Origin of the sequence: Streptomyces sp. NPDC006879, assembly GCF_042869595.1 — a bacterium.
In the GTDB taxonomy this organism is placed as follows: domain Bacteria; phylum Actinomycetota; class Actinomycetes; order Streptomycetales; family Streptomycetaceae; genus Streptomyces.
Genome location: NZ_JBIAGC010000025.1, coordinates 1 through 56,622, shown reverse-complemented (window position 1 = coordinate 56,622; position 56,622 = coordinate 1). Strand labels below are relative to the sequence as shown.

The following is a 56,622-nucleotide window of genomic DNA, read 5'->3' as shown; positions in this document are numbered from 1 at the left end:
GTCTCGCCGCATCGGATGACTCGTCCATTGAACGCACATCGCCCGTCGCCCCCCAAACTGTCCGATCACTCCCCAGCGCCCTACGTTCGTGGCGCAGCCCCTGGTTCCGGACGATACACCAGTTTCGTCACTCAGGGACATAGCATCTCTACTCTGCGTGACCATGGATGCATGCTGGACACGGGGTGCGTTCAAACCACTGCGGAGGGTGTTGCTCAGTCGGTGACGCGCACCGTGTTCTCGACTTCGTGGCCGGCTGCGAAGCGTTGGAGCTGGCGCATGATCAGCCGCTTGGCCCGGGGCATGAACGCGGAGGTACTACCGCCGACATGGGGAGTGATCAGGACATTCGGAGCATGCCACAGTGGGTGTCCGGGGGGCAGCGGTTCCGGGTCGGTGACGTCGAGAGCCGCCCGCAATCTGGTGGCGCCGAGCTCGGTGAGGAGCGCCTCGGTGTCCACGACCGGGCCGCGGGCCACGTTCACGAGCAGGGCGTCGTCCTTCATCCGGCCGAGGAAATCGGCATCGACCATCCCTCGGGTCTGCTCCGTGAGTGGGGTGGAGAGGATCACCACATCGGCGCATGGAAGGAGCGTGGGAAGGTCCGTGAGAGCGTGCACCGGACCACGCGCGCCCTCCCGCGCGCTGCGCGCCACCCTGTCGATGCGGACGCATTCGAAGGGTGCCAGGCGCTCTTCGATGGCGGCGCCGATCGAGCCGTAGCCGACGATCAGGACCGACTTGTCGGCCAGCGCCGGGTAGAAGCCCGCTCGCCACTCCTGTGCGTCCTGACCGTGCACGAAGCCGGCGATGCCGCGCAGCGAGGCGAGGACGAGGGTGACCGCGAGCTCCGCGGTGCTCGCCTCGTGCACGCCGCGGGCGTTGCACAGCCGAACTCCGGCGGGCAGCAGCCCCAGGCCGGGCGTGACGTGGTCGATGCCCGCGGAGAGCGTCTGGACGACGCGCACCGAACGCATCCCCGCCAACGGGCGAACGGCGACCTCCTCGCCCTTCATGTACGGCACCACATAGAAGGCGCAGGATGCGGGATCGGCCGGGAAGGGCTGGTCTCCGTCCCAGAAGAGGTAACGGAAATCGCTTGGAAGCCCGTCGAACTCGGCGGCGGGAATGGGCAGCCACACATCGGATTTCGCGCTGTTCAGGCTCGTCATGGCCTGGAGGCTAGACCACCCGGCTTAATTCAGACGTTAGTTTGGGTGGGCACTGGAGAGGGCGGGGAGAGGGTAGGAGACGGTGGAGCGCAGGACAATCGGGGCACCGTCCCTCCAGGTGGGCGCGGTCGGGCTGGGCTGCATGCCGATGCACTGGGCGTACACCGCCTCCGCGCGACGTCGTGAGGGTTCGCTCGAAGCGATCCATGCGGCCCTCGACTTGGGGATGAACCTGTTGGACACCGCCGACATGTTCGGCCCGTTCACCAACGAGTTGTTGATGGGGAGGGTCCTTCGAGAGCGCCGCGCGGACGCCTTCGTCTCCACCAAGTGCGGTCTCCTGGTGGGTGATCAGCACATCGTGGCCAACGGGCATCCCGGATATGTGCGGCGGGCCTGCGACGCCTCGCTGCGACGGTTGCGGACGGACGTGATCGACCTCTACCAGCTTCACCGGCCGGACCCGGAGGTTCCGGTGGAGGAGACCTGGGGAGCCATGGCGGATCTGGTCCGCGCGGGAAAGGTGCGCTCGCTCGGGTTCTGTGCGGTGGGTGCATACGCCGGCCGGAGACCCTCGCCGATCCGCGCCGGCCGGTTGGTCACCGGAGCCGAGCGGTACCGGACGACCGTCAGCCAACTTGAGCGCGTCCAACAGGTGTTCCCGATCAGCGCGGTCACGGCGGAACTCTCGGTGTGGACCCCGCAGGCGCGGGAGACCCTGTTGCCCTGGTGCGCAGCACGTGGCGTGGGATTCCTCGCGGCGCAGCCGCTGGGGAGCGGCTTCCTCACCGGGACCCTCAAGCCCGGCCAGGGTTTCGAGCCGGAGGACGTGCGGGCCCGACATCCGCGTTTCACAGCTGAGGCCATGGCGGGCAACCAGGTGCTGGTGGCGGAACTGCGAAGGGTGGCTCGCAGGCACGGCCCCGAGGTCAGCGCCGCACAGGTGGCACTGGCCTGGGTCCTTGCCCAGGGATCCCAGGTGGTGGCGGTGCCGGGGACCAAGCACGCCCGGTGGGTGGCGGAGAACGCCCGGGCCGCGTCGCTCCAGCTGACGGCTGCTGACCTGGCGGGCATCGCGGCCCTGCCGGCGGCCCGGGAGGCCTGGTAGTCAACTTGACCCGGCTCTCACAGGACCGGACTTGGAGGTAGCTCCCAACTGGCTGCTGGGTGGGCTCCTCCGTCCAGACACCTCTGTTAGGGGGTGGCCGGGACGCGTGACTCACGCCCCGCAGTCCACACGGTCTCGGCCTTGTGGCCGATGTTGTGGGACGCGCTGTCGTCCGCGTTGGCCAGGTACCCGCAGGCCCGGCACGCGAGGGTCGCTTGACGGCTGCGCGGCCTCGGGCCGGGACGTGATCGGCTTCGACTCCGCCTTGCGGCGGCGCTTCGAGCCCGGCTTGCCCAGGTTCCCGGCCAGCCCACATCCGCAAGTACCTGTGGGGAGAGCACTTCTGGTCCCCCAGCCACTTCGCCGCGCCTGCTGGCGGCGCACCGCTGGCGGTCATCAAGGAGTACATCGAGAACCAGAAGCGACCCGACTGACCGTCACGGACAAAGGCGCAGCGCACTCCGGCACTCCGCGCCAGCCCGCCAAGGACGCGATTGCTCCCGGGGCTGAAGCCCCAAGGTTCCTCGCAAGATCACACTGAACCACTCGATCGAGTGTACGAAGGAGGGAACTCGGAGGGCTCGTCGTGGGTTGTGACAAGTGTGGGCGGGCAGGGCCGCCGGGTGGCGCCAGAGCCACCGTGTGCTGGTGGGTGGCCGCCACAAGACGGCCACGGAGCCCTTCGGAGGGAGCAAGCCGTGGGACATCGCCGCTCGAAGACAGCTAACGCCGGTGCGCTGGCCGGATGCGTACTGCTCCTGCTCGCCGGCTGCTCCTCCAGACCGGTGGAGACCCCGAGCGGCACTCCCAGCTCGGGCCTCGCTCCGACCGCCTCCGCGGGCACGCGCAGCACGACTCCGGCGCCCGCCCACGGTTCGGTGACCGTGCTGAGGGAAGTGGCCAAGGGGCTGGACTCCCCGTGGGGTGTGGCACCACTGCCGGGTGGAGACCTTCTGGTCGCCTCGCGCGACGAGGGCACGATCTCCCGGGTCGCCTTGCGCAGCGGGCACCTGACCGAGATCGGCTCGGTGTCCGGGGTCTCCCCCGCAGGTGAAGGTGGTCTGCTGGGCCTGGCACTCTCCCCCTCCTTCGCCGAGGACCGCATGGTCTACGCCTACTTCACCACCGAATCGGACAACCGCATCGCCCGGTTGCGCTACGACGAGCGCAGGCCCGTGGGCCAGCAGCTCGGGGAACCCGACACCGTGTTCCGCGGCATTCCCAAGGGCCTGGTGCACAACGGCGGCCGGATCGCGTTCGGCCCGGACGGAATGCTCTACGTCGGCACGGGGGACTCCGGCAGGAGCGAGCTGGCACAGGACCGGGGCTCGCTGGGCGGCAAGATCCTGCGGATGACCCCGGACGGGGAGCCTGTACATGGGAACCCGCAAGCTGACTCCGTCGTGTACTCGCTCGGCCACCGCAATGTGCAGGGGCTGGCGTGGGACGGTGAGAAGCATTTGTGGGCTGCCGAATTCGGCCAGGACACCTGGGACGAACTCAATGCGATCGAGCCCTCGGGAAACTACGGGTGGCCCGAGGCCGAGGGCGCCGCAGGACGAAGCGGATTCAAGGACCCGGTGGCCCAGTGGCCCACGGACGAAGCCTCACCGAGCGGTATCGCCTTCGCCGCGGGTTCCCTCTGGATGGCCGGCCTGAAGGGCGAACGGCTTTGGCGCATCCCTGTGGACGGCAGGAGGGCCGCCGCCGCACCCGAGGCATTCCTGGAGGGCGAATACGGGCGACTGCGCACCGTCATCACCGTGGGTGATGATCGAATACTTTTGGTGACGAGCGAGACGGACCGCCGGGGGACTCCGGAGCCGGGGGACGACCGCATCCTGGAACTCCAGGTGCGCTGATCACGGCTCGGCCGTACGGCCGAGCCCGAGTCGAGGGAGGCACCGTGTTCAACTTGATCGAGCAACTGTTCAACCCGGGGCGCAAGCACACCCACGATGAACACAAGCGGCTTGAGCTGACCCGCACCGACACCAGTGACGGCGACCCGGGTCGGGGTCCGATAGACCTTTCCTCGGGACGAGTGGTCATACGGCCCGAGGAGACGACGCACCTGTAGGGGTGAACAACCGCAGCCGGTGCGCGATGGCAGCAGCTTCCCCACGGCCGGAAACGCCGAGTTTGGCCAAGATGTTGGAGACATGAACGCTGGCCGTCTTGGGCGAGATGAAGAGCGCCTCGGCGATCTGTCGATTGCTGCGACCGGCGGCCACCAGGCGCAGCACCTCACTCTCACGGGCGGTCAACCCCAAGGACTTCGTCGGATCAGCCAGGCACTGACCACGGTCCGACTCCGGCTCAGGGACGCCCTCCGTGAGCGAGAGGCGGGCACGGCGGGCGAGTTGCTCCAGGTCCGTCAGCAAGGGGAGGGCACGCAGTTGGCTACCGGTGGCCTGCGCCTGCCGCAAGAGCAGCCCGGCCGCCTCCCGATCACGACCAGCGGCCAGGAGTGATTCGGCCAGCCGATGGCGGGCCTGAGCAAGCAACGCCGGCCTTTCCAGGGAACTGAGTTCGGAGACGATCTGCGCCCAGTGGTCCGGGCGGTCTCGGTCCTCGGCGCGTAGCAGCTCGGCGTTCACGAAGTGTGCGTAGGCATCCCAGAGGGGGACGGGGGTGGGTAGGGAGGTGACAGCCTGACGGATCAGGTCGGTGGTTGCGGCGCGGCCCGGCTCGGCGACGGGCAACCCGCGGGAGTCGGACTCGGCAGTGGCCGCAGCAAGAGCCAACGGCCATGCGTAGCGGTGGATTCCCGGCGGAAACCCATCAGCCACCGCGTGCTGGAATCCGGAGCGCGCGTCGAAGAATCGGCCCTCCGCGGCGGCGACGGCCACCGCGATACGGTGCAGGGGAACCTGGTGCTGGGGCTCCTTGTCATGGGTACCGAACTGGTCCAGAGCCCGATCCAGTTGGGCCTTGGCTTCGACCAGATCCCCTCGAGCCAGCGCAAGGTCGGCGAGCCGGGCCGCGCCCGAACCACGGGGCTTGGCGCTGCGGGCAGCCCGCAGGGTCGCCCGGGCGCTGGCTTCGGAGTCCTCCCAACGCCCCAATGAAAAGAGAGACTCGGAGAGGTTGCCCGTCACCCAGGCCTCCGAGTCCAACAGGCGGTAGGTGCGCACGAGAGCGATGCCCTGTTCAGCGAGTTCGACAGCCTCCCGGGAGCGTCCGAGGCTCTCCAGCACATGGCTGTGATTGATATAGGCACGGCCGGCGAGCATGGCGCAGTCCAGTTCGACGGCCCGGCGGGCGACCGTACGCATTTCGGCGAGGCCCCCCTCGATGTCGCCGGAGTCCACCACCAGAGTTGCCCTGGTCAGGCGGGCGTCCAGTTCGATGTCCTCGGCTCCGACCATGCGGGCGTATTCCACGGCCCGTTCCACAGTGGGGAAGTTGTCAGGCCCCGGGCTGTGCAGCATGGTCCAACCAGCGGCCTGCACCAACACTTCGGCGTGCACCTGTGAAGGTGGCAGCCCGCGCACGAGTTCTTGGGCCGTGCCCAGTTCCGCCCAGCCGTCACCACGGGAGAGGCTGGACACCAGCTTGGCGCGTTCGGTCCAGAACCAGGCCGCCCGCAGCGGGTCGTCCTCCTCCTTCAGCAACCGCAGGGCCGTCTTGGTGAGGGTGAGGGCGCGCTCCCGCTCGCCGCCGAACCGGCCGGCGACGGTTGCCTCCGCCAGCAGGTCCAGGCGGCGCAGCGGGGCGCCCTCCGTCTCGCAACCGCAGGGCGGGTAGACGTGTGTGTAGTCGGCCGTCCGCAGGCTGGCCCTCACCTCTTCGGGGGCGTCTTCCCACAGGTCGATGGCCCTCTCCAGCAGACGCAGTTGCTCGGAGTAGGCGTGCCTGCGGCGGGCGGCGACGGAGGCGTCGAGGACTGCCGGCAGGGCCTTGGCGGGGTCGTGGGCGGCGTACCAGTAGTTGGCCAGCCGGATGGCCCGTTCCTCGGCCCTCACCAAGGTGGCGTCGGCCTCCAAGGCTCGGGCGAAGCGTCGGTTGATGCGTGAGCGTTCGCCGGGCAGCAGGTCATCGCTGACCGCTTCACGCACCAGGGAGTGACGGAAGCGGTATCCCTCCCCCTCGGGAGTGGCCTGGAGGATGTTGGCGCCGACGGCGCTCCGCAGGGCCGCGATGAGTTGGTCCTCGGCGAGTTCGGCCACAGCGCGCAGCAGCGCGTCCCCGACACTGGAGCCTCCCTCGGCGACCATGCGCACCACACGCTGGGCCTCGTCGGAGAGCGCCTCGACCCGGACCAGCAGCAGATCGCGCAGGGAGTCGCTGAGTCCGGTACGGCATCCGCTGTCCATCGAGGCGACGAGTTCCTCCACGAAGAAGGCGTTGCCGTCGGAGCGCTCGAAGACCGCGTCCACCAGCGGTTCCTCGGGCTCTGAGGCCTTGATACCGGCGAGCTGGCTGCGGACTTCGGCGCGGTTGAAGCGGGCCAGTTCGATGCGCTGAACCGTGCGCAGCCGATCCAGTTCGGCCAGCAAGGGGCGCAGCGGGTGGCGCCGGTGGATGTCATCGGACCGGTAGGTGGCGATGAGTACCAGGCGACCGCCGGCGAGGGTCCGCAAGAGGTACGAGAGCAGGTGGCGGGTGGAGGTGTCCGCCCAGTGCAGGTCCTCCAGGACGAACACGATCGTGCGGTCGGCGGCTGCCTGCTCCAGGAGCCGGGCGGTGAGCTCGAAGAGTCGGGCGGTGCTCTCCTCGTTGTGCGGGCCGGGCGCGGTGTCACCGAGCTCGGGCAGCAGGCGCGCGAGTTCGCCTTCCTGCCCTTGGGCGGCGGCGGCGAGTTCCTCGGGAAGCTGCCGCCGCAGGGCACGAAGGGCCGTTGCGAACGGCGCGAAGGGCAGACCCTCCGCGCCGATCTCCACGCAACCGCCGACGGCCACCACGGCGCCGCGCCCGGTCGCCTCGGCCAGGAACTCCTCGGTGAGTCTGGTCTTGCCGACCCCCGCCTCCCCGCCGATCAGCAACGCCTGCGGTTCGCCGCCCCGTTCGGGGGCGTCGGGGTCCTGCCGTCTGCTCGTCTGTGCGCGGGTGAGGGCTTGGCTGAGGGCGGTCATCTCATCGGCTCGCCCGACGAACACCGGGCTGACGGACCTGTTCTCCACGTCGCCGAGCATCGCACAGGGGTCCGATGCGGCGGCACCGGATATCCGGGCGTGTGGTGGCGTGCTCATGCGGCGCGGGTGAAGCGGGTTCGTGGCTTGTGTCGACCTCGGGCGCTCTGCAGCGCAGCGGACTTGCGGGCCGCGCGGTCGGCCTTCGCCAGTCGCCGGGCGATCCGGCTCTGTTCTGCCTCACGGATGCGCTCGGCGTGGTGCAGCTTCTCCAGCTCGTAGTGGAACAAGGCGTCTCCCTGAGGGTGTGGATCACGGTGGTGGTTGGTGCCACCAGACTCACGTCCCAGTACGCGGGCGCGCATCGGGAGCCTGACCCATCTCCCCACGGCCCGGGCCCTTAGACGAGGAGGTCCGACGCCAGGTCCCTCCTGAGGCCAATGCAGTTGCCTTTGAGTTGCGGGGGATCCTCACCCTGCCTGTGACGGAGTAGGGCGCGGGCCGGCAGGTCAGACACGCTCCGTACCATCCATAGGTGATCAACCCGTCCTTCCACACGCCCAGACGCCGCTTCATCACCCTGACCACGCTGGCTGCGAACAGGCACAGGACCAGGAACAAGTACACGACCAGCCCCGCCGGCAGGAGGCGCCGGCGCCGCTCGTCCCCGTCGTGCTTGGCTATCGCAGCGTCCACCAGCTCAGCGGTGAACACCTTCGTCAGGATCCCGATCCGCACCCGCTGGCCCGCGCCCCACCCCGTCACACGCGGGGCAACGATCTCCAAAGCTCAAAGGCAACTGCATTGCCCTTCTGAGGCCCCCGAGGCCCGCGGGGCCCGCCCGGGTGTCGTCCGCCCGTTCTCGGGCCCGCGACGACGGCGAGGGGGGCGTCACGCCGTCGCCGTCGCCCGGGCCGGACCCGGGTGGGCATCCGTGGAGAGACGGTTCAGGCTCTGCCCGAGGGGATGATGGCCGCAGCCGGCGCTGCACGGGCCGGGGAAGACAGGGCAGTGCTCAGGCGGGGTCTGAGGGCGGCCACTCGTGGGAGAGGACCGACCAGACTTCCATGTCGTGACGCGTGCCTCGGTGGAGGTAGCTCTGCCGCATCACGCCTTCGCGTGTCATGCCCAGTCGGGCGGCGGCGGCGAGGCTGCTCTCATTGGCTGCCGCGGCCCACCACTCGACGCGGTGCATGCCACGCTCGTGGAAGGCCCAGTCGATGAGGACGCGGCAAGCGGAGTTGACCAGTCCGCGGCCGGTGGCCGTCGGTTCGAGCCAGCAGCCGATCTCGCAGTTGCCGGACCGGGCGTCGAAGACGCGGAACAGGACTCCGCCGACGAGCTCGCCGCCGAGCCTGATGCCGTAGAGCCGCCCGGTGTCCTGCGCCGCCTTCTGGGCGTAGCCGCTCAGCAGGGTGCGGGCGGCTTCGAGGTCTGCGGCGGCGTCGGCGAAGCCGACGAACTCGCCGATGTACTGGCGCCCTCGTTCCATGTGGGCGAAGAACTCAGGTGCATGGTGAGGTTCCAGGGCGAACAACTCGGCGTCCTGGCCGAGGCCTATGGCGAACACTGCTCTTCCTCCGGTGTGCGTTCGGCGATCCGTCAGCGGGGCGCGTCGGCCCGCTGCGCCCGTTCCTCCGCCGGGCGCGGTGCGGGCAGTGTCGCACGCTGTTGATCACCGGTGTCGATACCGGAGCCCGGGGCCTCGATGCTGATACGCGGAAGCCGCCGTTCCAGCCAGGCCGGTAGCCACCAGTTGGCGCCGCCGAGCATATGCATGAGGGCCGGGACCAGAAGGGTGCGCAGGACGAAGGCGTCCAGTGCCACGGCCGCGGCCAAGGCGATGCCGAACATCGCGATGATCCGGTCGCCGCTGAGCACGAACGCGAGGAACACCGAGATCATGATCACCGCGGCGGAGTTGATCACCCGGCTGGTCTCGGCGAGTCCGACCCGCACGGCACGCCGGTTGTCGCCCGTCTCCAGCCACTCCTCGTACATCCGGCTCACCAGGAACACCTGGTAGTCCATGGAGAGCCCGAAGAGAACCGACACCATGATCACGGGAAGGAAGGGTTCGATCGGGCCGGCGCTGCCGAGCCCGAGGAGTTCACTGCCCCAACCCCACTGGAAGATCGCGACGACGATCCCGAAGGAGGAGGCGACCGCGGCGACGTTCATCAGCGCGGCCTTCAACGGAATGCCGATCGACCGGAAGGCGAACAGGAGCAGGACGCATCCGAGGGCGATGACGACGCCGACGAAGAGCGGCAGTTTCCCGATGATGACGTCGGCGAAATCGTCGTAGCCGGCGGTGACCCCGCCAACCTGTATGTCCAGGTCGGACCCGTGTTCGACTGCGGGGACGGTCTCGGCTCGCAGTCGGGTGACGAGTTCGCTGGTCTCCTGGGACTGCGGTGCGGAATCGGGAACGACGGTCAGCATCGCCGTGTCCTCGGCGTGATTGATCAGCACGGGACCGACCGAGGCGACGCCCTCGGTGTCCCGTACGGCGCTGGGCAGCCGGCCGAGCGCCTCCAGGTCCCGGGCACCGTCGAGGCGCGTCACGAGGGTGAGCGGACCGTTGACTCCCGGTCCGAAGCCTTCACCGAGCAGGTCGTAGGCCTGGCGGGTGGTGGAGCTCGTCGGGTTGTTGCCCTGATCCGAGGTGCCGAGGTGCAGTCCGAGCGTGGGGAGCGCCAGCACCAGCATCACGACGGCGGCCAGCCCGCCGAGCAGCTTGGGGTGGCGCTCCACGAAGGCCGACCAACGGGCGGCGAGCCCCGTGCTGGTCTCGGGCCGCGGTCCCTCCTCGGCCAGTGTGCGACGTTCGCGCCGCGACAGCGCCCGCATGCCGATCAGGGACAACAGCGCCGGGAGCAGCGTGATCGAGGCGGCGACCGTCATCACCACGGTGAGACAGGCAGCGAGGGCGACGCCGTTGAGGAAGTCGAGGCGCAGGATCAGCATGCCGAGCAGGGCTATGCAGACGGTGGCGCCGGCGAAGACGACCGCCCGACCGGTGGTGGCCACGGCGTTGCGGGCGGCTTCGGCGACCGGGAGGCCGCGCATCAGCCCCTTGCGGTGCCGGGTGACGATGAAGAGCGCGTAGTCGATGCCCACACCGAGCCCGATGAGCAGTCCGAGCATCGGGGCGAAGTCGGCCACTGACATCAGGTGCCCGAGCAGGACGATCCCCGAGTAGGCGATGCCGACGCTCACCAGTGCGGTACCGATGGGCAGCAGACTCGCGGCGAGCGAACCGAAGGCGAGGAAGAGGACCACAGCGGCCACTGCCACGCCGATGGCTTCGCTGAGGTGGGAGGTCGGGGACTCCGTCAGTCCGACCGCCCGACCTCCGAGGGCGATGTCGAGCCCGTCGTTCTCGGCACCGAGAGCTGTGTCGACCAGGGCCCGGGCCTGTTCCTCCGGGACCGCGTCACCCTGCTCGTCGAAGGTGACCACGGCGTAGGCGGTACGGCCGTCAGGGCTGATCTGGGAGGCGCCTTCGGCGGTGTAGGGGCTGGTCACCGACCCGATGCCGGGTAGCTGGGCGATCTGGTCCAGTACGCCGGCCATCTGCTTCTCGACGGCGGCCTCACGAACGCCGGGGGCCCCCGCGGTGTGCCAGACGACGGTGTTGGTATCGCCGCCCTGCCCGGGGAAGCCCTCGCGCAGCAGAGTGTTGGCCTTGCCCGATTCGGTACCGGGCACCTCGTAGTCGTTGGAGTACGCGCTTCCCGCGACGGTGGCCGCGGTCGCTGCGCCGCCGAGGGCGAGGAGCCAGATCAGTACGGCGACGAGGCGGTGTCGTACGCACCACCGAGCGATAGCTGTCACGGACTTGCTCCCTGATGGTTCCGGACGGGATCAGCCCGCGAGAACGCCTGCGCCATGGCATGCCGGGACGGTTCCGCGGGCGTTCCGGAACCGGAGCTGCCGGTTTCTGCCACGATGGCAGGCAAACATGATCAATTGCCCCTTTCGTGTGCAGAGTCACAGGAACCGCACATCAAAGGGGCTTTGCACCCCGAACCCGCAGGGGCTCTCGGCCGCTCAGCCCTCGACGCCGTACCCCGGCACGGACGGCCAGCGGACGGTGAGCACCACCGACTCCTCCTCGGCAAACCAGGAGTGATCCACTCCGCGACCCCACACCACGTAGTCACCCGGCTCGGCGAGGACCACGCTGCGGCCGGGAAGTTCGACCCGGAACCGCCCACTGATCAGCACCTGCAGGGCGGTCCGCTCCTCGCCGCGGACCCAGTCGGCCCGCTCGTCACCCCTCGGGTGCAAACCCCATTTGATCTCCACGTCCGTGCTGTGGCGGGGATCCTCGGGGTCCTTGAAGTGACCGAGCAGCCAGCCGCGATCAAGGACGGCGTCCCGGCCCGCATTGCCGACGTACACACCCTCGGGGCGATCTTCACTCATGGCCGCAGACTAAGGGCCGCCGCCCCGGCCCACACCCCACCCCCGTCAAAGCCGCCGACTACGTTCGCCCTGCCCCCGCCCAGGCCGGGGCAGGCCCCCGGGCGCCAGTGACCTCAGGCGGCTCGCCAGTAGCCGAGGGCGTTGATCCGGCTCTTGGGCAGCGCGAGTTCTTTGCGGAGGAACGCGGCCAGGGTGCGGGTGGTCGCGGCCTCGCAGGCGAGCCAGACATACGCCTCGCCCGGGTTTTCCAGGAACTTCGGCGCCTCCTCCCGCACGGCCGCCACCAGGGCCGCGCCGTCTCCCCGTGGCACTCGGCGCACCTCATGGCGTGCGGGGTCCAGCCGCATGGGCAGTTCCTCGTCCGCTTGGGACTGGGTTTCGAACCAGATGGTCGCCTCCGTCGAGGGGTAGGCGTCCAGCAGCGAGTTGACGGCGGGCAGCGAGGCGGGGTCTGCGATGACCAGGAGTCGGCGGGGAGCGGGCCGCGGGGCGGTGAATCCGGTGCCCTGGACGGTGGCCTCGATGGTGTCCCCGGGCTCGGCTCTGCGCGCCCAGTCGCTGGCCACGCCCTCATGAAGGGCGAATTCGAGGGCGAAGGTACCGGATTCCGGGTCGGGGTCCACCAGGGTGTACGCCCGCTGGTGCGGCTTGCCCGCGTGCTGGAACCACAACCGAACCCACATGGTGGGGTGCACGGACGCACCCGCCGCGGCGAGCAGCCCACCGTCCGACAGCTGGATCCGGCGGTAGGTCTCGGTGACCTGCTCGGCTCCCGTCACGGTCAACACGAAGTCCTTGCCGCGCATCAGCTTGAGGACCACGCCCTCCCAGCCATGACCACTCATCGTCCGCCCCACCCTTCGTACCAGCAGGCCCACCGCCGGCTTCGATCAGCCGGTGGGTTTGCGACCCACACACTCGATCACCTTATAGTTAGGTCAGCCTAACCTAATGCGTCTGGGGAGTAGTGTGAGCTTCGAGGTCTACCGAGACGACTGGGGCGTCCCGCATCTCTCCGCGCCCAACCCACGTGAGCTGGCCCGGGCCCAGGGCCGGATCACCGCGCTCGACCGCGCCTGGCAGCTCGAAGTGGAACGCCACCGCGCCCAGGGCGCCACCGCCGCCTTCCTCGGCCCCGAGTCCGTCGCCTGGGACCGGTTCGCCCGCCAGGCGCGTCTCGCGGACACCGCTCGACGGTGTCACGCCGCCCTCGACCCCGAAACGGCCGACTGGCTCCAGGCCTATGTAGACGGTGTCAACGATGCCCTGCCCGGGGCGGCACACCTGGACCCCCGCTTCGCCGAGACCGATCTCACTCCCACACCCTGGCAGCCCTGGGTACCGCTAGGCATCTGGATCTCCACGCACATCCTCTTCGCCGGCTTCCCCACCAAGCTGTGGCGCGACCGGGTCGCGGCCACCCTCGGCGAGGAGCTCATCGACCTCTTCGCCACCGACGGCCCGGCGGTGGCCGGCTCCAACGGCTGGCTGATCCCCGGCCACCGCACCACGAGCGGATCAGCCCTGCTGGCCGGCGACCCCCACCGCTTCATCGAAGACCCGGGCGTCTACCAACAGATACGACTGTCCTGCCCTCAGTACGACGTCCTCGGCCTCGCCGTCCCAGGAGTCCCCGGCCTCGCCCACTTCGGCCACACCGGCACCGTCGCCTGGGCGATCACCAACGCCATGGCCGACTTCCAGGACCTCTACCGGGAACGGCTACGCCGCAACCCGAACCGGCCCACCGGCGCGGGCACGCCCCCCGGACCGCCCCTCATCGAGGCGCTGGGACCGGACGGAGCCTGGGAGGCGGCCGAGTGGCACACCGAGACCATCGAGGTGGCAGGGGGTGACGCGATCGAGATCGAGGTGATCGAGACGGCGCGCGGCCCGGTGATCGCCGACGAGACGGAGAGCGGCCGTCCAGGCGAGGCCCTGACCCTGCGCTACCCGCCACGGGTCCGGGCCGATCTCGGGTTCGCCGCGCTGCCCGCCCTGCTGCGCGCCCGTACCGTGGCCGACGTCGATCGCGCCTTCGACCACTGGGCGGAACCCGTCAACGTCGTGCAGGCAGCCGACACCAGCGGTGGCCTGCTGCACCGGATCGCGGGCACCGTCCCGCTGCGTCACGCCGCCAACCGGCTGCGCCCGGTCCCAGCCTGGGAGGGCGAGCACCGCTGGCACGGCTGGGCCGACAGCCCGCGCACGCAGGTGCGGGACGTGGCCGTGATGGCGAACCAGCGCGGAATCGCCGCCCCGCTCGGCATCGAGTTCGCTCCGCCGCACCGAGCCGACCGGATCAGCGAACTGCTGGACTCCCGGTCCCTTTGGTCCCCCGATGACATGGAACCGATTCTGACCGACACCCATCTGGGCTCCGCGCAAGCCCTGTTGTCCGTGGTGTCCACACTCGACGGACTCTCCCCCGCAGCCGAGTCGCTGCGTCGAAGGCTGCTGGACTGGGACCAGATGATGGCCGCCGACTCCACCGACGCCACCTGCTATTCGGCGCTGCGTTCGGCCGTAGTGCGCGCCCTGGCTTCCGACCCCGCCTTCACCCACCTCACCGAACCGCCTGTCGGCCACCCGGTGTTCCTACCCTGGCTGCACCTCCTCCCGCGGATCGGCTACGCCCTCGAAGGAATCCTGACCACCGGGGCGCTGCCGGAGCTGGATCGCGCCGGTCATGTCCGCGCGGCACTGGAGGAGGTGGCCGCCCGCCCCGACGAACCCGCGCCCTGGGCGCAAGTGCACCGCCTCGCGGCCTGGCAGGCCCTGCCTCAAGCGGACCCCGACTGGCCCGGACTCGCGGGAGACCACGACTGTGTCCTGTGCACTTCCTCGGTCCCCGGCGTCACGGACCTCAGCGCCCGAGGACCGGCCGCGCGCTTCGTCTGGGACCTCCACCGGCGGGAGAACAGCCGATGGGTGGTGCCGCTGGGCGCCTCGGGCATCCCCGGCCACCCGCACCACCGCGACCAGATGAGCCAGTGGGTGGACGGCGAACTCCTCCCGGTCACCACCGACTGGTCCCAGCTCACCAAGGAGGACCCCCGATGAATCACTCCCCCGCCACCGCCCCCGGGTCCGGTGCCCCCCGCGAACCCGTACACGTCCGCCACATCGAGGACTTCGGGACCATACGGGTGACCCCGGTCGACCCGGCCGTCGACTCACCACTGCTGCACTCCTGGGTCCGCGAGGACCGGGCCGCCTTCTGGGGGATGCGCGAGTTGACGCAGGAGGTCGTCCGGGAGATCTACGAGGACCTCGACCGTCGCACCACCCACCACGCCTTCTTGGTCCACCGGGACGGGGAGCCGGTCGCGCTGTTCCAGACCTACCAGCCCGAGGAGGACCGGATCAGCGAGTGCTACCCGGTGCGCAAGGGTGACCTCGGCGTCCATTTGATGCTCGGGCCGGTCAGCGGGCGCCCGCGGCCCGGCTTCAGTCGCACGCTGGTGTCGGCCCTGATGACCTTCGCCTTCTCGGACGGCGCCAGTCGGTTGGTTGCCGAACCCGACGCGGCCAACGAGAAGGCGATCTCGCTGCTGCGCCGCATCGGCTTCGAGGTGCAGGGCGAGATCGAACTGCCGGAGGTGGACCTCCCGGAGGTGTACCTACCGGCAAAGACCGCCGTGCTGGGATTCCTGGACCGCTCCAGGGTCATGGCCGCGCCCTGACCCCACCCAAGGCGCAGGTAGCCAACTGCCCCCGTGCAACTGCGTTGCATCAAAAGGCTGTTGGCGATTCACAGGCGCTAGTTTGACAACCATGGCGAACCCTCCTGCCGCCGCGTGCAAGGCCGCTCCCGCCGTCGGAGCCAAGGCGCCGTTACGGGCCACGGCGGTCGCGGCCGTCGTCATCCTCGGCACGGTCATGACCGTGCTCGACATGACCATCGTCAACGTGGCCATGGACCACCTGTCACGGACCTTCGACGCCCCACTGTCCACAGTCGCCTGGATCGCCACCGCCTACACCCTCTCGCTCGCCTCCGTGATCCCGGTGACCGCCTGGGCCGTGGGGCGCTTCGGCACCAAACCCCTCTACCTGACGGCGCTCTGCTTCTTCGTGCTCGGCTCCGCCCTCAGCGGCCTGGCCTGGGACGTCCACTCTCTGATTGCCTTCCGCGTCCTGCAGGGCCTGGGCGGCGGCATGTTGATGCCGGTCGGCATGACCATGGTGCTGCGGGCCTCCGACCCCGCCCACAAAGGGCGGATGATGGGGCTCATGGGACTGCCGGTGCTGATCGGCCCGATCGCCGGACCGGTCCTCGGCGGGTGGTTCGTGGACGCGTTCACCTGGCGGCTGATCTTCTTCGTCAACGTCCCGGTGGGGCTGCTGGCACTCCTGCTGAGCGCACGCGTCCTTCGGCCGGACGGCCCCGGGAGCGGACGGCGGGTCACCACCCTTGACCTGCCGGGCCTGTTGATGCTCTCCCCCGGTCTGGCCCTGCTCATCTACGGACTCTCCACAGGAGCGCGACGCGCGGACTTCCTCGCCCCGCAGGCCCAACTGCCGGCGCTGCTCGGCGCGGCGCTCATCGGCTGCTTCGTCCGACGGGCGTTCACCACCACACAGCCGCTGATCGACCTGAGGTTGCTGCGACACAGCGCGCTCAGCCGCTCCGTCTTCGTCCAGTTCCCCGTGGTGAGCGCCTACTTCGGCTCCATGATGCTCTTCCAGCTGTACTGGCAGAGCGCTCGCGGCCTGAGCCCCAGCGAGGCCGGTCTGCTCGCCATCCCGCAGGCCCTGGTCACCGGAACCTGCATGCAGATCGCCAGCCGACTGGCCGACCGGCTACCGCCTCGCTGGATCGTGCTCCCAGGGGTGAGCACCGCCGTAGCCGGCTTCGCGCTGTTCGCCTCACAGGTAGGCCCGCAGACCCCGCTGTGGCGGCTGGTGGGCTCGCTGTGCCTGATGGGCGCGGGAATCGGATTCACGATGATGCCCAACATGACCGCCGCCACCCGCTCGTTCAGCAACGCGGACGTACCGGCGGCCACCACGACGATGAACATCGTCCAACAGCTGTCCGCCTCCGTCGGCACCGCACTGATGGCCACCTTGTTGACCACCACGGGGTCCTTCCCTTGGACCTTCGGCTGCGGCGTGGCGCTCATGTCGCTGGCGGTCCTCGCCGCCACCCGGCTGTCCGGGCTACGGCCGGTCACCGAGGCCGACCCCACCGCGTCGACCGCAACGCGCCAGGGCGCCCCGCACCGGTTGTTCACCGGTGCGGGGCGCCCTGGACCGTCTGCCGGTGACGGGGTCAGCCCTCGACGCCCAGGCGCTCCAAGATCAGCTCCTTGACACGAGCGGCGTCGGCCTGGCCGCGGGTGGTCTTCATGACCGCGCCAACCAGCGCTCCGACGGCCGCGACCTTACCGCCACGGATCTTGTCCGCGACGGCCGCGTTCGCCGCGATGGCCTCATCCACGGCCGCGCCGAGCGCGCCCTCGTCCGAGACGACCTTCAGGCCACGGCGGTCGACGACCTCGTCGGGGGTGCCCTCGCCGGCGAGGACGCCCTCGATGACCTGACGGGCCAGCTTGTCGTTCAGCGAACCCTCGGCGACCAGCGCGGCCACCCGGGCCACGGCGGCCGGGGTGATGCCCAGCTCGTCCAGACCCTTGCCCTGCTCGTTGGCGTTGCGGGCGAGTTCGCCCATCCACCACTTGCGGGCCGAGGCGGACTCGGCGCCTTCCTCGATGGTGGCGACGATCAGGTCGACGGCACCGGCGTTGAGGATCGACTGCATGTCGTGCTCGCTGACACCCCACTCCTCGCGCAGCCGGTTGCGGCGCACCCGGGGCAGCTCGGGCAGGGTGGCCCGGAGTTCCTCGACCCAGGCCCGGTCCGGGGCGATCGGCACCAGGTCGGGCTCCGGGAAGTAGCGGTAGTCCTCCGCCTCCTCCTTCACCCGGCCGGACGTCGTGGAGCCGTCCTCCTCGTGGAAGTGACGGGTCTCCTGGATGATCGTGCCGCCCGACTGGAGGACCGCGGCGTGCCGCTGGATCTCGTACCGGGCCGCCCGCTCCACCGAGCGCAGGGAGTTGACGTTCTTGGTCTCCGAACGGGTGCCGAACTTCTCGGTTCCGTTCGGGCGCAGCGACAGGTTCACGTCGCAACGCATCTGGCCCATCTCCATGCGGGCCTCGGAGACGCCCAGCGCCTTGATGAGCTCCCGCAGCTCGGCCACATAGGCCTTGGCGACCTCGGGTGCCCGCTCGCCCGCGCCCTCGATGGGCTTGGTGACGATCTCGATCAGCGGGATGCCGGCACGGTTGTAGTCCAGCAGGGAGTGGGACGCGCCGTGGATACGGCCGGTGGCACCGCCCACGTGCGTGGACTTGCCCGTGTCCTCCTCCATGTGGGCCCGCTCGATCTCCACGCGGAAGACCTCGCCGTCCTCCAGCTGGACATCCAGATAGCCGTTGAAGGCGATCGGTTCGTCGTACTGAGAGGTCTGGAAGTTCTTCGGCATGTCCGGATAGAAGTAGTTCTTCCGGGCGAAACGACACCACTGGGCGATCTCGCAGTTCAACGCGAGACCGATCTTGACGGCGGATTCCACGCCGATCGCGTTGACCACCGGCAGGGAGCCGGGCATGCCGAGACAGGTGGGGCAGGTCTGGGTGTTCGGCTCCGCGCCGAGCGACGTCGAGCAGCCGCAGAACATCTTGGTCCTGGTGCCGAGCTCGACGTGGACCTCAAGGCCCATGACGGGGTCGTACACGGCGAGCGCCGCGTCGTACGACAGGAGTTCGGTGACGGTCACGGTGAAACTTTCCCTCTCAGCCCAGCAGGACGTCGTCGTCGCCCAGGCGCTTCAGTTCGCGATACAGGATCGCGAGGCCGGTGACGATGGCGGCGGCGGACACGGCGGCGTCGACGAGCTTGAGCACGTCGTGCTCGTTGCGGGCCTTGCGGGCCTGCTTGATCACGCTGATGGCACCGAAGGCGGTGGTGCCGATCGACAGGTACGTTCCGGACTTCGACTTCTTGAAGCCCTTGGCCTTGCTCAGTGCACTACCGGTCACAGCGACGGAGCCTCCTCAAGCAGCGGGTGCCCCCAGCGGGAGTTGAAGGCGGCCTCGACGGCGGCGCCGACCCTGTACAGGCGGTCGTCCTTCATGGCGGGGGCGATGATCTGCAGTCCGACCGGGAGACCGTCCTCGGGCGCCAGGCCACAGGGCAGCGACATGGCGGCGTTGCCGGCCAGGTTGGTCGGAATGGTGCACAGGTCCGCGAGGTACATCGCCATCGGGTCGTCGGCGCGCTCACCGATCGGGAAGGCGGTGGTCGGGGTCGTCGGAGAGACGATCACGTCGACGCTCTCGAAGGCCTTCTCGAAGTCCTGGGTGATGAGCGTGCGGACCTTCTGGGCGGAGCCGTAGTACGCGTCGTAGTAGCCCGAGCTGAGCGCGTACGTACCGAGCATGATGCGGCGCTTGACCTCGTCCCCGAAGCCGGCCTCACGGGTGAGGGCGGTGACCTCCTCGGCGGACTTCGTGCCGTCGTCACCGACCCGCAGGCCGTAACGCATGGCGTCGAAGCGAGCCAGGTTGGAGGAGCACTCGGAGGGGGCGATCAGGTAGTACGCGGAGAGCGCCAGGTCGAAGGACGGGCAGTCCAGCTCCACGATCTCGGCGCCGAGCTCCTTGAGGAGCTCCACCGACTCGTTGAACCGCTGGACGACACCGGCCTGGTACCCCTCACCCGCGAACTGCTTGACCACCCCGACCCGCATGCCGGCGACCGAGCCGTTGCGGGCCGCCTCGACGACCGGCGGGACGGGCGCGTCGATGGAGGTCGAGTCCAACGGGTCGTGGCCGGCGATCACCTCGTGCAGCAGGGCGGCGTCCAGGACGGTGCGGGCGCACGGCCCGCCCTGGTCCAGGGAGGAGGAGAAGGCCACCATGCCGTAGCGGGAGACGCCACCGTAGGTGGGCTTGACGCCGACCGTGCCGGTGACGGCCGCCGGCTGGCGGATGGAGCCGCCGGTGTCGGTGCCGATGGCCAGCGGGGCCTGATAGGCGGCCAGGGCCGCCGAGGAGCCTCCACCGGAGCCGCCGGGGATGCGGGTGAGGTCCCACGGGTTGCCGGTCGGGCCGTAGGCGCTGTTCTCGGTCGAGGACCCCATGGCGAACTCGTCCATGTTGGTCTTGCCGAGGATCACGACGTCGGCTTCCTTCAGCTTGCGCGTCAGGGTCGCGTCGTAGGGCGGGATCCAGCCTTCCAGGATCTTGGAGCCGACGGTGGTCGGGATCCCCTGGGTGGTGAAGATGTCCTTCAGGGCCAGCGGGACGCCGGCCAGCGGGCCGAGCTCCTCACCGGCGGCGCGCTTGGCGTCCACGGCGGCGGCCTGCGCGAGGGCCCCCTCCCGGTCGACGTGCAAGAAGGCGTGGACCTTCTCGTCAACAGCCTCGATGCGGGCCAGATGGGCCTCGGTGACCTCGACGGCCGTGAGCTCGCCGGAAGCGATCTTCTCGGCGATCTCTGCGGCCGTGAGCTTGATGATGTTGCGGTCCGTCATGGCTGTTAGTCCTCCCCCAGGATCTGCGGCACCTTGAAACGCTGCTGCTCCTGGGCGGGAGCGCCGGAAAGCGCCTGCTCGGGGGTGAGCGACGGACGGACCTCGTCCGCGCGCATGACGTTCGTCAGCGGCAGCGGGTGGGAGGTCGGCGGGACGTCTTGGTCGGCGACCTCGGAAACGCGGGCGACCGCGCCGATGATGTCGTCGAGCTGACCGGCGAAGTGATCGAGCTCTTCGTCCGCCAGCTCCAGACGCGCCAGCCGAGCGAGGTGGGCGACCTCCTCGCGCGTGATGCCAGGCATGCAGCGATCCTCTGGGGGTGGTGAGCGTGTAGGTTTCGCGCCCAATCTTATGGGGACCGGGGCCCCGGCCACGAAACGGCGGGCGAAGACCGTCCCCGGCCACGGCGGACAACCGCGACCAGGGACGGTGGGGGGCCACCTCGGGACGGTCAGGAAATCGCGCGCGACGCCCAACCGGAACCCGTTCGAAGGCGGTTGCGGAAGGGGCCGCGACCGGTGCCGGTAACGGGACTCCGGGCGGGCGGATCAGTGCGGTTGGCCACCGCCGGAACGGGGCCGGCACCTCGCGCCGCTTCTGCTCGACGACGCACACCCCACGATGAGCTTCCGGCGGCGCCTGCCGGGAAGAGGACTCAACGTGGGGCGTGGAGGACCGCTGCGCGGCACGCGGTCACGGGGAGGGCGTCTCGGAGGCAGCCAGCTCCGCCGTGATGTCGGCCGGGCGGCGCCAGCCACGCTCACCGCGGGCCCGGAGCCAGGCCGTGGCCTCTGCTGGTGGCATGGCGGCGGCCACCAGCCAGCCCTGGACGGCGTCGCAGCCGAGGTCACGCAGTCGCTCCCAGGTCTCGTCGTCCTCCACGCCCTCGGCGACGACGAGCAGTCCGAGGGAGTGGGCGAGGTCGACGGTGCAGCGCACGATCTCGGCGTCCTGGGAGTCCACGGCGAGGCGGGCCACGAAGGACCGGTCGATCTTGAGCTCGCTGACCGGGAGCCGACGCAGGTGCACCAGCGAGGAGTAGCCGGTACCGAAGTCGTCCAGCGACATCTTCACGCCGTGGCCGGTGAGTCCGGCCATGGTGTCGGCGGCCTTCTGCGGGTCTTCGAGGAGCACGTGTTCGGTTATTTCCAACTGGAGGGCACCGGCTGGAACCCCGTGCCGGGCGAGCCGAGCGGCCACCGCGCCCGCGAACCCGGGAGTGTGCACGTCCCTCGGGGAGACGTTGACCGCGACCGGGACCTTCAGTCCCTGTGCCCTCCAGCGGGCGACCTGGGCGAGAGCGGTCTCCAGGACGTACTCGGTCAGGTGGGGCATCAGCCCGGAGGTTTCGGCGATGGCGATGAACTCGTCCGGGGAGACCCGGCCGCGCTCGGGGTGCACCCAGCGCACCAACGCCTCCAGGCCGGCCACATGACCGTCGAACTGCACCTTGGGCTGGTAGTGGAGCTCCACCTCGCCCGCGTCCAGGGCCCGCCGCAGGTCACCGAGGAGGCCGAGCCGGTCGGGGGTGTTGCTGTCCCGCTTGGACTCGTAGACCTCGACACCGGTGCGGTCGCGCTTGGCCTGGTACATCGCCACATCGGCACGGCGCAAGAGCCCTTCGGCGTCCAGCGCGTGGTCGGGGAAGACGGCGAGGCCGGCGCTGGCCTCCAGGACCAGGGTCAGTCCGTCCAGGTCCAGGGGGGAGCTGAGCTCCGCCACCAGGTGGCGGGCCACCCGCTGGGCGCTGGTGGTGGAATCGGCGGTGGGCAGGAGCACGGCGAACTCGTCACCGCCCAGACGGGCGGCCTCGGCTCCCCGTGGCAGTGCGTTGCGCAGCCGTTCGGCGATCTGGAGCAGGAGCCGGTCACCGGCCAGATGGCCGAGGGTGTCGTTCACCGCACGGAAGCGGTCCAGGTCGATGAGTACCAGCGCCGACCGGCTGCCGACGCGTTCTGCCTCGTCCAGGGCGCTCCAGGCACGCTCCAGCAACCACTGCCGGTTGGGGAGGCCGGTGAGGGGGTCGCGCAGTTGTTCCTCAGCGCGGGCTCGGGCGATCCACAAGGTGGAGTCGAGCGCGATCAGCGGAACGGCGAACAGGGGCAGCAGTACCGGCAGGCTCACCGCGACCACGCAGATCAGCGGCGCGATGCCGAGCAGGGCGACGGCGACTAAACCCTGGCGCAGGAAGGCGGTGCGGGCCACCGTGGGCAGGCGGTCCCGGCGTGGGGCGAGGGCGAACCAGAGCAGCGCGCGCGTGGTCACCAGATAGGCGAGGGCGACGAGGACGACCTCGGGCACCGCGGCGATCCCCCACTCGGTGGGCTCCCAGGGATCTTCCACGGTTGGGATCTGGCCACTGGTGATCAGGACCAGCGCGCCCGCACCGATACCGACGAGGTCGACGGAGCCGTGCAGCAGGCTCTGGCGCCAGCGGTGCCTGCGGGCAGCTCCCACGAGAGCGACGACGGCGAGGCTGACCAGCCCGGCGGGAACCCAGCCGTAGAGCAGGAGCACGCCCAGGACGAGCGCGGCTCCGGAGCCGGTGCCGCCCCACCAGCGCTCACGCCCCAGGGCCACCAGGTGGCAGACGATGATCGCGGTGAGGAGGGACAGGCACCAGCCGGCGGTGGAGCCGGGAAACAGCGCGTGTCCCTGGGTGAGTGCGGCCAGTACGCCTCCGGCGAGCAGCAACGCGGCGCCGGCGACGATGGCGAGGGGCAGCAACCGAGGGGGTGAGAGGGCCCTGTTGGGCGCCGGTCCGGATTCGCTGCCGGCCAGCGCGCCGATCCGGCCCAGCGTTCGGGCCGGCCTCTCCCCGCAGAACTCGGGTGACGGGTCGGCGCTTTCGGTGGGTTTCATGCCCGTCCCTCTCACAGCCGGAGGTGCCCATGCATCGCGATGGCCCCCTTGTCATGCCATCACAGCTGGAAACACACCACGCAGCCGTGCACGACAAGCGCACCCCTCAACATTAGGCCGCAGGAGGCTCCCAGGGGCAGCAGTCGGCGTTGGTTGCCCGAATGCGCCCCAGCCTTCCTCATCAGTAAGGTATCCGCTGAACGGGTGAGTTCGGACGAGGACCCCCTCCCACCCGCAGGTTTTCGCCGATGGGGCCCCGTCCCTGAGATGCCCCGCCCGCCGGCCCGCTACTCCTCTACGGCGACCGCTTCGCCCTCGGTTTTGGTGGCCGCCTCGCCAGCAGGTTCGCTCGGGACGGCTGCTTCGCGGGCAGCATCAGCACCCTGCTCCAACAGCAGTGCGAATCCGCTCTCGTCGAGCACCGGCACCTTCAGCTGCATCGCCTTGTCGTACTTGGAGCCGGGATTGTCGCCGACCACGACGAATGAGGTCTTCTTCGAAACCGAACCGGTGACCTTTGCTCCGCGAGTTTGAAGGGCCTCTTTGGCTCCGTCGCGGGTGTGGTTCACCAGGGTGCCGGTGACGACCACGGTCAGCCCTTCCAGCGGCCGGGGCCCCTGGTCCTCGCCGGCGCCCTCTTCCTCCATCCGGACCCCGGCGGCCCGCCACTTGCGCAGGATCTCCTGATGCCAGTCGACGGCGAACCACTCCTTGAGGGAGGCGGCGATGATCGCACCCACCCCGTCGGTGGCGGCGAGCTCCTCCTCGGTGGCCGCCTCGATCCGCTCGATCGAACGGAACTCCCTGGCCAGCGCCTCCGCGGCGACCGGCCCGACATGGCGGATGGACAGCCCCGTCAGGATGCGGGCCAGCGGGCGCTCCTTGGCGGCCTGGATGTTCTCCAGCATGGCCAGGGTGTTCTTCTTGGCCTCGCCCTGTTGGTTGGCGAAGAAGGTGACGACCTTGGCGCCGCCGGTCTTCGGATCGAGCTTGGGAAGGCCGGTGTCCTGGTCCAGCACGTAGGACTTGATGGGGAGCAGTTCCTCGACGGTGAGTCCGAAGAGGTCGCCCTCGTCGCGCAGCGGCGGCTCGGCGGGCTCCAACGGCTGTGTCAGGGCCACGGCCGCGACGTAACCGAAGTTCTCGATGTCCAGGCAGCGGCGACCCGCGAGATAGAACAGGCGTTCGCGCAACTGGGCCGGGCAGGAGCGGGAATTGGGGCATCGCAAGTCGATGTCACCCGCCTTGGCCGGGGCCAGTGGCGTCCCGCACTCGGGGCACTCGGCGGGCATCACGAACTCGCGCTCGGTGCCGTCGCGCAGGTCCACGACCGGGCCGAGGATCTCCGGGATCACGTCTCCCGCCTTACGCAGCACCACCGTGTCCCCGATGAGCACTCCCTTGGCCCTGACCACGTCCTGGTTGTGCAAGGTGGCGAACTCGACCTCGGATCCGGCCACCGTCACCGGCTCCACCTGCGCGTACGGCGTGACCCGGCCGGTACGCCCCACCCCGACCCGGATGTTGATCAACTTGGTGTTGACCTCCTCCGGCGGGTACTTCCAAGCGATGGCCCAACGCGGCGCACGAGCCGTGGAGCCGAGCCGCCCCTGGAGCGGGATCTCGTCCAGCTTGACGACCACTCCGTCGATCTCGTGCTCCACGGAATGGCGGTTCTCACCGAAGTGCGCGATGAACGCACGGACCCCTTCCAGGGAGTCGACGACCTTGTTGTGCCGCGCGGTGGGCAGGCCCCACTCGTGGAGCAGCTCGTACGCGTGCGAGAGGTTGTCGATGTCGAAGCCCTCGCGGGCCCCGATGCCATGGACCACCATGTGCAGTGGTCGGGTGGCGGTGACCTTGGGGTCCTTTTGGCGCAGCGATCCCGCGGCGGCGTTGCGCGGGTTGGCGAAGGGTTTCTCGCCGGCCGCGACCAGCCGGGCGTTGAGCTCCTCGAAAGCCTCCATTGGGAAGAAGACCTCACCGCGGATCTCCACCAACTCCGGGATCCTATCCCCCCGCAGACGGTGCGGAATCTCGGCGATGGTCCGCACATTGGGCGTGATGTCCTCGCCGGTGCGGCCGTCGCCACGGGTGGCGGCACGGGTCAGCCTGCCTTGCTCGTAGGTGAGGTTGACGGCGAGCCCGTCCACCTTCAGTTCGCACAGGAAGTGGTAGCCGGGGGCGCCCACGTCCCGGGCGATGCGCTCCGCCCAGGCAGCCAACTCCTCCTCGTCGAAGGCGTTGTCCAGGGAAAGCATCCGCTCGCGGTGTTCGACCGAGGTGAACTCGGTCTCGTACTGCCCGGCGACCTTCTGGGTGGGCGAATCAGGGGTGCGCAGCTGCGGGTGCTCCGCTTCCAGGGCCTCCAGCTGGCGCAACAACAGGTCGAAGTCCGCGTCACTGATGACCGGCTGGGCGTTCACGTAGTAGCGGAAGCGGTGCTCCTCGACCTGCTCGGCGATCAGCGCGTGCTGCTCGCGCAACGCGGCGGGGACCGTGTCCTGTCGACCCTGCTGAAGCTGCTGCCCCTGTTCGGCTGCCATGCCCTGTCCTCCCGTAGTCACATCACTCAGGGTTGTCGGCGAGCGACTTCGCCGCCCTGACGCAGTGCGCCTGGGCCGCGCGGGCATATCCGGGCGAAGCGCCCGCAAGCCCACACGACGGAGTGACCACCACGGACTCGGCGAGAGCCCCCGGAGCCAGCCCCAGCCTGCGCCAAAGCGTCCTGACCCCCATGACGCTACCGGCAGGGTCTGACAATGCGGCGTCAGTACCCGGCACCACTCCGGTGAAGAGCGTGGTGCCGCCCTCGACGGCCTCACCGACCGCCTCGTCCTCGCGCTCAGTGAGCAAGGAGAAATCGAACGAGATTCCCGACACACCCGCCCGTCGGAGCAGACCGAAGGGCACCGCCGGCGCGCAGGAGTGGACCACTACGGGGGCTTCACCGGCCACTGCGACGAGGTCCCGCAGGGCTGCCTCGATCACCTGCCGGTCGACCGCGCGGTAGGTGCGGTAGCCGCTGGCGGTCCTGACCTGCCCCCGCAGCACCGCCGTCAGGGAGGGTTCGTCGATCTGGAGCACCGGGCGGGCGCCGGGGACGCGCCGGCGGACCTCGGCGAGGTGCTCGCGCAGTCCTTCGGCGAGCGAACCGGCCAGATCCCGGCAGGCGCCGGCGTCCTGGAGCAACGCCTCACCGCCGTGCAGCTCCAGGGCCGAGGCCAGCGTCCAGGGCCCCACTGCCTGGACCTTGAGCGGCCCCGCGTAGCCCTGAGTGAACTCCTCCAGGGCGTCCAGGTCCTCGCCCAGCCAGGAGCGGGCCCGGCGGGTGTCGCGGCCGGGACGGTCGCTGATCCGCCAACCGCTCGGCTCCACGTGCGCGTAGAGATCCACCAGCAGGCCGATGGAGCGGCCGATCATGTCGGCACCCGGGCCGCGAGCGGGCAGTTCGGACAGGTACGGGAAGTCCTCGAAGGTGCCGGTGACGGTCTTGGCGGCTTCCCGGGCGTCACCGCCGGGGAGGGAGCCGACACCGGTGGCGGTCCCGAACCGGCGCACGGCGGAAGTGGTGTTCACCGGCCCGGCCTCACCGTCAGGTCGTGGACCTCGGCATCCCGCGGGAGGTCCACGGCCATGATGATGGTGGTGGCCACCGACTCGGGGTCGATCCAACGCTCCGGGTCGTACTCCTTGCCCTCCTGGGAGTGCACCTTGGCCTGCATCGGGCTGGCGGTGCGGCCGGGGTAGACCGAGGTGACCCGGACACCGGCAGGCTTCTCCTCGGCGCGCAACGCGTCGGCGAGCGCCTTCAGTCCGTGCTTGGACGCGGCGTAGGCACTCCAGTGTGCGTGTGCGGTCAGCCCGGCACCGGAGTTGACGAAGACGACCTGCCCCTGCGAGGCCCGCAGGCTCGGCAGGAGAAGGCGGGTGACCTCGGCCGGGGCGATCAGGTTCACGTTGAGCTGCTGGTGCCAGGTCTTGGGCCGCAGCTCGCCGACCGGCCCTAGGTCGACGTTCCCCGCCACGTGCACCAGGGAGTCCAGGCGGTCCGGCAGCGCCTGGTGGGAGAAGGCCCAGGACAGCCGGTCCGGGTCGGCGAGGTCGCCGACGAGCGCCCGGGAGCCGGGGAAGCGTGCGGTCAGCTCCTTGCCGCGGGCGGCGTCCCGGGCCAGCAGTACGAGCGCGTCGCCGCGCGCGTGCAGGCGCCGCGCGACGGCCGCGCCGATGCCGGATCCGGCACCGGTGATCAGGTGAGTAGCCATACCGGACATGCTCGCACCCGGGCCGGGGTGCTCGTGCGCCGCGGTGACCGGCTCGCGCCTCAGGCCACGGCCACTGGCGGAGTCCGACGGAAGGTGCGCCGATAGGCGATCGGCGAGACGTCGAAGGCGGCGCGCATGTGCTGGCGCAGCGAGTTGCCCGAGCCGAAGCCGGACCGCAGGGCCACCAGGTCGACCGGCAGGTCGCTGGTCTCCAGGAGCTGTTTAGCCAGCTCCAGTCGCTGTGCGGTGAGCCACTGCCCCGGGGTGGTGCCCACCTCGTCGCGGAAGCGGCGGGTGAAGGTGCGCAGGCTCATGCGGGCGTGCGCCGCGAGTTCGGGCAGCGAGATCGGCTCGTGCAGCCGCTCCATCGCCCAGGCCCGGGTGTCGGATGTGGTGGCGAGGCTCGGCTGGGGTACGGGCCGGGCGATGTACTGCGCCTGCCCGCCCTCGCGCCAGGGAGGGACCACGCACAGCCGTGCGGTCAGGTTGGCCACGGCACTGCCGTGATCGCGCCGCACCAGGTGCAGGCAGAGGTCGACACCGGCGGCCACCCCGGCGGAGGTGAGCACGTCACCGTCGTCGACGAAGAGGACGTCCTCGTCGAGCTTGACCCGGGGGAAGGCCCTGCGGAACTCCTCGGCCTTGAGCCAGTGGGTGGTGGCCGGTCGGTCGTCGAGCATGCCGGCAGCGGCCAGGACATAGGAACCAGTGCAGATCGACACCAGCCGGGCGCCTGGCCGGATCCGCCCGAGTGCCTCGGCAAGAGCCACCGGGAGGGTGCCGCCGCGGGCCAGCTCACGCATGGCGTCGGTGGGCGGGATGATCACGGTGTCGGCGGCTTCCAGGGCCTCGGGGCCGGCGGCTGGTGTGACCGTGAACCCGGCGTCGCTGCTGACCGGACGTCCGTCGGCGGTGCAGACGACTGTCTCGTACAGCGGCTGGCCCCCCGGGCCGCGGGCGTTGCCGAAGACCCTGGACGGGATGCCGAGCTCGAACGGCGGGACGCCGTCCAGGGCAAGGATGACCACACGATGCATGGCCCGATTCTGTCAGATAGTGGCAGTACGGCCAACACCACGATCACTCGATCCCATCGATGCTTGTCCTGACGCCGGAGAAACCGGCAGGTCAGGGACATACTCATCCCATTCGTCAAGGAGATTTCATGCGCGCTGTAGTCGTCAGCCAGTGGGGCGGTCCCGAGGTACTCAAGGAGACCGAGATCGAGCGTCCCGAACCCGGCCTGGCGGAGATCCTGGTGCGGGTCCACGCGGCGGGTGTGAACCCGGTCGACTGGAAGACCCGCACATCGGGGGCCTTCATCGCCTGGGGTCAGACGCCCGTGGTCGGCTGGGACGTCTCGGGCACCGTCGAAGCCGTCGGCCCGGGGGTGACCCTCTTCCAGCCCGGCGACGAGGTGTTCGGCATGCCGAACTTCCCGAAGCAGGCCGGCGCCTATGCCGAGTTCGTGACCGCACCCGCCCGTCACTTCGTACGCAAGCCGCAGAACATCGACCACGTCGGCGCCGCCGCGCTGCCGCTGGCCGCGCTCACCGCCTGGCAGTCACTGGTCGACACCGCGGGGCTGCGCAGCGGACAGCGGGTCCTGGTCCACGCAGCCGCGGGCGGGGTCGGCCACCTCGCGGTGCAGATCGCCAAGGCGCTGGGCGCATACGTGATCGGAACGGCCAGCGCGGCCAAGCACGAGCTGCTGCGCGAGCTCGGCGCGGACGAGGTGATCGACTATCGCACCGCCGACTTCACCGAGCTCGTGTCCGACGTGGACATCGTGATCGACTCGGTCGGCGGAGACTACGGAACCCGCTCGCTTCAGGTGCTGCGCCCCGGCGGCCACCTGGTGACGCTGCCCAGCCCGGACTCCGTACCGGAGGAAGCCGCGGGCGTGCACACCGGCTGGACCATCGTCGAGCCCGACTTCGCGGGACTCCAGGCGATCGCCGAGATGGTCGCGCAGGGCAAGCTGCGCCCGCAGATCGACACGGTGCTCCCGTTGGAACGCGCCGCCGAGGCACACGAGATCGGCGAACGCGGTCGCACCACCGGAAAGATCGTCCTGACGGTGGCCTGAGCCACCGCTGGATCAGACGCCGGCCGCGGCCCGGACCGTGCTCGCGATCGTGGCCGAACCCACCACGCGGGTCCCGTCGTACAGCACGATCGCCTGGCCGGGAGCTACACCGCGGACCGGCTCGGTGAAGGTCACCCGCAGTTCGCCGTCGACGACCTCGGCGAACACCTCGCTCTCACCGCCGTGGGCGCGCAGCTGCGCGGTGTAGGTACCGGGAGCTGCCTCCCGGGCACCGCACCAGCGGGGCTTGATCGCGCTCAGGGCGGTGACGTCCAGGGCCTCCACCGGGCCGACGGTGACGGTGTTGTTGACCGGCGAGATGTCGAGCACGTAGCGAGGCTTGCCGTCGGGTGCCGGATGGCCGATGCGCAGACCCTTGCGCTGCCCGATGGTGAAACCGTAGGCGCCGTCGTGGGTGCCCAGCCTGGCGCCGGACGCATCGACGATGTCGCCCTCCGCCTTGCCGAGGCGGCTCGCGAGGAAGCCCTGGGTGTCGCCGTCCGCGATGAAGCAGATGTCGTGGCTGTCGGGCTTCTTCGCCACCGCCAGACCCCGGGCCTCGGCCTCGGCCCGGATCTCCTCCTTGGTGGTCAAGGTGTCGCCGAGCGGGAAGAGCGCATGGGCGAGCTGCTTCTCGTCGAGGACACCGAGGACGTAGGACTGGTCCTTGGCCATGTCGCAGGCGCGGTGCAGCTCGCGGGTGCCGTCCTCGTTCCGCACGACGGTGGCGTAGTGACCGGTGCAGACCGCGTCGAACCCGAGGGCGAGGGCCTTGTCCAACAGCGCGGCGAACTTGATCTTCTCGTTGCAGCGCAGACACGGGTTCGGGGTGCGACCGGCCTCGTACTCCGCGATGAAGTCCTCCACCACGTCCTCACGGAAGCGTTCGGCGAGATCCCACACGTAGAAGGGGATGCCGATGACGTCCGCGGCGCGGCGGGCGTCACGGGAATCCTCGATGGTGCAGCAACCGCGCGCACCGGTCCGGAAGGACTGCGGGTTGGCGGAGAGCGCGAGGTGCACGCCGGTGACCTCGTGTCCGGCTTCGACGGCTCTGGCGGCGGCGACGGCGGAGTCCACCCCGCCGGACATGGCGGCAAGGACACGGAGCGGGCGCGGGGGCTGCGGGATGTCAGTCATAGCACCCACCAGGGTACGGCTCCCCGGGAACTGGATGCTCGCGTGTTTTCGTTGGGGAGACCGAAACCGAATACGGGGGTGGTCTCGCATGGGACGCGGGAGAAGACGCGGAGGTCCGGCGCGGCGGGTGCTGCTGCTCGGCGGCATCGGCGCGGTCCTCGGGGTGGCGGTGGCGCAGCAGAACGGATCCGGGGACGCCTGGTGGCGCGGGCCGGTGGCGTCCAAGCCGCGCAAGCCCGGTGAGCTGGATCACAAGGGCGCCTCCTGGACCGCGGCTTCGGAGGCCAACTGGCGGCGAGCGGACCGCCCGGACGACTACCGGGTCGACCGGGTCGTCATCCATGTGGTGCAGGGCAGCTTCCCGGTCGCGCTGAAGGTGTTCAAAGACCCCAAGCACAAGGCCGCGGCGCACTACGTGGTGCGCAAGGACGGGCACATCGCACAGATGGTGCGGGAGCTGGACGTCGCCTACCACTCGGGCAACCGATCGTGGAACCAGCGCAGCATCGGCATCGAGCACGAGGGGTTCGTGCACCGCAAGAGCAGCTTCACGGACGCGATGTACGCCGCCAGCGCCCGCCTCACGGCGGACATCTGCCGCAGGTACGGCATCCCGATCGACCGGCAGCACATCGTCGGCCATGTCGAGGTGCCCGGAGCGGACCACACCGACCCCGGCCCGTACTGGGACTGGCCCCGCTACCTCAGGCTGGTCCGGGCGGCCCGCGCGGGCCTGGACCGCGAGGCCGAGGCCGCCGCGGCCCGCACGGAGCCGGCCGGCTAGCTCGTGCGCACCGCGGTTCCCCGGGGGCTGCCGGTTGCCCCCACGCCATCAGTCCGCGGTCGCGCCGACCTGCTGATCGAGCGGGGTGGCCGGCACCGTGGGAGCCCGCCTGGCGGGCTCTGGAGCGCCACCGACGGGCAGCCCAAATGGCAGCGGAATTAATACAGTTGGCGGTGCACCGGGGAGCGGCGCGGCACCACGCCCACCGCATCCGGCGACGGCCTGCACGCCGCGGGCGGCACACCTCGGCCCGAGCCCAGGAGCTCGGGCTCGGCGGCGGACGGCGGCCGAAGCTCACCGGGGGGCCGGTCCGGCCCCTTCCGCTGGTGGGATCAGCTGAGGCCGGCGGTACGGGCGCGTTCCACGGCTGGGCCGATGGCCTTGGCCACCGCTTCGACGTCGGCGCGGGTGGAGGTGTGGCCGAGCGAGAAGCGCAGCGTGCCGCGGGCAAGCTCGGGGTCGGTGCCGACGGCCAGCAGGACGTGGCTGGGCTGGGCCACGCCCGCGGTGCAGGCGGAACCGGTGGAACACTCGATGCCCTGGGCGTCGAGGAGCAGCAGCAGCGAGTCACCCTCGCAGCCGGGGAAGGAGAAGTGCGCGTTGGCCGGGAGCCTGTCGTGGGGGTCACCGCCCAGGACCGCGTCGGGAACCGCCGCCAGGACGGCGCTGATCAGGTCGTCACGCAGGGCTCCGATGTCCCGGGCGAACGCCTCGCGGCGCCTTGCCGCCAGTTCGCCGGCCACGGCGAAGGCGGCGATCGCCGGCACGTCGAGGGTTCCGGAGCGGACCTGCCGTTCCTGGCCGCCACCGTGCAGGACGGGTACCGGGGACCACGCACGGCCGAGAAGCAGGGCGCCGATGCCGTACGGTCCGCCGATCTTGTGTCCGCTGAGGGTCAGGGCGGCCAGGCCGGAGGCGGCGAAGTCCACGTCGAGTTGCCCGACGGCTTGGACGGCGTCGGAGTGCATCGGGACGCCGTACTCGGCCGCGACGGCGGCGAGCTCGGCGATGGGCAGGACGGTGCCGATCTCGTTGTTGGCCCACATGATGGTGGTGAGCGCCACGTCCGCGGGGTTGCGTGCGATCGCCTCGCGCAGGTCACTTGGGTGGATGCGTCCGTAGCGGTCGACGGGGAGGTATTCGACCCGGGCGCCTTCGTGTTCGCCGAGCCAGTGCACGGCATCGAGGACGGCGTGGTGTTCCACCGGACTGGTGAGCACCCGGGTGCGGGCGGGGTCGCTGTCGCGGCGGGCCCAGTAGAGTCCTTTGACCGCGAGGTTGTCGGCTTCGGTGCCGCCTGCGGTGAACACCACCTCGCTGGGGCGGGCGCCGAGGGCTTCGGCGAGGGTCTCGCGGGACTCCTCGACGGTTCGGCGGGCCCGACGGCCGGCGGCGTGCAGTGAGGACGCGTTGCCGGTGACGGTGAACTGCGCGGTCATCGCCTCGGCGGCTTCCGGCAGCATCGGGGTGGTCGCGGCGTGGTCGAGATAAGCCATGGTGGGCATGATTCTACGAGCCCGCTCGCAGGCTTGGTCCCGGCGTCCGGCCTCGGGATGCCCTGGGGGTGCCTGTTGGCCGGATCGGTCCGCTCCGGTGGCGGACCGATGCCGGGTCCGGACTCTTTCGGGCGTGTGGTGGGGCTCAGGTGCGGGGTGCGGCGGCCAGTTGGCGGGATTGGGCGACCAGCCGGTCGGCGCTGTCCCAGACCTCCGCGTCCTCTTCGAGGAAGCCTCCGGCGAGGTTGCGGGTGGTGATGGAGATCCGCAGCGGGCCGGGCGCGGGGCGGCACCGGATGTGCGTGGTGAGTTCGACCGTCGGGGCCCAACCGAGGAGACCCATTTCGAAGGCGGTGGGCGGTAGGGCGTCTACCGCCAGCAGCAGGGAGATCGGATCGGCGTCGCGGCCGTCCGCCAGGCCGAACCAGGCCCGCATTTCGCCCTTGCCCGACGGGGCTCCGATCGCCCATCCCGCGGTGGCGGGGTCGAGGCGGAGGTCGAGCCGCTCGGTGATCTCGGAGCTACCGGGGATCGGCGCCGGCCCGTCCTCGCGGCCGAGGCAGTGGTCGTAGGGCGGGAGGGACGGAGCCGTGGCGGTGGTCCGAACGTCTGCGGGCAGGGAGTCGAGGTCGCCGTAGCGGGCGATGACGCGGATGCGTTCGACCTCTGCGCCGGAGTCGTCGTACTGGTAGAGGGAGGCCTGGCCGGTGGAGAGGGTGCGTCCGCTCTTGATGAGTTCGGTGCGCACGAGGGCGGGGCCCGCCGTGGAGGGGGTGAGGTAGTGGGCGGACACGGTGACGGGGTCCGGGTGCGGGAGGGCCTGTGAGAGCGCCCGACCTATGAGGGCGAGCAGGTAGCCGCCGTTGACCGCGGTGATGATCGTCCAGCCGGCGGAGAGTTCCGCGTCATAGACGCCGGGCTCGCCCGGTCGGGGGGTGACCGCCGTGTCGCGGTCGAACTCGCTGTCGCCGATGGCGGCCAGCGCGGTGAGTGCCTCTGCCTGTCCCATGGGCACCAATCTACCTCGCGGGGCTACTAAGCGGTAGCTTTTTGGCTGGCGGATGCTGTCCGGGAAGGCGGGATCGGGGTGGGTCCGTCGCACTGACCCGGCGTCGTGCGGGTGAGGGCACTCGGGCCGGTCCGGGGTGCGGGGTGCGGGGTGCGGCGGGCGAGAGTCCCTCGCTACACCGAAGCCTCGTCCTCCGCCACCGAGGAGCGACGGTTCCAGGCCCGCGGTGCCCGCCAGTGGTAGCGCATGGCCAACAGTCGGAAGCAGAAGGCGGCGACGACGGCGACGGTGCTGGTCACCCCGTCCAGCACGTCGAAGGCGATGAAAACGGCCACAAGACCCGCGCCGACGATGGCGGGCACCGCGTACATCTCGCGGTCCCGCAGCAACGAGGGCACCTCGTTGGCCAGGACGTCCCGGATCACGCCGCCGCCGACGGCCGTGGCCAGGCCCAGCGCGGCCGACTGGGGAAGCCCCAGCCCGTACTCGTAGGCCTTGGTGGTACCGGTCACACAGAACAGCCCGAGTCCCGCGGCGTCGAACACGTTGATGGTGGTGTTGATGCGCTGCACCTCGGGGTGCAGGAAGAAGACCAGCGTCGCGGCTACCAACGGGGTGATGAAGTACCCGAAGTCAGTGAAGGCGGCAGGCGGGACCGCTCCGATGATCAAGTCGCGGAACAGCCCCCCGCCCAACGCGGTGACCATGGCGAGCATCGCGATACCGAAGACGTCGAAGTTCTTGCGCACGGCCAGCAGCGCACCGGAGGTCGCGAAGACGAAGATGCCGATGATGTCCAGCGCATGCTGGACGGTTGGCGTGAAGAGGTCGGGGAGCACGCCCTCATTGTGCCGGGTGGCGACCCGCCGCTCCCCTGCCGCCCCGGGGGCGACGGGGGCGGCCACCGAGTGACCCGGCAGCGGGCGGCGTCCGTCCGGCACGGGAACGGACGGACACCTTCCGCTTCTTGGCTCTACTCCGCTGCGGGCGCCGGAGCCGCCGCCGCGGCGGGGGTGCCGGCCGCGTTCTCAGGGTGGTGGCAGGCGACCTGATGGCCCGGCTTGAGCGCCACCAGTGGCGGCTCCTGGGTCTTGCAGACCTCCGTGGCCTTCCAGCAACGCGTGTGGAAGCGGCAACCGCTGGGCGGCGAGATCGGCGAGGGGACGTCGCCCTTGAGCAGGATGCGCCCGCTCTTGACGCCCCGCCGCTTCGGGTCAGGAACCGGAACGGCGGACATCAGGGCGTTGGTGTACGGGTGCATCGGCGACTCGTACAGCGACTTGCGGTCCGTCAGCTCGACGATCTTGCCCAGGTACATCACCGCGATGCGGTCGGAGACGTGGCGGATGACCGACAGGTCGTGGGCGATGATCACGTAGGTCAGGCCCAGTTCGTCCTGGAGGTCGTCCATCAGGTTGACCACCTGGGCCTGGATGGAGACGTCCAGCGCCGAGACCGGCTCGTCCGCGACGACCAGCTTGGGCTTGAGCGCCAGCGCTCGGGCGATGCCGATGCGCTGGCGCTGGCCGCCGGAGAACTCGTGCGGGTAGCGGTTGTAGTGCTCCGGGTTCAGCCCCACCAGGGACAGCAGCCGCTGGACCTCCGCCTTGATCCCGCCCTCGGGTGTGACTCCCTGGAGTTTGAAGGGGGCCGAGATGATCGAACCCACGGTGTGCCGCGGGTTCAGGGAACCATAGGGGTCCTGGAAGATCATCTGGACGTCACGGCGCATCGGCCGCATCGCAGCGGTGCCCAGATGCGTGATGTCGTTGCCCTCGAACTCGATCTTTCCGCCGGTGGGCTCCATCAGGCGGGTGATCAGTCGACCCATGGTGGACTTGCCGCAGCCGGACTCACCGACCACGCCCAGCGTCTCACCCGGCAGGACCTCGAAGTCGAGGCCGTCCACGGCCTTGACCGCGCCCACCTGCCGGCGCAGCACCCCCTTGGTGATCGGGAAGTGCTTGGTCAGCCCGGTGACCTTCAGCAACGGCTCCGGAGAGGTGGTCGCCTGCTCAGGGATGGCGGCCGTCGCGGTCTCGTTCACATCGCTCACAGCTTCGGCGCAATCTCTTCGGTCCAGATCCGGGTCCGCTCCTCCTGCGCCATGTGGCAGGCGGACAAGTGCCGGTCGCCGACCTGGGTCAGCTCGGGGCGCTGTGTGCGACAGACGCCGCCCTTGGGCACGTCGACGTAGGGGCAGCGCGGGTGGAAGGCACAACCACTGGGGATGTTGATCAGGCTGGGCGGCGAGCCCTTGACCGGGATCAGCCGCTCCGTCTGGTCGCGGTCGATCCTCGGCATCGAACCGAGCAGGCCCCAGGTGTAGGGGTGCTGTGGTTCGTAGAACACCTTCTCGGAGGGACCGCGCTCCACGCATCGACCGCCGTACATGACGAGCAGGTCGTCGGCCATCTCGGCCACCACGCCCAGGTCGTGGGTGATCATGATGACGGCTGAGCCGAACTCCTTCTGCAGGTCCCGGATCAGGTCCAGGATCTGCGCCTGGACGGTGACGTCCAAGGCGGTGGTCGGCTCGTCGGCGATCAGCAGTTCGGGGTTGTTGACCAACGCCATCGCGATCATCGCGCGCTGACGCATGCCTCCCGAGAACTCGTGCGGGTAGTTGTCCACCCGCTTGTGCGGCTCGGGGATGCCGACCCTGTCCAGGAGCTCGACGGCGCGGTTGCGGGCCGTCTTCTTGTCCACCTTGTGGTGGACCCGGTAGGCCTCGGAGATCTGCTTGCCGATGGTGAAGTAGGGGTGCATGGCGCTCAGCGGGTCCTGGAAGATCATGGCGATCTCCCGGCCGCGGAGCTTGCGCACCTCGTCCTCGCTCGCGGAGAGCAACTCCTTGCCGTTCAGCCAGATCTCACCCGAGATGCGGGCCTTCTGTCGACCGTACTGGCCGACCCGGTGCAGACCCATGATGCCCAGGGAGGTCACCGACTTGCCGGAGCCGGACTCGCCCACGATGCCGAGGGTCTTGCCCTTCTCCAAGGTGAAGGACAGCCCGTCGACCGACTTGACCAGGCCGTCGTCGGTCGGGAAGTGGACCTGGAGGTCACGCACTTCGAGGAAGGCGGTCGAGGGGGCCGAGTCCACGACGGGTTCGCCAAGGGCGCCGGTCTTGGTCAGGTCGCTCATGACAGCCTCACTCGGGGGTCGATCACCGCGTACATCAGGTCCACGACGAGGTTGGCGGCCACGACGAAGAAGGCCGAGATCAAGGTGACGCCGAGGATGACCGGGAGGTCGTGCTCGCTGATCGCGCGGACCGCGTTGTAGCCGAGACCGTGCAGGGAGAAGGTGTACTCGGTCAGCACCGCGCCACCCATCAGTGCCCCGAGGTCGAGGCCGAGAACGGTGAGGATCGGCGTCATCGTGGAGCGCATGGCGTGCTTGGAGATGACCACGGGCTCGGTCAGGCCCTTGGCTCGGGCGGTGCGGATGTAGTCCTCGTTGAGGACCTCCAGCATCGTCGCGCGGGTGAGACGGGCGTACATCGCCGCGTAGAGGAAGGCGAGGGAGACCCAGGGCAGGACCATGCCGTTGAACCACTTGGCCGGGTCGTCGGCGAACTCGACGTCGGGCCGCCCGAACCAGCCGAGCTGGTCGGCGAAGAGCGCCAGCGCGAGCATGCCGGTGAAGTAGATGGGGAGGGACACACCGGCCAGGGCCACGCCCATGGCGGAGCGGTCCACGACCGTGCCGCGCTTGAGGGCGGAGGTGACACCGGTGGTGATGCCGCCGATGACCCAGAGGATCACCGCGCCGCCCGCGAGGGACAGTGTGACCGGCAGCCAGTCCAGCAGCAGCGGCCAGACCTCCTGCTCGGTCTTGAAGGAGTAGCCGAAGCAGGGTGCGGCGCAGTGCGTGACGTCGTTGCCGTTGGCGTACGTACGACCCGCCACCAGCCCGACGACGAACTTACCGAACTGGACGAGGATCGGGTCGTTGAGACCCATCTTCTGCCGGATGCCCTCGATGGAGGCCGGGTCGGACTGCTTCCCGATGAAGTAGAGAGCCGGGTCCGCACCGATCATCTTCGGGAACAGGAAGAAGATTCCGAAGGTCACCAGGGTGATGACCATCAGCATGACGACTACGGCGAAGATCCGCCGGATGAGATATGCAAGCACTGCGCTCGGCCTGGCTGCGACCTGGGGGCGCCCTCTTCTGGAGAGCGCCCCCGGGCCGTCGCCGCGGCCATCACCTGCCCTTCGTGCCTAGCGGGTGTGGCACTGGAACTGGAACTGACTGACTGGACTACTGCGGACTACTTGACGACGCCCAGGGAGGCGTAGTCGTAGCGGCCGTTGTAGGCGTCCGCGGTGTAGGTGTTGGTCAGCCGGCTGCTGCGCCAGGTGATCGTCTTGTCGTAGACGAACGGCAGGTACACGGCGGCCTCGGAGACCTTCATGTTCATCTGCTTGTAGATCTCGCCGGCCTTGTCGGGGTCCGTCTCGGCGATGGCGTCGTCGAACAGCTTGTTGATCGCCGGGTCGTTGAGCTCGGAGAAGTTGTTGTTGCCGCTCTGCAGGATGAAGCGGCCGTCGACCAGCGGCTGGGAGAAGCCCTGACCGGTCGGGAAGTCGGCGCCCCAACCCATGATGATGATGCCGTAGTTCTTGTCCTTGACGACCTTCGGCGAACCGATGATGCCGGAGGTCTGGGCACCGTCGAACTGGTCGACGGAGGCCTCGATGCCGACCTGCTTCAGGGCGTTCTGCAGCGAGACGGCGGTGGCGATCTCGACCGGCTTGTTGTTGCGCACCGCGATGGTGGTCTTGAAGCCTTCCGGCTTGCCGCAGGCCTTCAGGTGCTCCTTGGCCTTCTCGACGTTCGGGCCGCCGTCGTTCTTCAGGACCTCGTACGGGTCGTAGGCGCCGTCCGAGCCCTTGATGCCCAGCGGGAGCATGTTGGGGGCGATGTCTCCACCGGCCTGCGGGCCACCTCGGGCGGTCTGCAGGGACTTCTTGTCGGCCGCGTAGATGACCGCCTTGCGGCAGTCGATGTTGTCGAACGGCGCGACCGTCTGCGGGAAGACCGCGTAGCGGATGAAGCCGGTCTGGCCGTTGTCCAGGTTGGCCTTGTGGTCGCGCAGCGCGGTGGCGCGGGCCGCCTGGCCGATGCCGGTCGCGTTGATGTCGAGGTCGAAGTCCCCGTTGAGCAGGCGCTTGTCCATGTCGTCGGAGTTCGCCATGAACGTCACGGAGATGGTGTCCGGAAGAGCCTTGCGGATCGTGTCCGACTCCTTCTTCCAGTTGGTGTTGCGCGAGAGCTTCATGCTCTTGTTCGGCTCGTACGAGTCGATCTTGTACGGGCCGTTGGAGAAGGGCTTCAGGCCGTACTTGGCGGCGGTGTCCTTCTCGCGCTTGACCGGGGAAGCGGCCGGCATGGCCAGCATCTGCTCGAAGTCACCATTGGGCTTCGGGAGCTTGAAGATGATGGTCTTGTCGTCCGGGGTCTCGATGGCCTTCAGGCCGAGCTTCTCCGGGTCGGTGTCCTTGTAGGGACCCTTGTACTCGGTCTTCGGGTCGAGGACCTGCATCAGGTAGACGGGGCCACCGGCGATGACGTCCTGGGCCCAGGTGCGCTCGATGCCGTACTTGATGTCCTTGGAGGTGATCGGCGAGCCGTCCTCCCAGGTCACGCCGTCCTTCAGGGTGTACTTGTAGGTCTTGCCACCATCGGAGATCTCGGCGTTGGCGGTCGCGAGGTCCGGCACCAACTCGGTGCTGGCCTGGCCCGGCTCAGCCTTGAAGCTGACGAGCTGGCGGGTGTAGTAGCGGGCGAAGTCCCACATGAACCCGTAGTAGCCGCGCTGCGGGTCCCACGAGTCGGCATCCTGGGTACCGACGAACTTCAGCTCGCCACCCGACTTGTCCGAGGCGTTCGCGATCTTGCCGATGCCGGCGTTGAAGCCGGCTGCCGCGCCCGGCTTGCCCGAGTCGTCCGAGTCCTTGTCGCCGCCGCCACAGGCGGTCGCCGTCAACATGGCCGCGAGCACGACGGCGGTGCTGGCCGCCAGGCGCTTCGACGTGCGGTGGGTAGTCACGATGCTCGCAACCTCCGTTGTCCTTACGGTCCCTGATGGGCCGAGTTTTCCGATGGGTACTGTCTTTCCCAGAGGGGGCTGCTAGCGCGAGCCCTTCGGGTCGAGTGCGTCACGCACACCGTCGCCGAACAGGTTGAAGGCGAGAACGGTGATGAAGATCGCCATGCCCGGGAAGATCATGAAGAGCGGGTCGTCCTGGTAGGTCCGCGTCGCGGTGGCCAGGGTCTCGCCCCAGGACGGGGTCGGCGGCTTCACGCCGACACCCAGGAAGCTCAGGGCGGCTTCCGTCAGCACGTTGGTGGGGATCATCAGCGTCGTGTAGACGGTGATGGGCGCCACCAGGTTCGGCAGGAGCTCACGGAAGAGGATGTACGCCCGGCCGGCCCCCAGGCTGCGGGCCGCTTCGACGTACTCCCGCTCCCGCAAGGACAAGGTCTGACCGCGAACGATGCGTCCGATGTACGGCCAGCCGAAGAAGCCGATGACCAGCACCAGCACTGCGATGCGCAGGCCCGACCCCTCGAAGCCGAAGAGCTCGTTGGGCACCACCGAGACGAGCGCGATGATGAAGAGCAGCTGCGGGAAGGCCAGCAGCAGGTCCATCACCCGGCTGATCGCCGCGTCCACCCAGCCACCGAAGTAGCCGGCCATGATGCCGAAGACGGTGCCCAGGGTGACCGCCACGAAGGCGGAGAGGAAGGCGACCAGCAGGGAGATCCGCGCGCCGTAGACGATACGACTGAAGACGTCACGGCCGTTGACCGGCTCGACACCCAGCAGGAAGTCCTTGCTGATGCCGCCGTAGTCGCCGAGCGGAAGACCGAGCAGCGGGTCCAACAGGTCTTCGTGCAGGTCCTCCGGCGGATGCCCGAGGAGCTTCACGATCAGTGGTGCCAGGATCGCGACGAAGATCAGCAGGACCACCACGATTCCGCCGGCGAGCGCGACCTTGTCACGCTTGAGGCGGGTCCAGGCGATCTTCCACGGAGAGCGTCCCTCGATCGCCTTCTGCGGGAGGTCGGCGGCTACGTCGACAGCGGCGGCCTCGGCCTCGCTCGTGTCGTGCAGTGGTGCCGTCATCGTGGTGGGAGCCCCTCTCGGCCAGCGGTGGCTGGCCCATGCCCGCCGCTGTAGCGGCTTGGTTCACGTCGTGCTGCGAAGTAGCGAGTGCTGGAGAAGGACCGGCGTATTACCGCCAGGTCGTTGGATGCACGGAGTCTTCAACGCGGCTGTGATCAGCCGCCAGACCCGACGGGGAAAGGATGCGTATTCGTGATGTGAGCATGGGACTTCCGTTATCCGAACTCCCGTGTCGGCTCAGCGGAGCAAGGGCGGTCGTACGCGACACATGGGACATGCCACCCAACACCATTGCCGAGTAGGAGAATTGGCGGGCAGACGGACAGGGGCCGTACTGATCAAGGAATCAGTACGGCCCCTGGTGAAGGATCCACTCGCCACGCGAGGCGGCGGTCAGTACGCCCCGACGTGAGCCTCGCGGTCGTAGAACGGCCGGGCCTGGGCGCGCATCCACAGGGCGACCGGGTCGTGGTCGTCGGCCAGCGAAGCGGTGGAGACCGGCAAACCCGCCGGGACTGCCGAAACGGACTGGCGCATCATCTCGCGGGCCGCTTCCACCGAGCTGGGCGAGAGGTCGTAGAGGTCCAGGCCGACGGTGAGCTGGGCGTTGCCCACGGTGGGCTGCACCCAGGCGCGGCGCAGGGATCGAACGGCCGGGGTCTGGTGGGCGTTGCGGGTGAGCAGCGCGTAGAACTGGGGGATCTCCACGGCGGGCTCGCTGATCCGCAACGGGCCCGCCGGCATCCGGTCCAGGCCGGTGGCGATGCGGCGCAGATCGGCCCAGGGGACACCCACCCCGCCCCCCGCTGCGTGCGGATTGAGCCACAACCCCCAGCGCTCGGGATACAGGGTTCGGGCGATCTCACGCCCCGTCACCACCTCGCAGGAGCGGTTCCAGCCGCTGGCGGTCAACTCCTTGGGGGAGGTGATGCAGGGTGCGTACCCCTGCCCGCCCATCTCCATGGATCCGTACTGGGCGTCGGGCGCACCGGGCTGCCCGTGCCACAACAGCATCCACACCCGGCCGTCCGCCAAGGCGTGCAGCAGTGCTTCGTAGCTGTCGTAGCGCCCGGGCGTCACCTGGCGCAGCATCTCCTCGACCTGCCCGGCCGCGGCCTTGCCCGACGCGCTCACCCGTCTACCGCCCCTCATCATCCAGCCGACGCAATTGGGTCCAGCTTAAGCGGCGCCATCGACAACGCCCCGCCGCGCGGCGCGCCCGATCGGCCGTGTGCCGCGCACGGTCAGGCCAGGTAGAACGGACGCACTTGTTCCAGGAGCCAGTCCGCAACCGGGTCCTGAGCCACGTCCAGCAGCACCAGATTGACCGGCCACGGTGGCTGGATCCGGCCAAGGGCGCGCCCGAGAGCCTCCATCACGGCATCCGCGTCGCTGGACTCGCGTCCCGAGATCTGGACACCGATGAAGAGGACGGGCGTGTCGCCCTCGATGCTCGCCAGGCACCGGCGGGCGGTACTGACCGACGCACCGGTACGGAACTCCTCGGCCACGGCGGAGAGGAAGTCCGCCGGGTCCTCCTTCCAGTCCGGCTCCCACAGGCGCACCCGACCACCGGTGGCGGGCCCGTCCAGGGAGGTCCGGCCGGCGCGGCACAGCTCGGCGACGGCGGGAGGTGGCAGCGGAACCCCGATCACTCCCTCGGGATTGACCGCGATGCCCAGTTGGGGCGGCAGCCCACGGGCGAACTCCACCGCCGGCGCGACCGCGAACGGCATGTGGGCCCCGGCACAGTGGTCGAACTGGGCTTGAGAGCTGTAGACGGGTACGTAGGCCTCACCGCCGATGTCCATGGTGGGAAGGTCCAGTTTGGCGGCGTCCGGTGAGCCGCCGCTCGGCAGCGGAACCCAGACCTGGCTGCGCCCGAGCACCTCGATCAGACGTCCGCCGGCCGCCGGGTTACCCAGGGCCGCGGACAGGACCTCCTCCAATTCGTTCGCCGGCCAACCGCCCCCGGGCGCACCGGAGGCCTGCGTTGGGTACCCTCCGTGGCCCTCGCCTGCGAAGGTGGCGCCGCCCTGGCTGCCCTGGTCCATGCTCATCGAGGTCCTCTCCCCCACACCGCGCGTGCGCTGCGCACCCTACTAGGGCTGTCCCGTTACCTCCGGCGGGTGCCCGATGACAGCTACGGCGCCCCACCGCAGTGACAGATCACCCGAATACACCCCGGTATGGGGAGGCTCATCCGCCTTGCGGCGCACTACATCTGACGCCCGCGAGCCGCTCCCCCCGGGAATGACGGGACCGCCCTCAAGGGCCGAAGCCGATGCCGGTCAACTGCGTGGCCGAGGCACGGTCAAGGAGCACGGTGGAGGAGCAGCCTCGCGGGACGCGACCCGCTTCGGCGTCACCGAGCAGCCGGGTGACGGTGTGCCGGTGCCGGGCGAAGGCGTAGCGGGAGACCCCGCGCCCCCGCGCGGCCTGCCCGGAGAGCGCCTCGTCGGGGGTGACGTCGAGCAGCAGCAGGTGCAGGGACCGGCCGCGCCGGCGGGCCTCCCGGGCGAGGAGCCTGCGCACCCAGGTCTGGGTGCCGCAGTCGTGGACGACGACGCTCTTGCCGGAACGCAGGACGTGCCACAGGCCCGCGTAGTGGGCGAGACGTACCAGCGGCCGGTAGACGGCATAGGGCAGGAGCCCCGGCATCCGCGTTTCCCAACGCTCGCGGGTCTCCTGGGAGTCGACGGCGTGACCGGCGACGGCGCGGGAGATCAGGGTGCTCTTGCCGCTGCCGGGGAGGCCGGAGACGACCACCACGTCACCCCCCGCGAAGGTCAGCTGGCGCGGGCTGTCGGCGCCCCGACCGCGCAGGTCACGGACGGGTGTGGCGGACCTCAGTAGTTGAGGGGCGGTCGCCGACCGGGCCCGCAACGCCTCCCGGACGGCTCTGCCGGGCTGCGCCGGGACGGCTGCGGCGGCTGCGCCGTTCGGGCTCGTCGTCGCGAATGGTCCGGGTCTCCGCAAGGTGATCGCCTCCCAGTCAGGGCTGGTAGCCCCATGCCCACTGAGTGTAAAGAGACGGTAATCCAAGACAAACGGTTTCCGGTTCCATGCCGTCAAACGGAATCCGAGTTCGGCCCGACTCCCCCGCCCGGGCCGGTGCCGTGCAATGATGTGCGCGCCAACTGCATACCGGCCGCTTGAATCCGCGCGGGAGAGTTCCGGGCCACCGACACCAGGTGCCTCCGGACGCCGAAGGAGCAAGTACCTCCCTTGAATCTCTCAGGCCCCGTACCGCGCGGGCGAGGCACATCTGAAAAGCGAGCCGCTGCCGGCTCCACCCAAGGTGCAAGTCACTGTCGTACTCCTGTGCGCTCGTGACGAACCTCTCAGGTTCCGATGACAGATGGGGAGGATCGTCCTCAGTCACGCTTGCGGACCTGCCTTGGGAGCCACCCTTATGTCGACCACCCCCCGTCTGACCGCCCTCGATGCCCTGCATCGTTCGCTCGGTGCGACGATGACCGACTTCGCGGGCTGGGACATGCCCCTGCGGTACGGAAGCGAACGCGACGAGCACAACGCCGTGCGTACCCGGGCCGGCCTCTTCGACCTGTCGCACATGGGCGAGATCACCGTGACGGGCCCCGAGGCCGTCAAGGTCCTCGACTACGCGCTGGTCGGCAACATCGGCACCATCGGCGTGGGCCGCGCCCGCTACACGATGATCTGCCGGGAGGACGGCGGCATCCTGGACGACCTCATCGTCTACCGCCTCGGCGAGACCGAGTACATGGTCGTCGCGAACGCCTCCAACGCCCAGACCGTCCTCGACGCCGTCACCGAGCGGTCCGCCGGTTTCGACGCCGAGGTGCGCGACGACCGTGACGCCTACGCCCTGATCGCGATCCAGGGCCCGCAGTCCCCGGGCATCTTGAAGTCGGTCACCGATGCCGATCTCGACACTCTGAAGTACTACGCGGGTCTGCCCGGCACCGTTGCCGGCGTCCCCGCGCTGATCGCCCGGACCGGCTACACCGGCGAGGACGGCTTCGAACTGTTCGTCGCCCCCGAGCACGCCGAGGGCCTGTGGCGGGCCCTGACCGAGGCGGGCGAGGGCGCCGGCCTGATCCCCTGCGGCCTGTCCTGCCGTGACACGCTGCGCCTGGAAGCGGGCATGCCGCTGTACGGGCACGAGCTGACCACCTCCCTGACGCCGTTCGACGCGGGCCTTGGCCGGGTCGTGAAGTTCGAGAAGGAGGGCGACTTCGTGGGGCGCGGCGCCCTGGAGTCGGCCGCCGAGAGCGCCGCGGCCAAGGCGCCGCGCAAGCTGGTCGGCCTGATCGCCGAGGGCCGGCGCGTTCCGCGGGCCGGCTTCTCGGTGCTGGCCGGTGGTGAGGTCGTCGGCGAGGTCACTTCCGGAGCGCCGTCCCCGACGCTGGGCAAGCCGATCGCGATGGCCTACGTCGACGCGGAGCACGCCGCACCCGGCACCTCCGGCGTCGGCGTGGACATCCGAGGTACGCATGAGGTGTACGAGGTCGTCGCTCTGCCCTTCTACAAGCGGCAGAAGTGAGCGTGGCCCGTACCGGGCCCGCTCAGCGTACGCACCGCGGCGTGTGATCCGCCTCGCCCCGGCTCGTCTCACCCAGCAAGACCACCGTTCGTTCGCACTTCCCCGCATCCAGGAGAATCAGGTCATGAGCAACCCCCAGCAGCTGCGTTACAGCAAGGAGCACGAGTGGCTGTCGGTCGCCGAGGACGGCGTCGCGACGGTCGGCATCACGGAGTTCGCGGCCAACGCGCTCGGTGACGTCGTCTACGCCCAGCTTCCCGAGGTCGGCGACACCGTGACCGCAGGTGAGACCTGCGGCGAGCTGGAGTCGACCAAGTCCGTCAGCGACCTCTACTCCCCCGTCACCGGTGAGGTCGTCGAGGCCAACCAGGACGTCGTGGACGACCCGGCCCTGGTGAACACCGCCCCCTTCGTGGACGGCTGGCTGTTCAAGGTGCGCATCAGCGCAGAGCCGGCAGACCTGCTCTCCGAAGACGAGTACGCCAAGCTCACCTCCGGCAACTGATCACAGGGACCGCAATGTCTACCGACAAGTCGCTTCTCAACTCTTCCCTCCACGAGCTCGACCCGGACGTCGCCGCCGCCGTCGACGCCGAGCTCGACCGTCAGCAGTCGACCCTGGAAATGATCGCCTCGGAGAACTTCGCTCCGGTGGCCGTCATGGAGGCCCAGGGGTCGGTCCTGACCAACAAGTACGCCGAGGGCTACCCGGGCCGCCGCTACTACGGTGGCTGCGAGCACGTCGACGTGGTCGAGCAGATCGCGATCGACCGCATCAAGGCCCTGTTCGGCGCCGAGGCAGCCAACGTGCAGCCGCATTCGGGAGCACAGGCCAACGCCGCCGCGATGTTCGCGCTGCTGAAGCCGGGCGACACCATCATGGGCCTGAGCCTGGCTCACGGCGGTCACCTGACCCACGGCATGAAGATCAACTTCTCTGGCAAGCTCTACAACGTGGTCCCCTACCACGTGGACGAGACCGGCCAGGTGGACATGGCCGAGGTCGAGCGCCTCGCCAAGGAGTCCAAGCCGAAGCTGATCGTCGCCGGCTGGTCGGCCTACCCGCGTCAGCTGGACTTCGCGGCTTTCCGACGGATCGCCGATGAGGTCGGCGCGTACCTGATGGTGGACATGGCCCACTTCGCCGGCCTGGTGGCCGCGGGCCTGCACCCCAACCCGGTGCCGCATGCCCACGTCGTCACCACCACCACCCACAAGACCCTCGGCGGTCCCCGTGGCGGTGTCATCCTGTCCACGCAGGAACTGGCCAAGAAGATCAACTCCGCGGTCTTCCCGGGCCAGCAGGGCGGTCCGCTGGAGCACGTGATCGCGGCCAAGGCCGTCTCGTTCAAGGTCGCGGCCTCACCCGAGTTCAAGGAGCGCCAAGAGCGCACCCTGGCCGGCGCGAAGATCATCGCCGAGCGCCTGGTACAGCCGGACGTCACCGAGGTGGGCGTCTCCGTCCTCTCCGGCGGCACCGACGTGCACCTGGTTCTGGTCGACCTGCGCAACTCCGAGCTGGACGGTCAGCAGGCCGAGGACCGGCTCCACGAGATCGGCATCACGGTCAACCGCAACGCCATCCCCAACGACCCCCGGCCGCCGATGGTCACCTCCGGCCTGCGGATCGGCACGCCGGCCCTGGCCACCCGCGGTTTCGGCGCCGAGGACTTCGCCGAGGTCGCCGAGATCATCGCCGCCGCCCTCAAGCCCTCGTACGACGCCGAGGACCTCAAGGCCCGCGTCTCGGCCCTGGCCGCGAAGCACCCGCTGTACCCGTCGCTGTAGTCGACGGTCGAAGGGGCCCGGCCGCGTCACCACCTGGGGCCGGGCCCCTTCCTCATGCCCCACGGAGCCCCGCGGAGCCTTCGCGCCAGCTCCGGCGTGACCCTTTTGTTCAACTTCGACAGGACAGCCGTTCGCTCGTTCGCGCTACGCTCACCTGTCGGACAAATTCCGCACACATCCCATCCCGCACCTTCTGCCCCTCCCGCCCCACGAGCAGACAAGGGAGTCCGCCACCGTGGCCATCTCCGTATTCGATCTCTTCTCCATCGGCATCGGCCCGTCCAGCTCGCACACGGTGGGCCCGATGCGTGCCGCGCGGATGTTCGTCACCAGGCTGAAGAAGGAGGGGGTCCTCGCCCAGACCGCCTCCGTACGGGCCGAACTCTTCGGCTCCCTCGGCGCCACCGGTCACGGCCACGGCACTCCCAAGGCCGTCCTGCTCGGCCTGGAGGGCTACTCACCGCGCACCGTGGACGTGGAACGGGCTGACGAGGAGGTCGAGCGCATCCGCCGGACGGCCCGCCTGCGGCTGCTCGGAGCGGAAATAGGCGACACCCACGAGATCGACTTCGACGAGCCCAACCAGCTGGTCCTGCACCGCCGCCGGTCCCTGCCCTACCACGCGAACGGCATGACCCTCTTCGCCTACGACGAGGCCGGCACCCCCCTGCTGGAGAAGACCTACTACTCGGTCGGTGGCGGCTTCGTCGTCGACGAGGACGCGGTCGGCGAGGACCGGATCAAGCTCGACGACACCGTCTTGAAGTACCCCTTCCGCAGCGGCGACGAAATGCTGCGGCTGGCCTCCGAGACCGGCCTGTCGATCTCCTCGCTGATGCTGGAGAACGAGAAGGCCTGGCGGACGGAGGAGGAGATCCGCGAGGGGCTGCTGGAGATCTGGCGAGTCATGCAGGCCTGCGTGCAGCGGGGCCTGGCCCGTGAGGGCATCCTGCCCGGCGGGCTAAGGGTGCGGCGCCGTGCCGCGGCCACCGCACGGCAGCTGCGCACCGAGGGCGACCCGATGCTGCACCGCAGCGAGTGGACGACCATCTACGCGATGGCCGTGAACGAGGAGAACGCGGCCGGTGGTCGGGTGGTGACCGCCCCGACCAACGGCGCTGCCGGCGTCCTGCCCGCGGTCCTGCACTACTACGTGAACTTCGTCCCCGGCGCCGACGAGGACGGCGTGGTCCGCTTCCTCCTCGCCGCCGGCGCCATCGGCATGCTCTTCAAGGAGAACGCCTCCATTTCCGGCGCCGAGGTCGGCTGCCAGGGCGAGGTCGGATCGGCCTGCTCCATGGCGGCGGGAGCCCTGGCCGAGGTCATGGGCGGCACCCCCGAGCAGGTGGAGAACGCGGCCGAGATCGGCATGGAGCACAACCTCGGCCTGACCTGCGACCCGGTCGGCGGCCTGGTGCAGATCCCCTGCATCGAGCGCAACGGCATGGCGGCGGTCAAAGCCATCACCGCGGCCCGGATGGCGCTGCGCGGCGACGGCAGCCACAAGGTCTCCCTGGACAAGGTCATCAAGACCATGAAGGAGACCGGCGCCGACATGAAGGTCAAGTACAAGGAGACAGCGCGCGGCGGTCTCGCCGTCAACGTCATCGAGTGCTGACGGAGCTGGCCCCGACCAGCGCGGTCCGATCTCCAGCGCGGTCGGGGCCCGCCCCGTCCTGATCGGCCGGGTCGATTCCGTACCGGCTACCACTCGCGGCCCGTCACGAGAAGCCCGCGGGTCCAGCCCACCAGTTGACGCACGATGCCGGACGCCTGTGCGCTGCGCCGGCGCGAGAAGGGCAGCACCAAGAGCGCGGGCACGGAGGCGAGCGTCACGATGACCACGGGCACGAACGCGAGCGTCACCACGAGCACCCGACCCGACCAGCGGGCGCTCGCCAACAGGCACGGCAATTTGTCGATCATATGTCACGTTCCCTGCGCTAGCGGCTGATTGACGACCCCAGACTGGGGAATGCCGGATACGTTGCGACAGCTCGCACCGTTGCCAATGAGGTGCACCGCTCGCGGGAGGGGGCTCATGGCCGATCCAACGCGCCCACCAGCCGGTTCGTCCACGGTGGAACGCGGGGAAGTGCCTGAGGTTGCCGCGCTCGGCAACACGTTGACACGGCTCTTCAACACGCTCGGGATCTCCCAGCGCGGCTACGCGGCCCGCGTCCAACTGCACCACTCGATCGTTTCCCGGTATCTCGGCGGCCAACGGGTGGCTTCCCGGGACTTCGTCGAACGCCTCATCCAGGAGGCGCAGGAGCAGCTCGGTGCCCCGCTCAAGGAAGCGGCCAAGACCCGGGTCCGAGAGCAGCGGCTCGCGGCGGTTCGGGCCACGGACCCGGCCGAGTACGAGGTGGAGTTGGCGCGTCAGGAGGTCGCCCACGCCCGTCGCGCCATCGCCCGCCTGGAACGCGAGCAGGCGGCCCTGCACGAGCACATGGACCGCCTGGAGGCCGAACTGGCCGCCGTGACCGCCGAGCGGAAGCAGTTGGGCCACGACTGGGCCAGGGACCGGGCCGCCTCGCGGCACCGCGAGTTGGAGCTGCTCGCAGCCACAGCCGAGCACCGGCACATCCGCGAGACCCTTGAAGGGGAGCTCACCCGGGCACGGGCCGACCTCGCCGACGTGAACGCTCTGAAGACCGACGCGCAGGCACGCTGCCGCACGCTGGAGGACCGGGTGCTCGGGCTGGAGGAGGAACTCGCCGCCTTGCGAGCGGCTCGCGAGCAGGAAGCGGCCCCGGAGCGGCCCCTGTCTGTCTTGGAGCTGCTGGACCGGCTGTCCAGCCACCTCGTGGCCGGACGGCCGCGCGAGGTGACGAGGGCGCTGGAGGCAGCCGCATGGGAGCGGCCGGCGGACGAGTTGTTCCGCATCCTGGGATGGCTCGTCGTTGAGGCGCGGCACCGGGCGGACTGGTTGGTGGGCCTGGTGTGCGAGTACCGCTCCGTGGACACGGTGGCAGCGCTGGGCGAGCAACTGCCCGCGCTCGGGCGTGAGGTCGAGCTGGACCGCGAACTGCTCTCGGAGGCCGTCAGGGCCAGGACGCCCCAGGACCTGGCCCACCTGTACGCGCGGTGGGTCACGGCAGAGGACTGCGCCATGGGTGATGCACTGCTCGCCCGGGCTGTGTGGTCGGCGCGGGCGGTGGACCTGGTCGCCCTGCTGGGCCTCGTCGACGACGCGCCGGCGACCGAACGGGCCGTCCGGGAGACCGCCCGCCACGGGTTCCAGCCGCGTCGGCTGTTCGGGATCGCCCGTCGCCTGGCCGAGCAGGGGCGCGATTGCCTGGCCGCCGCGGTCCTCGCCGCGCTCGTCCACATCGCCGAGCGAGCGGTGGGCGGGGCTGGTGCGTTCCGCGAAGAGTTCGTCGTGCTGCTGCCGCACCAGCGCGCCGACCTGGCGGGTCGGATCCTCACGGCCGCCGCCCCGCTGTCGATGCTCCGGCTGCTCTACTCGCTCTACGACGTGCGGCAGGGCGAGGTCGTCGCCGACGAACTCATCGAGCGGGCAGCGGCCGAAGGGGCACTGCCCGCCCTGCTGGCCAACGCCCCGACCGCGTACCCCTCGGGCGAGCTGAGCAGCGCAGCGGAGCTGCGGGAGCTGTTGCGGACCTACCAGGAGCCCCTCGTCGGTGACGTCTGAGCCGTTGGGGCGCACGCGGGGAGCAGCCACGGGCAGGGCGCGGCTGGCGTCCGCGTGTTGGGGCACGATCCGGGACCTGGGCTGCGGAACAGGGTCCTTGGTCCCTGGCCCGGACCGGACAGCCCGTGCGAGGGTGGGGGCAGAGCTCAGACCAGCTCCCGGACGAGGGGCGCCGTACCCGGACACGACGACGGCGTCGAGGGAGCTGTTCGTCGTGGCGTGGATCGTTCTGATCGTCTCCGGGGTCCTCGAAGCCGTTTGGGCCACCGCACTGGGCAGGAGCGCCGGATTCAGCCGGCCGGTGCCCACCGCGGTCTTCGGCGTGGGCCTCGTGCTGAGCATGGCCGGGCTCGCCTACGCCCTGCGCACCCTGCCGATCGGTACCGGTTACGCGGTGTGGGTCGGCATCGGTGCGACGCTGACCGTGGCTTACGGGATGCTGTTCGGCGGCGAGAGCGTCTCGGCGGTGAAACTGGCACTGCTGGCCGGGATCGTGGGCTGTGTGATCGGGCTGAAGGCCCTGCACTGAAATCCCGTCCCCGCGACGGGAACCGTTGGGTTCCTCCGGGTGTCTCCGCGTATGACAATACTGTCCCCGTATCAGGGAGAATCGGGGAACGCCATGCCTCTGCGTCAACGTCAGCGCCTGGTGGCCGTCGCCACCGGCACCGCACTCACCCTGGGCGTGGGAATCGCCGTCCCGGCCGCCGCTTCGGCTGCGCCCGCGACCCAGACCCCACGCGTCGTCAACGCCCGTTGGGGCGGGCACTGCACGTACGACCGCCTGGTCATCGACATCAGGGGCTATGTCCCCACGGTGTCGGTGCGGCGGGTCAGCGAACTGCGATACGACGGGTCCGGCCGGAAGGTCCCGCTCGCGGGCCGCTACTTCCTGGAGATCCGTCTCAACCCCGCCCAGGCGCACAATGAGGCGGGCAAGTCCGTTTACCGGGGCCCCAAGCTGCAGAAGATCTACCTTCCCAAGCTCAAGGGCATCGCTCTGACCGGCGACTACGAGGCGTACGTGACCTTCGGAGCCGCCTTCAACACCAAGCCCACCTACAAGACGTTCAAGCTGCATGGGCCCGAGCGCGTGGTGCTCGACTTCAAGCACGCCAACGTCTGCTGAAGCACCTGCGGCCGGCGGGCCGGGACGGCGCACGCGCCCGTCCCGGCCCGCCGTTTGCGTGTGCCGGGCATCCGCTCGCCTCCGGCGAGCGGGCCCGCTCGGGCCAGAGGCCGGGGACCCCGCGAGGAGCACACGGCGATCGTTCGAACAGAACCGGGCCGGTCGCCCGAGGTCACCGGGAGGCGTGAACCCCGAGGGCCGACGTGCCTGCCGAGGGGACCACGGGCCGTGGATCGCGCGGGCCGTGGTCCCGGCCGCGCTCCGCTGCCCGAATTCGGGCCGGGTTGTGGCTCGCTGGGGTAGGCCATTAGGGTCGCAGGGCCTTGGTGTACGGGAAGACGGTGTGAAACCGGCGCGGCCCTCGCCACTGTGATCGGGAAGTCCGGCTCCACTCCTTCGGGAAGCCACTGGGCTGACGCGGGGAGTCCCACGCCGGCCCGGGAAGGCGGGGTCCGGGCATGAGTACCCGTGAGCCAGGAGACCGGCCGGGGCGCGTTGTCCATCCACGAGGTGCTGGAGAGGTCTCCCCCACTCATGCATATTGCCGAGGGGTTTCTACCCCCCTTGCACGCGGTCGCCTGGGGCGCCGCGTCCGCTCCCTTCGTCGTCCACGGCGTACGCTCCCTGACCCGCGAGGTCAAGGCGAACCCCGAGAGCACCCTGCTGCTCGGCGCTTCGGGGGCCTTCACGTTCGTTCTCTCCGCACTGAAGATCCCCTCGGTGACGGGCAGTTGCTCGCACCCCACCGGTACCGGGCTCGGAGCCATCCTCTTCCGGCCGCCGATCATGGCGGTGCTGGGCACGATCACCCTGCTGTTCCAGGCCCTGTTGTTGGCCCACGGCGGACTCACCACGCTGGGCGCGAACGTCTTCTCGATGGCCATCGCCGGCCCGTGGGCCGGGTACGCCGTCTACAAGCTGTTGCGGCGCTTCGAGGCCCCGCTGATGGTGTCGGTGTTCTTCGGCGCCTTCTTCGCCGACCTGGTCACCTACTGCGTCACCAGCGTGCAGCTGGCACTGGCCTTCCCGGACCCGGGCAGCGGCATCCCCGGGGCGCTCGCCAAGTTCGCCGGAATCTTCGCCGTCACCCAGATCCCACTGGCCGTCAGCGAGGGCCTGTTGACGGTACTGGTGATGCGGCTGCTCAGCCAGTCCAGCAAGAGCGACCTGATCCGGCTGGGCGTCCTGGCCCGAATCACCCCGAAGGCGCAGAAGCAGGAGGCCCCGGTCCGATGAGCCGGAACGCGAAGATCAACACTGTGCTGCTGCTCCTGGTGGCGGCCTTGGCCGTACTGCCCCTCGCGCTGGGGCTCGGCGACGGCAAGGAGGAGCCGTTCACCGGCGCGGACGCGCAGGCGGAGGTGGCCATCACCGAGCTGAAGCCCGACTACGAACCCTGGTTCTCCCCCCTGTACGAGCCGCCCTCGGGTGAGATCGAGTCCGCCCTGTTCGCCCTCCAGGCGGCACTCGGCGCGGGCGTACTGGCCTACTACTTCGGGGTGCGGCGTGGCCGCCGCCAGGGTGAGGCCGCGGCGGCGCGGGCGGGCGAGACCGGGCCCACCGTGAGCTCCGCACGGTAGCGGCCGGTGCTGCCGATCGATGTGGCGGCGCACGGCAACCGCTGGCGCCGCCGCCATCCACTGGAGAAGGCGGTCCTCGGTCTCGGGCTCACCGGGTCGGCGGTCGCGTTGCCACCCTGGCCGGGCTCGGTGCTGGTGGGCGCGGCCACCGTGGCGATCCTGTTGGGGCCAGCCGGGGTGACGTGGCGTCAACTGTGGCGCGCGTACCGGATCCCACTCGGATTCTGTTTCACCGGGGCACTGCCGCTGCTGGTGCAGCTGGGAGGCCAGGAAGGATTCCTGGCACTGGCACCTGGGGGCCCTCGGTTGGCCGCGGAGCTGCTACTGCGCACCTCGGCCGCCTCCTTGGGGGTGCTGTTGTTCGCCTTCACCACACCCGTGTCCGACGTGCTGCCGCGGCTGATCCGGGCCGGGGTGCCGGCCCCGGTGGTGGCGGTGGCGCTCGTCATGTACCGCATCGGCTTCCTGTTGTTGGACTCGGTCGCCCAGATCCGGCAGGCGCAGGCCGCTCGGTTGGGGCACACCAGCCGGGCGGCGGCCTGGCGTTCGCTCGCCGGACTGGCAGCGACCGCCTTCGTCCGGGCCTTCGACCGGGCTTCGCGTTTGGAGGCCGGGCTGGCCGGGCGGGGCTACGACGGCACGATGCGGGTGCTGGTGCCGTCCACGGTGTTGTCCTGGCCGTTCCTGGCGGCGACCGGAGTGCTGTTGACCTCGTTGAGCGCCACCACGCTCGTACTGGAAGGGCTGGTGCTGTGACCTGCGGACCGATCGTCGAACTCCTCGATGTGTCCTACGCCTACGAAGACGGCCCCGCGGTGCTCCACCGGGTGGACTTCGCGATCCGTGAGGGCCGCTCGCTGGCGCTGTTGGGCCGCAACGGCGGTGGGAAGACGACGCTGTTGCGGCTGCTGAGCGGCGGGCTCCGGCCGGACTCGGGCGAGGTGCTGCTCGCCGGGGAGCCGGTGCGCTACGGCCGCAAGGGACTGACCGGGCTCCGGACCTCGGTGCAGCTGGTGGTGCAGGATCCGGACGATCAGCTGTTCGCCGCTTCGGTGGGCCAGGACGTGTCCTTCGGGCCGATGAACCTCGGTCTGACCCAGGAGGCGGTCCGGGAGCGGGTGGACGAGGCCCTCGCGGCCCTGGACATCACGGCCCTTCGGGACCGCCCGACGCATCTGCTCTCCTACGGGCAGCGCAAGCGGGCAGCGATCGCCGGTGCGGTCGCGATGCGCCCACGGGTGCTGATCCTGGACGAGCCGACCGCGGGTTTGGATCCACACGGGCAGGAAAGGTTGTTGGAGGTCCTCGCCCGGCTTGGCCGGTGGGGCACCACGGTGGTGATGGCCACCCACGACGTGGATCTGGCGCTGCGTTGGGCCGATGACGCGGCGGTACTGGCCCCCGACGGCCTGCGGTGCGGGCCGGTCACCGAACTCCTCTCGGACGCAACGCTGTTGGACGCGGCCCGGCTGCGGAGGCCGTGGGCGACCGCGGTGGCCGCGCTCCTGCGGGAACAGGGACTGCTGGGAGAGCGGGAACGGGGACCGCGCACCGCGGAGGAACTCGATGCCTGGTCGACCTGCGGGTCCGGGGCGACAGACCGGTAGGGTGCTCGCCGGCTGGCCTTCGGGCACGTGCCGCCCGGGGCGGCCGGGCAGCTCGGCGGCGCTCCCTAGGATGGCGGCATGTCCCTCCCGCACGCGATCCTCACCGCTCTCCTGGAGAAGCCCTCCTCCGGTCTGGAGCTGACCCGCCGCTTCGACCGGTCCATCGGGTACTTCTGGTCCGCCACGCACCAGCAGATCTACCGGGAACTGGGGAAACTGGAGACCGCCGGGCTGATCCGCGCCCTGCCCTCCCAGGTCCCCACCCGCGGGCAGAAGAAGCAGTTCGAGGTGCTGTCGGCGGGCCGGGCCGAACTGGTCCGCTGGGTCGGCGAGAGCCAGGACCCCAAGCCCATGCGCGATCCGCTCCTGCTGCGCCTTCGGGCCGCTGGGGTCGTCGGCACCGGCGGCCCAGGCGGCCTGGAGGCAGAGCTGCGGCGGCACCTGGAACTACACCGGGTCCAACTCGCCGAATACCGGGCCATCGAGGAACGGGACTTCCCGCCGGGCAGGGACTCCGAGGCCGACCGGCTCCGGCGGATCGTGCTACGTGGCGGGATCGCCCTGGAGTCCTTCTGGCTGCACTGGCTCGCCGAGGCGCTGCCGGAGGTCGAGTCCCTGTCGGCGCACGCGGGCGACAACGCGCCGAGGGCGCCAGCCGAGGGCGCGGAGGGAGACGAACGGCCCGGCTCCTGAGGCAGAACCCTCGGGCCGGGCCGTCGGATGCGCGGGGCCTTCAGATCTTCTTCGCCGCGGCGAAGAACTCCTCGAAGGTGACGACGCCATCGCCGTTGGCGTCCTTGGCGGCGAGCACGGCTTCGGCCACCGGGCCGGTGACGAACGGGTCACCCATCTCGGCCATGACCCGCTTGAACTCCTCGACACTGATGTGGCCGTCGCCGTTCAGGTCGTACCGGGCAAAGGTCGCGCGCGCCGCGTCGTTGTCGATGTCCGCCACTGGATCCACCCCTTCATGGTGCTTGTTGACCGGGCAAGGTTAGCGCCCGCCGCACCACGCCGGCGGGAGCCCGCACGGTCCCACCCGGCAGGAGCCACCCCGCGAGAAGCCCGTATTCAGCCGGTGTCCATCTGGAAATCAGCCCCCCATGGGCCGGAATTAGTGGGTGTCTCACGTGGCGAGTTTCGCGAGCTTCTTGTAGCAGGTCAGGGCGGCTGCGAGGCCGAGGAAGGCGAGGAAGTGGGAGCCCTTGC

The 56,622-nt window shown here is 69.8% G+C and carries 51 protein-coding genes, 1 pseudogene and 3 riboswitches; of the genes and pseudogenes, 21 read left to right on the top strand and 31 right to left on the bottom strand.

The window, feature by feature from the left end; all coding sequences use genetic code 11:
* Positions 1-215: 215 nt before the first annotated feature.
* Positions 216-1,172: a 2-hydroxyacid dehydrogenase gene (locus tag ACFYMC_RS19335; protein WP_388526494.1), complete on the bottom strand. Its 957-nt coding sequence runs from the start codon at positions 1,170-1,172 to the stop codon at positions 216-218.
* A gap of 82 nt (positions 1,173-1,254) precedes the next feature.
* On the opposite strand from ACFYMC_RS19335, the gene ACFYMC_RS19330 reads away from it, so the two are divergent.
* The 4 genes and pseudogenes from ACFYMC_RS19330 (at position 1,255) to ACFYMC_RS19315 (ending at position 4,360) form a co-directional block, all read left to right on the top strand.
* Positions 1,255-2,280 carry an aldo/keto reductase gene (locus tag ACFYMC_RS19330; protein ID WP_388526491.1) on the top strand — a complete coding sequence of 342 codons (1,026 nt, stop codon included), beginning with the start codon at positions 1,255-1,257 and terminating at the stop codon, positions 2,278-2,280.
* Between the two features lie 311 nt (positions 2,281-2,591).
* A pseudogene (locus ACFYMC_RS19325) lies at positions 2,592-2,714 on the top strand (transposase); the annotation flags it as partial.
* 264 nt (positions 2,715-2,978) lie between these two features.
* Entirely contained in the window at positions 2,979-4,142 is a 1,164-nt protein-coding gene (locus ACFYMC_RS19320) for a PQQ-dependent sugar dehydrogenase (RefSeq protein ID WP_388526488.1), read from the top strand.
* Between the two features lie 44 nt (positions 4,143-4,186).
* A complete protein-coding gene (locus ACFYMC_RS19315) occupies positions 4,187-4,360 on the top strand; it encodes a DUF6191 domain-containing protein (protein WP_388526485.1) in 174 nt (57 codons plus the stop codon).
* On the opposite strand, the gene ACFYMC_RS19310 is transcribed toward ACFYMC_RS19315, so the two are convergent.
* The 7 genes from ACFYMC_RS19310 to ACFYMC_RS19280 form a co-directional block, all read right to left on the bottom strand.
* A complete protein-coding gene (locus ACFYMC_RS19310) occupies positions 4,329-7,475 on the bottom strand; it encodes an AAA family ATPase (protein ID WP_388526482.1) in 3,147 nt (1,048 codons plus the stop codon). The two genes, ACFYMC_RS19315 and ACFYMC_RS19310, sit on opposite strands and share 32 nt — an antisense overlap.
* Entirely contained in the window at positions 7,472-7,645 is a 174-nt protein-coding gene (locus ACFYMC_RS19305; protein ID WP_388526479.1) for a hypothetical protein, read from the bottom strand. Before ACFYMC_RS19305 ends, ACFYMC_RS19310 begins: the two co-directional genes overlap by 4 nt.
* A gap of 49 nt (positions 7,646-7,694) precedes the next feature.
* Complete coding sequence (locus ACFYMC_RS19300) at positions 7,695-8,093, bottom strand: transposase domain-containing protein (protein ID WP_388526572.1); 399 nt, start codon at positions 8,091-8,093, stop codon at positions 7,695-7,697.
* 277 nt (positions 8,094-8,370) lie between these two features.
* Positions 8,371-8,925, bottom strand: a complete 555-nt coding sequence (locus ACFYMC_RS19295) for a GNAT family N-acetyltransferase (protein ID WP_388526476.1) — start codon at positions 8,923-8,925, stop codon at positions 8,371-8,373.
* Positions 8,926-8,957: 32 nt separating this feature from the next.
* The gene (locus ACFYMC_RS19290; RefSeq protein WP_388526473.1) at positions 8,958-11,195 is read right to left on the bottom strand and encodes an MMPL family transporter; all 2,238 of its coding nucleotides are present in this window, start codon (positions 11,193-11,195) and stop codon (positions 8,958-8,960) included.
* A 216-nt stretch (positions 11,196-11,411) separates the two neighbouring features.
* Positions 11,412-11,789: a signal peptidase I gene (locus ACFYMC_RS19285; protein WP_388526470.1), complete on the bottom strand. Its 378-nt coding sequence runs from the start codon at positions 11,787-11,789 to the stop codon at positions 11,412-11,414.
* 113 nt (positions 11,790-11,902) lie between these two features.
* Positions 11,903-12,634: a siderophore-interacting protein gene (locus tag ACFYMC_RS19280; RefSeq protein ID WP_388526468.1), complete on the bottom strand. Its 732-nt coding sequence runs from the start codon at positions 12,632-12,634 to the stop codon at positions 11,903-11,905.
* Positions 12,635-12,758: 124 nt separating this feature from the next.
* Here ACFYMC_RS19280 and ACFYMC_RS19275 point away from each other — a divergent pair, with 124 nt between their 5' ends.
* The 3 genes from ACFYMC_RS19275 to ACFYMC_RS19265 all read left to right on the top strand — a co-directional run bounded on the left by ACFYMC_RS19275 (position 12,759) and on the right by ACFYMC_RS19265 (position 17,108).
* Positions 12,759-14,852 carry a penicillin acylase family protein gene (locus ACFYMC_RS19275; RefSeq protein WP_388526465.1) on the top strand — a complete coding sequence of 698 codons (2,094 nt, stop codon included), beginning with the start codon at positions 12,759-12,761 and terminating at the stop codon, positions 14,850-14,852.
* Positions 14,849-15,475: a GNAT family N-acetyltransferase gene (locus tag ACFYMC_RS19270; protein ID WP_388526462.1), complete on the top strand. Its 627-nt coding sequence runs from the start codon at positions 14,849-14,851 to the stop codon at positions 15,473-15,475. Before ACFYMC_RS19275 ends, ACFYMC_RS19270 begins: the two co-directional genes overlap by 4 nt.
* A 91-nt stretch (positions 15,476-15,566) precedes the next feature.
* The gene (locus ACFYMC_RS19265) at positions 15,567-17,108 is read left to right on the top strand and encodes a DHA2 family efflux MFS transporter permease subunit (RefSeq protein WP_388526460.1); all 1,542 of its coding nucleotides are present in this window, start codon (positions 15,567-15,569) and stop codon (positions 17,106-17,108) included.
* On the opposite strand, the gene gatB is transcribed toward ACFYMC_RS19265, so the two are convergent.
* The 9 genes from gatB to ACFYMC_RS19220 form a co-directional block, all read right to left on the bottom strand.
* Positions 17,068-18,519, bottom strand: coding sequence for an Asp-tRNA(Asn)/Glu-tRNA(Gln) amidotransferase subunit GatB (gatB, locus tag ACFYMC_RS19260; protein WP_388526569.1), 1,452 nt, complete (start codon positions 18,517-18,519; stop codon positions 17,068-17,070). The genes ACFYMC_RS19265 and gatB overlap by 41 nt on opposite strands.
* A 73-nt stretch (positions 18,520-18,592) precedes the next feature.
* Positions 18,593-18,838 (bottom strand): hypothetical protein, encoded by a 246-nt coding sequence (locus ACFYMC_RS19255; protein WP_388526457.1) that lies wholly within the window; start codon positions 18,836-18,838, stop codon positions 18,593-18,595.
* On the bottom strand, positions 18,835-20,334 hold the full coding sequence (gene gatA, locus ACFYMC_RS19250) for an Asp-tRNA(Asn)/Glu-tRNA(Gln) amidotransferase subunit GatA (protein ID WP_388526455.1): 1,500 nt from the start codon (positions 20,332-20,334) through the stop codon (positions 18,835-18,837). The genes ACFYMC_RS19255 and gatA overlap by 4 nt, the downstream gene beginning before the upstream one ends.
* 5 nt (positions 20,335-20,339) lie before the next feature.
* Positions 20,340-20,636, bottom strand: coding sequence for an Asp-tRNA(Asn)/Glu-tRNA(Gln) amidotransferase subunit GatC (gene gatC, locus ACFYMC_RS19245; RefSeq protein WP_046905390.1), 297 nt, complete (start codon positions 20,634-20,636; stop codon positions 20,340-20,342).
* Between the two features lie 391 nt (positions 20,637-21,027).
* Entirely contained in the window at positions 21,028-23,196 is a 2,169-nt protein-coding gene (locus tag ACFYMC_RS19240; RefSeq protein ID WP_388526452.1) for a putative bifunctional diguanylate cyclase/phosphodiesterase, read from the bottom strand.
* A gap of 287 nt (positions 23,197-23,483) precedes the next feature.
* A complete protein-coding gene (gene ligA, locus ACFYMC_RS19235) occupies positions 23,484-25,742 on the bottom strand; it encodes an NAD-dependent DNA ligase LigA (protein WP_388526450.1) in 2,259 nt (752 codons plus the stop codon).
* A gap of 22 nt (positions 25,743-25,764) precedes the next feature.
* Positions 25,765-26,775 (bottom strand): methionine synthase, encoded by a 1,011-nt coding sequence (locus ACFYMC_RS19230; protein WP_388526447.1) that lies wholly within the window; start codon positions 26,773-26,775, stop codon positions 25,765-25,767.
* Positions 26,772-27,461: an SDR family oxidoreductase gene (locus ACFYMC_RS19225; protein ID WP_388526445.1), complete on the bottom strand. Its 690-nt coding sequence runs from the start codon at positions 27,459-27,461 to the stop codon at positions 26,772-26,774. Before ACFYMC_RS19225 ends, ACFYMC_RS19230 begins: the two co-directional genes overlap by 4 nt.
* Before the next feature lie 59 nt (positions 27,462-27,520).
* Positions 27,521-28,498 carry a GlxA family transcriptional regulator gene (locus tag ACFYMC_RS19220; protein WP_388526442.1) on the bottom strand — a complete coding sequence of 326 codons (978 nt, stop codon included), beginning with the start codon at positions 28,496-28,498 and terminating at the stop codon, positions 27,521-27,523.
* A gap of 128 nt (positions 28,499-28,626) precedes the next feature.
* Here ACFYMC_RS19220 and ACFYMC_RS19215 point away from each other — a divergent pair, with 128 nt between their 5' ends.
* A complete protein-coding gene (locus ACFYMC_RS19215) occupies positions 28,627-29,550 on the top strand; it encodes an NADP-dependent oxidoreductase (protein ID WP_388526439.1) in 924 nt (307 codons plus the stop codon).
* Between the two features lie 12 nt (positions 29,551-29,562).
* Here ACFYMC_RS19215 and mnmA read toward each other — a convergent pair whose 3' ends face one another.
* Entirely contained in the window at positions 29,563-30,690 is a 1,128-nt protein-coding gene (gene mnmA, locus ACFYMC_RS19210; RefSeq protein ID WP_388526437.1) for a tRNA 2-thiouridine(34) synthase MnmA, read from the bottom strand.
* Between the two features lie 88 nt (positions 30,691-30,778).
* Between mnmA and ACFYMC_RS19205 the strand changes: the two genes are divergently transcribed.
* Positions 30,779-31,474, top strand: coding sequence for an N-acetylmuramoyl-L-alanine amidase (locus ACFYMC_RS19205; protein ID WP_388526434.1), 696 nt, complete (start codon positions 30,779-30,781; stop codon positions 31,472-31,474).
* A gap of 332 nt (positions 31,475-31,806) precedes the next feature.
* Here the strand turns inward: ACFYMC_RS19205 and ACFYMC_RS19200 are convergent, their stop codons facing one another.
* From ACFYMC_RS19200 to ACFYMC_RS19150, 11 genes are all read right to left on the bottom strand, one after another.
* A complete protein-coding gene (locus ACFYMC_RS19200) occupies positions 31,807-32,970 on the bottom strand; it encodes a cysteine desulfurase family protein (protein ID WP_388526432.1) in 1,164 nt (387 codons plus the stop codon).
* Between the two features lie 145 nt (positions 32,971-33,115).
* Entirely contained in the window at positions 33,116-33,979 is an 864-nt protein-coding gene (locus ACFYMC_RS19195) for a thioesterase family protein (protein WP_388526429.1), read from the bottom strand.
* Between the two features lie 173 nt (positions 33,980-34,152).
* Positions 34,153-34,818, bottom strand: coding sequence for a trimeric intracellular cation channel family protein (locus ACFYMC_RS19190; protein ID WP_388526566.1), 666 nt, complete (start codon positions 34,816-34,818; stop codon positions 34,153-34,155).
* 134 nt (positions 34,819-34,952) lie between these two features.
* Positions 34,953-36,035 (bottom strand): ABC transporter ATP-binding protein, encoded by a 1,083-nt coding sequence (locus tag ACFYMC_RS19185; protein WP_388526426.1) that lies wholly within the window; start codon positions 36,033-36,035, stop codon positions 34,953-34,955.
* The gene (locus ACFYMC_RS19180) at positions 36,032-37,126 is read right to left on the bottom strand and encodes an ABC transporter ATP-binding protein (protein WP_388526424.1); all 1,095 of its coding nucleotides are present in this window, start codon (positions 37,124-37,126) and stop codon (positions 36,032-36,034) included. The genes ACFYMC_RS19185 and ACFYMC_RS19180 overlap by 4 nt, the downstream gene beginning before the upstream one ends.
* Positions 37,123-38,121, bottom strand: a complete 999-nt coding sequence (locus ACFYMC_RS19175) for an ABC transporter permease (RefSeq protein ID WP_388526421.1) — start codon at positions 38,119-38,121, stop codon at positions 37,123-37,125. Before ACFYMC_RS19175 ends, ACFYMC_RS19180 begins: the two co-directional genes overlap by 4 nt.
* Positions 38,122-38,258: 137 nt before the next feature.
* On the bottom strand, positions 38,259-40,040 hold the full coding sequence (locus ACFYMC_RS19170) for an ABC transporter substrate-binding protein (protein WP_388526418.1): 1,782 nt from the start codon (positions 40,038-40,040) through the stop codon (positions 38,259-38,261).
* 81 nt (positions 40,041-40,121) lie between these two features.
* Positions 40,122-41,120: an ABC transporter permease gene (locus tag ACFYMC_RS19165; protein WP_388526415.1), complete on the bottom strand. Its 999-nt coding sequence runs from the start codon at positions 41,118-41,120 to the stop codon at positions 40,122-40,124.
* 393 nt (positions 41,121-41,513) lie between these two features.
* Positions 41,514-42,254 (bottom strand): enhanced serine sensitivity protein SseB C-terminal domain-containing protein, encoded by a 741-nt coding sequence (locus ACFYMC_RS19160; protein WP_388526412.1) that lies wholly within the window; start codon positions 42,252-42,254, stop codon positions 41,514-41,516.
* Positions 42,255-42,364: 110 nt separating this feature from the next.
* Positions 42,365-43,174, bottom strand: coding sequence for an enhanced serine sensitivity protein SseB (locus ACFYMC_RS19155; RefSeq protein WP_388526563.1), 810 nt, complete (start codon positions 43,172-43,174; stop codon positions 42,365-42,367).
* Positions 43,175-43,388: 214 nt separating this feature from the next.
* A complete protein-coding gene (locus ACFYMC_RS19150; protein WP_388526561.1) occupies positions 43,389-44,105 on the bottom strand; it encodes an AAA family ATPase in 717 nt (238 codons plus the stop codon).
* A gap of 171 nt (positions 44,106-44,276) precedes the next feature.
* Positions 44,277-44,382: riboswitch (glycine riboswitch) on the top strand.
* Positions 44,383-44,535: 153 nt separating this feature from the next.
* On the opposite strand from ACFYMC_RS19150, the gene gcvT reads away from it, so the two are divergent.
* From gcvT to ACFYMC_RS19130, 4 genes are all read left to right on the top strand, one after another.
* A complete protein-coding gene (gene gcvT / locus ACFYMC_RS19145; RefSeq protein WP_388526409.1) occupies positions 44,536-45,651 on the top strand; it encodes a glycine cleavage system aminomethyltransferase GcvT in 1,116 nt (371 codons plus the stop codon).
* A 124-nt stretch (positions 45,652-45,775) separates the two neighbouring features.
* Entirely contained in the window at positions 45,776-46,156 is a 381-nt protein-coding gene (gcvH, locus tag ACFYMC_RS19140) for a glycine cleavage system protein GcvH (RefSeq protein WP_388526406.1), read from the top strand.
* Between the two features lie 14 nt (positions 46,157-46,170).
* Complete coding sequence (gene glyA / locus ACFYMC_RS19135; protein WP_388526403.1) at positions 46,171-47,439, top strand: serine hydroxymethyltransferase; 1,269 nt, start codon at positions 46,171-46,173, stop codon at positions 47,437-47,439.
* Positions 47,440-47,674: 235 nt separating this feature from the next.
* Positions 47,675-49,057: an L-serine ammonia-lyase gene (locus ACFYMC_RS19130; protein ID WP_388526400.1), complete on the top strand. Its 1,383-nt coding sequence runs from the start codon at positions 47,675-47,677 to the stop codon at positions 49,055-49,057.
* A gap of 86 nt (positions 49,058-49,143) precedes the next feature.
* On the opposite strand, the gene ACFYMC_RS19125 is transcribed toward ACFYMC_RS19130, so the two are convergent.
* Positions 49,144-49,365, bottom strand: a complete 222-nt coding sequence (locus tag ACFYMC_RS19125; protein WP_388526397.1) for a hypothetical protein — start codon at positions 49,363-49,365, stop codon at positions 49,144-49,146.
* Positions 49,366-49,480: 115 nt separating this feature from the next.
* On the opposite strand from ACFYMC_RS19125, the gene ACFYMC_RS19120 reads away from it, so the two are divergent.
* The 8 genes from ACFYMC_RS19120 to ACFYMC_RS19085 all read left to right on the top strand — a co-directional run bounded on the left by ACFYMC_RS19120 (position 49,481) and on the right by ACFYMC_RS19085 (position 56,106).
* The gene (locus ACFYMC_RS19120; protein WP_388526394.1) at positions 49,481-51,097 is read left to right on the top strand and encodes a hypothetical protein; all 1,617 of its coding nucleotides are present in this window, start codon (positions 49,481-49,483) and stop codon (positions 51,095-51,097) included.
* Positions 51,098-51,236: 139 nt separating this feature from the next.
* Positions 51,237-51,297: riboswitch (guanidine-III (ykkC-III) riboswitch) on the top strand.
* Between the two features lie 14 nt (positions 51,298-51,311).
* Positions 51,312-51,626, top strand: coding sequence for a DMT family transporter (locus ACFYMC_RS19115; RefSeq protein ID WP_388526391.1), 315 nt, complete (start codon positions 51,312-51,314; stop codon positions 51,624-51,626).
* A 93-nt stretch (positions 51,627-51,719) separates the two neighbouring features.
* Positions 51,720-52,226, top strand: a complete 507-nt coding sequence (locus ACFYMC_RS19110; RefSeq protein WP_388526388.1) for a hypothetical protein — start codon at positions 51,720-51,722, stop codon at positions 52,224-52,226.
* Between the two features lie 307 nt (positions 52,227-52,533).
* Positions 52,534-52,731, top strand: a riboswitch (cobalamin riboswitch).
* A 29-nt stretch (positions 52,732-52,760) separates the two neighbouring features.
* Positions 52,761-53,462, top strand: a complete 702-nt coding sequence (locus ACFYMC_RS19105; RefSeq protein ID WP_388526558.1) for an energy-coupling factor ABC transporter permease — start codon at positions 52,761-52,763, stop codon at positions 53,460-53,462.
* Complete coding sequence (locus ACFYMC_RS19100; protein ID WP_388526385.1) at positions 53,459-53,806, top strand: energy-coupling factor ABC transporter substrate-binding protein; 348 nt, start codon at positions 53,459-53,461, stop codon at positions 53,804-53,806. Before ACFYMC_RS19105 ends, ACFYMC_RS19100 begins: the two co-directional genes overlap by 4 nt.
* Before the next feature lie 6 nt (positions 53,807-53,812).
* Positions 53,813-54,562, top strand: coding sequence for a cobalt ECF transporter T component CbiQ (gene cbiQ, locus ACFYMC_RS19095; RefSeq protein WP_388526382.1), 750 nt, complete (start codon positions 53,813-53,815; stop codon positions 54,560-54,562).
* Positions 54,559-55,413 carry an energy-coupling factor ABC transporter ATP-binding protein gene (locus tag ACFYMC_RS19090; protein ID WP_388526379.1) on the top strand — a complete coding sequence of 285 codons (855 nt, stop codon included), beginning with the start codon at positions 54,559-54,561 and terminating at the stop codon, positions 55,411-55,413. Before cbiQ ends, ACFYMC_RS19090 begins: the two co-directional genes overlap by 4 nt.
* A gap of 78 nt (positions 55,414-55,491) precedes the next feature.
* On the top strand, positions 55,492-56,106 hold the full coding sequence (locus ACFYMC_RS19085; protein WP_388526377.1) for a PadR family transcriptional regulator: 615 nt from the start codon (positions 55,492-55,494) through the stop codon (positions 56,104-56,106).
* Between the two features lie 40 nt (positions 56,107-56,146).
* On the opposite strand, the gene ACFYMC_RS19080 is transcribed toward ACFYMC_RS19085, so the two are convergent.
* On the bottom strand, positions 56,147-56,377 hold the full coding sequence (locus tag ACFYMC_RS19080; protein ID WP_388526374.1) for an EF-hand domain-containing protein: 231 nt from the start codon (positions 56,375-56,377) through the stop codon (positions 56,147-56,149).
* Between the last annotated feature and the right edge of the window lie 245 nt (positions 56,378-56,622).

What these genes read in the sequence shown, in the direction of transcription:
- ACFYMC_RS19280 (WP_388526468.1), bottom strand. Translation starts at nt 12,634, where the DNA reads ATGAGTGGTCATGGCTGGGAGGGCGTGGTCCTCAAGCTGATGCGCGGC.
- ACFYMC_RS19285 (WP_388526470.1), bottom strand. Translation starts at nt 11,789, where the DNA reads ATGAGTGAAGATCGCCCCGAGGGTGTGTACGTCGGCAATGCGGGCCGG.
- glyA (WP_388526403.1), top strand. Translation starts at nt 46,171, where the DNA reads ATGTCTACCGACAAGTCGCTTCTCAACTCTTCCCTCCACGAGCTCGAC.
- ligA (WP_388526450.1), bottom strand. Translation starts at nt 25,742, where the DNA reads ATGGCAGCCGAACAGGGGCAGCAGCTTCAGCAGGGTCGACAGGACACG.
- ACFYMC_RS19155 (WP_388526563.1), bottom strand. Translation starts at nt 43,174, where the DNA reads ATGGACCAGGGCAGCCAGGGCGGCGCCACCTTCGCAGGCGAGGGCCAC.
- ACFYMC_RS19265 (WP_388526460.1), top strand. Translation starts at nt 15,567, where the DNA reads ATGGCGAACCCTCCTGCCGCCGCGTGCAAGGCCGCTCCCGCCGTCGGA.
- ACFYMC_RS19225 (WP_388526445.1), bottom strand. Translation starts at nt 27,461, where the DNA reads ATGGCTACTCACCTGATCACCGGTGCCGGATCCGGCATCGGCGCGGCC.
- gatC (WP_046905390.1), bottom strand. Translation starts at nt 20,636, where the DNA reads ATGCCTGGCATCACGCGCGAGGAGGTCGCCCACCTCGCTCGGCTGGCG.
- ACFYMC_RS19215 (WP_388526439.1), top strand. Translation starts at nt 28,627, where the DNA reads ATGCGCGCTGTAGTCGTCAGCCAGTGGGGCGGTCCCGAGGTACTCAAG.
- ACFYMC_RS19220 (WP_388526442.1), bottom strand. Translation starts at nt 28,498, where the DNA reads ATGCATCGTGTGGTCATCCTTGCCCTGGACGGCGTCCCGCCGTTCGAG.
- gatA (WP_388526455.1), bottom strand. Translation starts at nt 20,334, where the DNA reads ATGACGGACCGCAACATCATCAAGCTCACGGCCGCAGAGATCGCCGAG.
- ACFYMC_RS19165 (WP_388526415.1), bottom strand. Translation starts at nt 41,120, where the DNA reads ATGACGGCACCACTGCACGACACGAGCGAGGCCGAGGCCGCCGCTGTC.
- ACFYMC_RS19125 (WP_388526397.1), bottom strand. Translation starts at nt 49,365, where the DNA reads ATGATCGACAAATTGCCGTGCCTGTTGGCGAGCGCCCGCTGGTCGGGT.
- ACFYMC_RS19120 (WP_388526394.1), top strand. Translation starts at nt 49,481, where the DNA reads ATGGCCGATCCAACGCGCCCACCAGCCGGTTCGTCCACGGTGGAACGC.
- gcvH (WP_388526406.1), top strand. Translation starts at nt 45,776, where the DNA reads ATGAGCAACCCCCAGCAGCTGCGTTACAGCAAGGAGCACGAGTGGCTG.
- gcvT (WP_388526409.1), top strand. Translation starts at nt 44,536, where the DNA reads ATGTCGACCACCCCCCGTCTGACCGCCCTCGATGCCCTGCATCGTTCG.
- ACFYMC_RS19110 (WP_388526388.1), top strand. Translation starts at nt 51,720, where the DNA reads ATGCCTCTGCGTCAACGTCAGCGCCTGGTGGCCGTCGCCACCGGCACC.
- ACFYMC_RS19180 (WP_388526424.1), bottom strand. Translation starts at nt 37,126, where the DNA reads ATGAGCGACCTGACCAAGACCGGCGCCCTTGGCGAACCCGTCGTGGAC.
- mnmA (WP_388526437.1), bottom strand. Translation starts at nt 30,690, where the DNA reads ATGACTGACATCCCGCAGCCCCCGCGCCCGCTCCGTGTCCTTGCCGCC.
- ACFYMC_RS19310 (WP_388526482.1), bottom strand. Translation starts at nt 7,475, where the DNA reads ATGAGCACGCCACCACACGCCCGGATATCCGGTGCCGCCGCATCGGAC.
- ACFYMC_RS19240 (WP_388526452.1), bottom strand. Translation starts at nt 23,196, where the DNA reads ATGAAACCCACCGAAAGCGCCGACCCGTCACCCGAGTTCTGCGGGGAG.
- ACFYMC_RS19085 (WP_388526377.1), top strand. Translation starts at nt 55,492, where the DNA reads ATGTCCCTCCCGCACGCGATCCTCACCGCTCTCCTGGAGAAGCCCTCC.
- ACFYMC_RS19105 (WP_388526558.1), top strand. Translation starts at nt 52,761, where the DNA reads ATGCATATTGCCGAGGGGTTTCTACCCCCCTTGCACGCGGTCGCCTGG.
- ACFYMC_RS19200 (WP_388526432.1), bottom strand. Translation starts at nt 32,970, where the DNA reads ATGGCTTATCTCGACCACGCCGCGACCACCCCGATGCTGCCGGAAGCC.
- ACFYMC_RS19195 (WP_388526429.1), bottom strand. Translation starts at nt 33,979, where the DNA reads ATGGGACAGGCAGAGGCACTCACCGCGCTGGCCGCCATCGGCGACAGC.
- ACFYMC_RS19205 (WP_388526434.1), top strand. Translation starts at nt 30,779, where the DNA reads ATGGGACGCGGGAGAAGACGCGGAGGTCCGGCGCGGCGGGTGCTGCTG.
- ACFYMC_RS19100 (WP_388526385.1), top strand. Translation starts at nt 53,459, where the DNA reads ATGAGCCGGAACGCGAAGATCAACACTGTGCTGCTGCTCCTGGTGGCG.
- ACFYMC_RS19335 (WP_388526494.1), bottom strand. Translation starts at nt 1,172, where the DNA reads ATGACGAGCCTGAACAGCGCGAAATCCGATGTGTGGCTGCCCATTCCC.
- gatB (WP_388526569.1), bottom strand. Translation starts at nt 18,519, where the DNA reads ATGGGCCTTGAGGTCCACGTCGAGCTCGGCACCAGGACCAAGATGTTC.
- ACFYMC_RS19270 (WP_388526462.1), top strand. Translation starts at nt 14,849, where the DNA reads ATGAATCACTCCCCCGCCACCGCCCCCGGGTCCGGTGCCCCCCGCGAA.